Annotated in this window: 53 protein-coding genes, 1 pseudogene and 1 riboswitch (1 of these 55 only partly in view); of the genes and pseudogenes, 41 read left to right on the top strand and 13 right to left on the bottom strand. The window is 56.7% G+C overall.

The window, feature by feature from the left end; all coding sequences use genetic code 11:
* Positions 1-107: 107 nt before the first annotated feature.
* The gene (locus ACFSW5_RS24770; protein ID WP_379279523.1) at positions 108-1,040 is read right to left on the bottom strand and encodes a D-alanine--D-alanine ligase; all 933 of its coding nucleotides are present in this window, start codon (positions 1,038-1,040) and stop codon (positions 108-110) included.
* A 148-nt stretch (positions 1,041-1,188) separates the two neighbouring features.
* Positions 1,189-2,658 carry an aminotransferase-like domain-containing protein gene (locus ACFSW5_RS24765; RefSeq protein ID WP_379279520.1) on the bottom strand — a complete coding sequence of 490 codons (1,470 nt, stop codon included), beginning with the start codon at positions 2,656-2,658 and terminating at the stop codon, positions 1,189-1,191.
* Between the two features lie 341 nt (positions 2,659-2,999).
* Between ACFSW5_RS24765 and ACFSW5_RS24760 the strand changes: the two genes are divergently transcribed.
* The gene (locus ACFSW5_RS24760) at positions 3,000-4,682 is read left to right on the top strand and encodes an outer membrane protein assembly factor BamB family protein (RefSeq protein ID WP_379279517.1); all 1,683 of its coding nucleotides are present in this window, start codon (positions 3,000-3,002) and stop codon (positions 4,680-4,682) included.
* A 183-nt stretch (positions 4,683-4,865) separates the two neighbouring features.
* On the opposite strand, the gene ACFSW5_RS24755 is transcribed toward ACFSW5_RS24760, so the two are convergent.
* Positions 4,866-5,780 carry an ArsR/SmtB family transcription factor gene (locus ACFSW5_RS24755; RefSeq protein WP_379279514.1) on the bottom strand — a complete coding sequence of 305 codons (915 nt, stop codon included), beginning with the start codon at positions 5,778-5,780 and terminating at the stop codon, positions 4,866-4,868.
* Between the two features lie 313 nt (positions 5,781-6,093).
* Between ACFSW5_RS24755 and ACFSW5_RS24750 the strand changes: the two genes are divergently transcribed.
* The gene (locus ACFSW5_RS24750) at positions 6,094-7,764 is read left to right on the top strand and encodes a glutamine--tRNA ligase/YqeY domain fusion protein (protein ID WP_379279512.1); all 1,671 of its coding nucleotides are present in this window, start codon (positions 6,094-6,096) and stop codon (positions 7,762-7,764) included.
* Positions 7,765-7,915: 151 nt separating this feature from the next.
* Here the strand turns inward: ACFSW5_RS24750 and ACFSW5_RS24745 are convergent, their stop codons facing one another.
* The gene (locus ACFSW5_RS24745; protein WP_379279509.1) at positions 7,916-9,160 is read right to left on the bottom strand and encodes a copper amine oxidase N-terminal domain-containing protein; all 1,245 of its coding nucleotides are present in this window, start codon (positions 9,158-9,160) and stop codon (positions 7,916-7,918) included.
* Positions 9,161-9,521: 361 nt separating this feature from the next.
* On the opposite strand from ACFSW5_RS24745, the gene ACFSW5_RS24740 reads away from it, so the two are divergent.
* A complete protein-coding gene (locus ACFSW5_RS24740; RefSeq protein WP_379279507.1) occupies positions 9,522-10,082 on the top strand; it encodes a DUF420 domain-containing protein in 561 nt (186 codons plus the stop codon).
* Between the two features lie 77 nt (positions 10,083-10,159).
* On the opposite strand, the gene ACFSW5_RS24735 is transcribed toward ACFSW5_RS24740, so the two are convergent.
* The 3 genes from ACFSW5_RS24735 to ACFSW5_RS24725 all read right to left on the bottom strand — a co-directional run bounded on the left by ACFSW5_RS24735 (position 10,160) and on the right by ACFSW5_RS24725 (position 14,014).
* On the bottom strand, positions 10,160-11,575 hold the full coding sequence (locus ACFSW5_RS24735) for an NAD-dependent malic enzyme (protein WP_379279504.1): 1,416 nt from the start codon (positions 11,573-11,575) through the stop codon (positions 10,160-10,162).
* Positions 11,576-11,664: 89 nt separating this feature from the next.
* Positions 11,665-12,420 carry a response regulator gene (locus ACFSW5_RS24730; protein ID WP_379279502.1) on the bottom strand — a complete coding sequence of 252 codons (756 nt, stop codon included), beginning with the start codon at positions 12,418-12,420 and terminating at the stop codon, positions 11,665-11,667.
* Positions 12,404-14,014, bottom strand: a complete 1,611-nt coding sequence (locus tag ACFSW5_RS24725) for an ATP-binding protein (protein WP_379279499.1) — start codon at positions 14,012-14,014, stop codon at positions 12,404-12,406. The genes ACFSW5_RS24730 and ACFSW5_RS24725 overlap by 17 nt, the downstream gene beginning before the upstream one ends.
* Before the next feature lie 138 nt (positions 14,015-14,152).
* On the opposite strand from ACFSW5_RS24725, the pseudogene ACFSW5_RS24720 reads away from it, so the two are divergent.
* The 12 genes and pseudogenes from ACFSW5_RS24720 to ACFSW5_RS24665 all read left to right on the top strand — a co-directional run bounded on the left by ACFSW5_RS24720 (position 14,153) and on the right by ACFSW5_RS24665 (position 23,352).
* A pseudogene (locus ACFSW5_RS24720) lies at positions 14,153-15,198 on the top strand (DctP family TRAP transporter solute-binding subunit).
* Positions 15,199-15,277: 79 nt separating this feature from the next.
* On the top strand, positions 15,278-16,591 hold the full coding sequence (locus ACFSW5_RS24715; protein WP_379279497.1) for a dicarboxylate/amino acid:cation symporter: 1,314 nt from the start codon (positions 15,278-15,280) through the stop codon (positions 16,589-16,591).
* Positions 16,592-16,778: 187 nt separating this feature from the next.
* Positions 16,779-17,585, top strand: a complete 807-nt coding sequence (locus tag ACFSW5_RS24710; protein ID WP_379279495.1) for an aminoglycoside N(3)-acetyltransferase — start codon at positions 16,779-16,781, stop codon at positions 17,583-17,585.
* An 88-nt stretch (positions 17,586-17,673) separates the two neighbouring features.
* The gene (locus ACFSW5_RS24705) at positions 17,674-18,189 is read left to right on the top strand and encodes a GNAT family N-acetyltransferase (protein ID WP_379279492.1); all 516 of its coding nucleotides are present in this window, start codon (positions 17,674-17,676) and stop codon (positions 18,187-18,189) included.
* A gap of 14 nt (positions 18,190-18,203) precedes the next feature.
* Entirely contained in the window at positions 18,204-18,494 is a 291-nt protein-coding gene (locus ACFSW5_RS24700; RefSeq protein WP_379279489.1) for a hypothetical protein, read from the top strand.
* A 60-nt stretch (positions 18,495-18,554) separates the two neighbouring features.
* Complete coding sequence (locus ACFSW5_RS24695) at positions 18,555-19,265, top strand: YIP1 family protein (protein ID WP_379279475.1); 711 nt, start codon at positions 18,555-18,557, stop codon at positions 19,263-19,265.
* Between the two features lie 136 nt (positions 19,266-19,401).
* Entirely contained in the window at positions 19,402-20,469 is a 1,068-nt protein-coding gene (hisC, locus tag ACFSW5_RS24690) for a histidinol-phosphate transaminase (RefSeq protein ID WP_379279472.1), read from the top strand.
* A 6-nt stretch (positions 20,470-20,475) separates the two neighbouring features.
* Positions 20,476-20,892, top strand: a complete 417-nt coding sequence (locus ACFSW5_RS24685; RefSeq protein WP_379279470.1) for a hypothetical protein — start codon at positions 20,476-20,478, stop codon at positions 20,890-20,892.
* A gap of 247 nt (positions 20,893-21,139) precedes the next feature.
* Positions 21,140-21,757, top strand: a complete 618-nt coding sequence (locus tag ACFSW5_RS24680; protein ID WP_379279468.1) for a TetR/AcrR family transcriptional regulator — start codon at positions 21,140-21,142, stop codon at positions 21,755-21,757.
* Positions 21,757-22,155: a DMT family transporter gene (locus ACFSW5_RS24675; protein ID WP_379279466.1), complete on the top strand. Its 399-nt coding sequence runs from the start codon at positions 21,757-21,759 to the stop codon at positions 22,153-22,155. Before ACFSW5_RS24680 ends, ACFSW5_RS24675 begins: the two co-directional genes overlap by 1 nt.
* Before the next feature lie 3 nt (positions 22,156-22,158).
* On the top strand, positions 22,159-22,479 hold the full coding sequence (locus ACFSW5_RS24670; protein WP_379279463.1) for a DMT family transporter: 321 nt from the start codon (positions 22,159-22,161) through the stop codon (positions 22,477-22,479).
* Positions 22,480-22,674: 195 nt separating this feature from the next.
* Positions 22,675-23,352, top strand: a complete 678-nt coding sequence (locus ACFSW5_RS24665; protein ID WP_379279460.1) for a serine/threonine protein kinase — start codon at positions 22,675-22,677, stop codon at positions 23,350-23,352.
* A 733-nt stretch (positions 23,353-24,085) separates the two neighbouring features.
* Here the strand turns inward: ACFSW5_RS24665 and ACFSW5_RS24660 are convergent.
* From ACFSW5_RS24660 to ACFSW5_RS24650, 3 genes are all read right to left on the bottom strand, one after another.
* The gene (locus ACFSW5_RS24660; protein WP_379279458.1) at positions 24,086-25,927 is read right to left on the bottom strand and encodes an ABC transporter ATP-binding protein; all 1,842 of its coding nucleotides are present in this window, start codon (positions 25,925-25,927) and stop codon (positions 24,086-24,088) included.
* On the bottom strand, positions 25,924-27,651 hold the full coding sequence (locus ACFSW5_RS24655; protein WP_379279455.1) for an ABC transporter ATP-binding protein: 1,728 nt from the start codon (positions 27,649-27,651) through the stop codon (positions 25,924-25,926). Before ACFSW5_RS24655 ends, ACFSW5_RS24660 begins: the two co-directional genes overlap by 4 nt.
* A 210-nt stretch (positions 27,652-27,861) precedes the next feature.
* Positions 27,862-28,065 carry a hypothetical protein gene (locus ACFSW5_RS24650; protein ID WP_379279451.1) on the bottom strand — a complete coding sequence of 68 codons (204 nt, stop codon included), beginning with the start codon at positions 28,063-28,065 and terminating at the stop codon, positions 27,862-27,864.
* Positions 28,066-28,354: 289 nt separating this feature from the next.
* On the opposite strand from ACFSW5_RS24650, the gene ACFSW5_RS24645 reads away from it, so the two are divergent.
* From ACFSW5_RS24645 to ACFSW5_RS24630, 4 genes are all read left to right on the top strand, one after another.
* On the top strand, positions 28,355-29,188 hold the full coding sequence (locus tag ACFSW5_RS24645; protein WP_379280218.1) for an aldo/keto reductase: 834 nt from the start codon (positions 28,355-28,357) through the stop codon (positions 29,186-29,188).
* A 97-nt stretch (positions 29,189-29,285) separates the two neighbouring features.
* Positions 29,286-29,711 carry an RrF2 family transcriptional regulator gene (locus ACFSW5_RS24640; protein WP_379279448.1) on the top strand — a complete coding sequence of 142 codons (426 nt, stop codon included), beginning with the start codon at positions 29,286-29,288 and terminating at the stop codon, positions 29,709-29,711.
* 71 nt (positions 29,712-29,782) lie between these two features.
* On the top strand, positions 29,783-30,094 hold the full coding sequence (trxA, locus tag ACFSW5_RS24635) for a thioredoxin (protein WP_379279446.1): 312 nt from the start codon (positions 29,783-29,785) through the stop codon (positions 30,092-30,094).
* Between the two features lie 176 nt (positions 30,095-30,270).
* Entirely contained in the window at positions 30,271-32,664 is a 2,394-nt protein-coding gene (locus ACFSW5_RS24630) for a YcdB/YcdC domain-containing protein (protein WP_379279443.1), read from the top strand.
* Between the two features lie 414 nt (positions 32,665-33,078).
* Here the strand turns inward: ACFSW5_RS24630 and ACFSW5_RS24625 are convergent, their stop codons facing one another.
* The 3 genes from ACFSW5_RS24625 to ACFSW5_RS24615 form a co-directional block, all read right to left on the bottom strand.
* On the bottom strand, positions 33,079-33,219 hold the full coding sequence (locus tag ACFSW5_RS24625) for a hypothetical protein (RefSeq protein ID WP_379279440.1): 141 nt from the start codon (positions 33,217-33,219) through the stop codon (positions 33,079-33,081).
* A 170-nt stretch (positions 33,220-33,389) separates the two neighbouring features.
* A complete protein-coding gene (locus ACFSW5_RS24620) occupies positions 33,390-34,370 on the bottom strand; it encodes a bifunctional 3-deoxy-7-phosphoheptulonate synthase/chorismate mutase (protein ID WP_379279438.1) in 981 nt (326 codons plus the stop codon).
* Between the two features lie 508 nt (positions 34,371-34,878).
* Positions 34,879-35,340, bottom strand: coding sequence for a nuclear transport factor 2 family protein (locus tag ACFSW5_RS24615; RefSeq protein ID WP_379279434.1), 462 nt, complete (start codon positions 35,338-35,340; stop codon positions 34,879-34,881).
* Positions 35,341-35,546: 206 nt separating this feature from the next.
* On the opposite strand from ACFSW5_RS24615, the gene ACFSW5_RS24610 reads away from it, so the two are divergent.
* The 22 genes from ACFSW5_RS24610 to atpE form a co-directional block, all read left to right on the top strand.
* Positions 35,547-36,122 (top strand): TetR/AcrR family transcriptional regulator, encoded by a 576-nt coding sequence (locus ACFSW5_RS24610; protein WP_379279432.1) that lies wholly within the window; start codon positions 35,547-35,549, stop codon positions 36,120-36,122.
* 231 nt (positions 36,123-36,353) lie between these two features.
* Positions 36,354-37,454 carry a redox-regulated ATPase YchF gene (ychF, locus tag ACFSW5_RS24605; RefSeq protein WP_379279428.1) on the top strand — a complete coding sequence of 367 codons (1,101 nt, stop codon included), beginning with the start codon at positions 36,354-36,356 and terminating at the stop codon, positions 37,452-37,454.
* A 201-nt stretch (positions 37,455-37,655) separates the two neighbouring features.
* On the top strand, positions 37,656-38,726 hold the full coding sequence (gene prfA / locus ACFSW5_RS24600; RefSeq protein WP_379279422.1) for a peptide chain release factor 1: 1,071 nt from the start codon (positions 37,656-37,658) through the stop codon (positions 38,724-38,726).
* Between the two features lie 76 nt (positions 38,727-38,802).
* On the top strand, positions 38,803-40,026 hold the full coding sequence (locus ACFSW5_RS24595) for a N5-glutamine methyltransferase family protein (protein ID WP_379279419.1): 1,224 nt from the start codon (positions 38,803-38,805) through the stop codon (positions 40,024-40,026).
* Between the two features lie 106 nt (positions 40,027-40,132).
* Complete coding sequence (gene spoIIR / locus ACFSW5_RS24590; protein WP_379279417.1) at positions 40,133-40,891, top strand: stage II sporulation protein R; 759 nt, start codon at positions 40,133-40,135, stop codon at positions 40,889-40,891.
* Between the two features lie 149 nt (positions 40,892-41,040).
* Complete coding sequence (locus ACFSW5_RS24585) at positions 41,041-42,111, top strand: L-threonylcarbamoyladenylate synthase (protein WP_379279413.1); 1,071 nt, start codon at positions 41,041-41,043, stop codon at positions 42,109-42,111.
* Between the two features lie 266 nt (positions 42,112-42,377).
* Positions 42,378-42,890, top strand: a complete 513-nt coding sequence (locus tag ACFSW5_RS24580) for a manganese efflux pump MntP (RefSeq protein WP_379280215.1) — start codon at positions 42,378-42,380, stop codon at positions 42,888-42,890.
* 35 nt (positions 42,891-42,925) lie between these two features.
* Complete coding sequence (locus ACFSW5_RS24575) at positions 42,926-43,519, top strand: low molecular weight protein arginine phosphatase (protein WP_379279409.1); 594 nt, start codon at positions 42,926-42,928, stop codon at positions 43,517-43,519.
* Positions 43,520-43,731: 212 nt separating this feature from the next.
* Positions 43,732-43,812, top strand: a riboswitch (ZMP/ZTP riboswitch).
* A 221-nt stretch (positions 43,813-44,033) separates the two neighbouring features.
* Positions 44,034-44,630, top strand: a complete 597-nt coding sequence (locus tag ACFSW5_RS24570) for a TIGR01440 family protein (RefSeq protein WP_379279407.1) — start codon at positions 44,034-44,036, stop codon at positions 44,628-44,630.
* Positions 44,631-44,713: 83 nt separating this feature from the next.
* The gene (gene glyA, locus ACFSW5_RS24565) at positions 44,714-45,961 is read left to right on the top strand and encodes a serine hydroxymethyltransferase (RefSeq protein ID WP_379279404.1); all 1,248 of its coding nucleotides are present in this window, start codon (positions 44,714-44,716) and stop codon (positions 45,959-45,961) included.
* Between the two features lie 600 nt (positions 45,962-46,561).
* Positions 46,562-48,208 carry a peptide ABC transporter substrate-binding protein gene (locus ACFSW5_RS24560; RefSeq protein ID WP_379279400.1) on the top strand — a complete coding sequence of 549 codons (1,647 nt, stop codon included), beginning with the start codon at positions 46,562-46,564 and terminating at the stop codon, positions 48,206-48,208.
* Between the two features lie 113 nt (positions 48,209-48,321).
* Positions 48,322-49,251: an ABC transporter permease gene (locus ACFSW5_RS24555; protein ID WP_379279393.1), complete on the top strand. Its 930-nt coding sequence runs from the start codon at positions 48,322-48,324 to the stop codon at positions 49,249-49,251.
* Positions 49,252-49,253: 2 nt separating this feature from the next.
* Positions 49,254-50,177 carry an ABC transporter permease gene (locus ACFSW5_RS24550; protein WP_379279390.1) on the top strand — a complete coding sequence of 308 codons (924 nt, stop codon included), beginning with the start codon at positions 49,254-49,256 and terminating at the stop codon, positions 50,175-50,177.
* Between the two features lie 13 nt (positions 50,178-50,190).
* Positions 50,191-51,186 carry an ABC transporter ATP-binding protein gene (locus tag ACFSW5_RS24545; protein ID WP_379279387.1) on the top strand — a complete coding sequence of 332 codons (996 nt, stop codon included), beginning with the start codon at positions 50,191-50,193 and terminating at the stop codon, positions 51,184-51,186.
* The gene (locus ACFSW5_RS24540) at positions 51,183-52,145 is read left to right on the top strand and encodes an ABC transporter ATP-binding protein (RefSeq protein ID WP_379279384.1); all 963 of its coding nucleotides are present in this window, start codon (positions 51,183-51,185) and stop codon (positions 52,143-52,145) included. The genes ACFSW5_RS24545 and ACFSW5_RS24540 overlap by 4 nt, the downstream gene beginning before the upstream one ends.
* Before the next feature lie 530 nt (positions 52,146-52,675).
* Positions 52,676-53,830 (top strand): hypothetical protein, encoded by a 1,155-nt coding sequence (locus ACFSW5_RS24535; RefSeq protein ID WP_379279382.1) that lies wholly within the window; start codon positions 52,676-52,678, stop codon positions 53,828-53,830.
* 187 nt (positions 53,831-54,017) lie between these two features.
* Positions 54,018-54,647 carry a uracil phosphoribosyltransferase gene (upp, locus tag ACFSW5_RS24530; RefSeq protein WP_379279379.1) on the top strand — a complete coding sequence of 210 codons (630 nt, stop codon included), beginning with the start codon at positions 54,018-54,020 and terminating at the stop codon, positions 54,645-54,647.
* Between the two features lie 96 nt (positions 54,648-54,743).
* On the top strand, positions 54,744-55,892 hold the full coding sequence (gene wecB, locus ACFSW5_RS24525; protein ID WP_379279376.1) for a non-hydrolyzing UDP-N-acetylglucosamine 2-epimerase: 1,149 nt from the start codon (positions 54,744-54,746) through the stop codon (positions 55,890-55,892).
* Between the two features lie 192 nt (positions 55,893-56,084).
* Entirely contained in the window at positions 56,085-56,318 is a 234-nt protein-coding gene (locus ACFSW5_RS24520) for an AtpZ/AtpI family protein (RefSeq protein WP_379279373.1), read from the top strand.
* A 4-nt stretch (positions 56,319-56,322) separates the two neighbouring features.
* Positions 56,323-56,679, top strand: coding sequence for an ATP synthase subunit I (locus ACFSW5_RS24515; protein ID WP_379279371.1), 357 nt, complete (start codon positions 56,323-56,325; stop codon positions 56,677-56,679).
* Between the two features lie 21 nt (positions 56,680-56,700).
* Entirely contained in the window at positions 56,701-57,465 is a 765-nt protein-coding gene (atpB, locus tag ACFSW5_RS24510; protein ID WP_379279369.1) for a F0F1 ATP synthase subunit A, read from the top strand.
* A 68-nt stretch (positions 57,466-57,533) separates the two neighbouring features.
* Positions 57,534-57,671, top strand: the 5' portion of a protein-coding gene (gene atpE / locus ACFSW5_RS24505; RefSeq protein ID WP_379279366.1) for a F0F1 ATP synthase subunit C. Its footprint extends 75 nt past the window's final position; the window shows 138 of its 213 coding nt (coding positions 1-138); its start codon is at positions 57,534-57,536; its stop codon lies off the right edge, out of view.

Below are 57,671 nucleotides of genomic sequence, written 5' to 3'. Positions count from 1 at the left end.
TAACGTTTTGTGAAGCGCGGCTGCCGGGATGGGCGGCGCAGCCCAAAGCCGGCTGCGGAAGCGTGCTTCGTGATGCTGAGCCGCGCTTCTTCGATGTGCCGAGCCCATTAAGCCTGCGTCGAAAGGATCCGCTCTTCCTTTTTCCTTTCTTCAAGCGAATAATCGATGATATAATCCAGCAGCTTGCCGAACGGGATGCCCGCGGCGGCCGCGCTTTTCGGCAGCAGGCTGTTGCGGGTCAGGCCCGGCAGCGTGTTGATTTCCAGCACATAAGGAACGCCGTCCTTCACGATCATGTCGATGCGGGCGTAGACGCTGCATTTGAGCGCCTTGTAGCTCGCGAGCGCCGCCGCCTCGACTTTATCGTGCAGCTCGCGCGGCAGCTCGACGACCTTCTCGTCGGCCGCTCCGTCCTCGTATTTGGACGTATAGTCGAAAAATTCGCCGCTTGGCTTGATCGCCACGATCGGAAGCAGCTTGCCGTTCAAAATCGGGCACGTAATTTCGTCGCCGCCGATAAATTGCTCCACCATAATGGCGCTGTCCCACTTCAGCGCTTCCTGCACGGCCGACTTCAGCTCCGCAGGCGTGCGGGCGATGCGGGTGCCGATGCTGGAGCCGCCGAGATTCGGCTTCACGACGACCGGGAAACCGAGCCGCTCGACGGCGGGAGCGGACAACTCCTCCAGGCTGCCGACCATCGCCCAGTCGCCGGTGGCCACGCCCTCGAACCGAAGCAGCTTCTTGGTCATGTCTTTATCCATGCATACGCCGCTGGACAGGACGCCGCAGCCGGTGTACGGGATGCCGAGCGAGTCAAGCGTCGCTTGCACGGTGCCGTCTTCGCCGTATTTGCCGTGCAGCGCGAGCAGCGCAATGTCGAGTCCGGCGGATTGCTCGATAAGATCCATTTTGTTGTTGATGACGATCGGTTTAACCTCATATTTTTCCTTGTTCAGGTTATTGACCATTTCCTGACCCGTCAGGAGGGAGATTTGCCTTTCCGAGGACATGCCTCCCATGATGACTCCTACTTTCATGATGAACCCTCCTAAAAGTTTTGTGAATGAAATTACTTCCTGAGACGCTACGAGCAAAACTGGCTTCGAAAGCGATGCTTGGTTTTTGCGAATGCCTGAACTTCTTTGAAACCGGGCTAATGCCCCGTGCACCCAGCATATGAGCGCGCTACAGCAATTGCTTCGCCGTTTCGCCGATGACGCGGATGCCGCGCTCGATGTTGTCGTCCGACACGCGCGAGAAGCCGAGCCGCATCGTATGCTGGCCGCCGCCGTCGACGTAGAAAATATCGCCCGGCGTAAACACGACGCCGCGTTCCGCGCATGCGGCAAGCAGCTCTCTCGTCCGGAACGGCGGGTCGAACTCGGCGAACAGATGCAGCCCGCCGTCGCCGGACAGCCTGCGCGCAGGCAGCCACTTTTCGCAGCAGCGGATGGCCAGCTCGTATTTCCGTTTATATTCCGCTTTGGCGCGCTTTAAATATTTTTCGAAATTGCCGTTATGCAAATATTGATACAGCAGCGACTGGTCCAACGTCGACGTATGGATCGTCTTGGCGCGCTTGACGCTTTCCAGGTAGCCGATCAGCTCTTCGTCCGCGACGATCCATCCGACCCGGAGGCCAGGGAACAAAATTTTGGAGAAGCTGCCCAAATAAACGACCCCGTCCCCCCTGCCGGCGCAAGCGATAAGGGGCGCGACGTGGGAGCCGGAATAGCGCAGCTCCTCGTTAAAGCCGTCCTCGATGATCGGCACCCGGTATTCGTTCAGCAGCCGGATCGCGTCCAGCCTTTTGTCATGCGACATAACGATGCCGGTCGGATTGTGGTAGGAAGGCACGAGATACGCCATGTCGAAGGCGCCCTCCGACAGCGCCCGCCGCAGCTCCCGCAAGTTGATGCCGTCTGGATCCATCTCGATTCCCGTCGGGATAAAGCCGTGCATTTTCATATTTTTGATGGCGGTATGATGGGTCGGATTTTCGCACAGGATGCGGCCGTGCACGGGCTTCAAGGAAGACAGCACGATGCCGAACCCTTCCGTGAAGCCGTTCGTGATCAGAATGTCCTTGCCCTTCATATCGACGCCTTTGTTCTCCATATATTGCTTCAAATAATCGATGAGCGGCTTGTAGCCTTTGGCATATCCGTAATTCAGCAGCACGTTGCCCTCGATCGCCATCCGGTCCAAAAAAGCGCGCTTTACATTCTGCAGGTCGAACAGCTTCTCGTCGGGGGCGATGCTGGTAAACGAAATGACGCCGCGTTCGGCTCGAATGCCGTGCTTCATCAGATCGTAACGCTCGGCCGTAAGCGCGAACTCGCTCATCCGGGAGGACCAGTCCGTCTTGAAGGCCCGGCTCCCGTCTTTCCCGTTCCGGCCTTGTTCAAGCCCTCCGGCCGTCGGAACGACGAAATGCCCTTTGCCCTTCAGCGGGTAAATGTAGCCTTCCTCCTCCAGGTCGGCATAAGCGCTCAGAACGGTATTGCGGCTGACGTGAAGGGAGGCGCTGAGCTCCCGGGTCGAAGGAAGCTTCTGGTCCGCCTGAAGCGCGCCGGTCGTAATTAACCGCTTCATATAGTCTTTGACCTGAATGTAGGCCGGACGGTCTTTCGCCGGCTTGAAATCCGTATACATCCGGGTGGCTCACTCCCTTGCTAATGTCATGATCTCATACCTACCAGTATAACAAAAGAACCACGATAAGCCTCTTTCGGCCAGCAAGTGGTCGTTATGCGGGCGTGCTTTGACCCGTTCCGTATCGGCAGCGGTCTTGGCCGTACTGCCTGTGCAGCGCGAGACGAGGAGTTCTTCGAAATGGAATGCAAGGAGAAACTTTCCACCTGCATACAGCGTCTATCTTAAACAGATTTATCAGTTTTGCTTTTATTGGCTTTGTTTTTCGGCGAAACCGGTTCGCCCTTGAACGAGCGGCATTTCATGCCAGAGCAGTTCTAATAAAGGAAGGAGATCAAACTATGCTTCATAAAATGATCCAAATCATTGCGGGAGCGTCCGCAGCCGTAATGCTTCTGGCGTCTCCGACGGCCGATGCCGCATCTTACGTGCAGCCGAACGACAGTTACGACGGATATTCGTCTCCCGCCTACCTGAATCAAGTGCAGGCGGCCAAGCCGTTATGGACCTTGAATATCGGCGTGGAGAGCGATGATGAGTGGACCGTCTCTGCCCCCGAGCGGGTTGCCGCCGGAGGCAAGCAAGCCTATTACATCAAGGGCGGCAAGCTGGCGGCCGTAAACGTCCATACGGGGAAGGCCGTGTGGACATTCGGGCAAAATCTCGTATCGCCCGTTACCTACCATAACGGAGAGCTGTTCGTCTTATCCGGCCAGAACCGGCTGTACAAGGTGAATGCCGTAACCGGCAAAGCGGTCTGGTCGCTGGATTTGTCGGGGGCCGCGTCGCAATCCGGTTACGATGGCAGAACGATCGCTTACGATGATCAGAGACTGTACCTCCATCTCACCTTCGGAGGACTGGTTGCCGTTGACCGGAAGAGCGGCAAGCTTCTATGGAAGGAGCAAACGATGTACGGAGCCGGCCAATTGATCGTAACGGACGATCTGCTGCTCGTATCCGCATCGGAATCGGGAGCGATTACCGTTGATGTCGTTTATGCGTATGACAAGCACACGGGAAAGCAAGCATGGAAGCTTAACAGCAATTCAAGCCCGCTTCTTATCGATGAAGGAAAGGTCTACTCGCGGGATACTTGGCCGCCCGGCGACCTCGATACTCATCAATTGAAGCTGGACGTGACGGACGCCGCCACCGGGGAAAGTATTGCCGTTTATTCGTATGTCCCTTTGGCCGAAGGAGAAGATCCGCTTGGCAGCTCGGCCTCGAAAATCGCTTCGGACGGCGAATCGCTGTTCGTCCAAACGGCGGCCGGCATATACCGCTACGATACGCTCCAGACAGGCGATGTCCAGCAGCCGGAATTGTTCCGGCAGTCCGGGCAATGGATCGCCGGCCCGTACAACAACAAGCTGTTCTTCGAAGATGAAGACCGGCAAGGCATTACGGCCGTGAAGCTCATTGACCATAACCAGGTCAGTTACGAAGGAATCGATAATCCGGTCAGCCGGCTCGACTTTTATAATAGCGGGATGTACGTCGGACAGACGGACGGGGAGCTGTATGCTTTGAACGTGACGACGGGCCAAGCCGTATTCCGGTATGACACCGGCAAGCAGCAGTTCGATCCGTTTCTGGTGGAAGACGGTGTCCTGCTTGCGCGGGCGGAAGGCATGATCTACGCCTTTAAGCTGCCGGCGCAGCTTCTTGCGCCGATAAATGCCGGTTCGGCGGTTCCGGGCGTCGATTATACGAGGACCGATGCGGGGCTTAAGATCGACGGCGTAACGGTAGAGCTTAAGCCGGAGCCTATTATGATTAACAATAGCTTGTACGTGCCGCTTCGCGGCATGGCGGAGGCGCTTGGGGCAACGGTCGGCTACGATGCGGCGACCAAGGCGGTCACTGTCACCTATAAAGAGAAAACGGCGGTTGCGTCAAACGGCAAAAATATTAACGGCACGGTCTATGTGCCGGTTCGCCAATTTGCGGAGCTGCTCGGCGTCGGCGTAAATTGGGACTCTTCCGCAAGAGTCGTCGTCGTCGACACGAAGGCGGCGTAGCTATTGCTCATTTCTGGCCAGCCTGCTTTCGATGGAATGGTCGTTGAACAAGGCTGTATCATTCGGTAATACAAAAAAACCGCCCCGAAAAGAAGTGTCCTTTTTGGGGCGGCTTGGCTTACCGCATAATAATTTATATGTTTTCGCGTACCGAGAAAAGCCGATCGTCTCGCCGACGGCCGATCAAGGCGTTTCAATAATATAGCGGATGAGCTTGTCCTGCACATCGTACAGCCTTTTGGTCCGGATGCTGTATTCGACCAGGTTCTCGCCTTCGAGGTGGGCGTACAGCAAGCCGGCGCTGCGCAGCTTGTTCAGATGGTCGTGGGTAATGCCCTTCGAAAGCTTCAGATGGCGGACAATCTCGATGAACGTTCGGGGACCGCCCTGCAGGTAACGCAATATTTTCAGGCGGTTCTTCTCGCCCAGGCTGCGAAGCAGGCGGAGGTCCGGCGTCGGTATCAAGTCCTCGTCTCCGAAATAAAGCCTTGCGTTATAGTTGCAAAGAATCCGGTTGTCGAAATGATAAATAATGTTGATCGGCTGAAAATGGTACTGCGGAATGAGCAGCAGCTCGTTCACGCCCGGAATCGGACGGAACGAAAGCCCGTTGGTCGTCTCGTCGATCGTCTCCTCGATCGATACGCTTTCTATCGCGGCGTTCCGGCCGGCCGCTTCGCGCGCCAGCGCCTCGTGTACGGCGGGATCGATATGGCGGAAATATTGATCGTTCCAATCCTGAAGAACGGCCAGCGTACGGTCCAAATATTCGTCCAGATTGTCCGGGAACGGATGGCTGTATTCGGCGAACAGCTCTCTCAGCGACGTTCCGTTCAGCCTTCCCGCCCAATCCAGGAAGCCGTCGGCCGAATCCTTCGCCGGGCAAAGCATGGCCAGCAAATAAGTCGACTTCCACTCGTCGTCCGTCTTCATCGATTGCAGCAGCTCTTCAAGGGAAGGCTCCAGCCTGCCGCGGACCTCCTCCGCCCATGCGGGGGTCAGATCGAGCTTCTTGTAGGAGTTGCGGCTAATGTAAGCATGAAGGCTTGCAAGAAGCTCATAGACAGGGGAATAAGCAATGTCCAGGCGCCAGTTCATAGTAACGCTGCTGCTCTTTACAGGGACATCGACACCGCGATTGCCCGGCAGCAGTACCCTCCTCTTTTATCGAAATATATGGATCTATAACGGTTCGTCCTTTAACAAGGACTTTAAGAATCGTTCGGCTTGAAGCTCTATGATTGAAAAGTCTACAAGACTATCGGGGAAACTTCAACTCTTTAATGCGACAAATAGCCTGCAAAACCCCGAGACGGCCGAATCAAGCGGCAGACGGGTTATTTTTTTCGCCAATATTGTGTATTATAAAGAGATATAAGTTACGCTTCGAGTCAGGAAGGATTGATCGCGTATGGAAAATACCGAAACTAAGCAATCATCGACGAATTTTATCCGGAACATTGTCGTGGAAGATTTGAAGGCCGGCCGCGTGCAGGAAGTGATTACGCGTTTCCCGCCGGAGCCGAACGGCTATCTGCACATCGGACATGCCAAGTCCATCTGCTTGAATTTCGAGCTGGCCGACGAGTTTAAGGGCCGCACGAACTTGCGCTTCGACGACACGAACCCGGTCAAGGAAGATACGGAATACGTCGAATCGATCCAGGAGGACGTTCGCTGGCTTGGTTTCGAATGGGACGAGCTGCGCTTCGCTTCGGATTATTTCGAAGAAATGTACAACCGCGCCGTTCTGCTGATCCGCAAGGGCAAAGCGTACGTGGACGACCAGACGGCCGAGCAAATCCGCGAAACGCGCGGCACGCTGGTCGAGCCGGGCAAGGAAAGCCCGTACAGAGGCCGCAGCGTCGAAGAAAACCTCGATTTGTTCGCGCGGATGCGCGCCGGCGAGTTCCAGAACGGGGAGAAGGTGCTGCGCGCCAAAATCGATATGGCTTCGCCGAACATTACGCTGCGCGACCCGGTGCTCTACCGCATCGCGCATGCGCATCATCACCGCACGGGCGATGCTTGGTGCATCTATCCGATGTACGATTACGCGCATCCGCTGAGCGACGCGATCGAAGGCGTCACCCATTCCATCTGTACGCTTGAGTTCGAGGATCATCGCCCGCTCTACGATTGGGTGATCGCGGAATGCGAGATGGATTCGACGCCGCATCAATACGAGTTCGCCCGTCTCAACGTGACGAACACGGTCATGAGCAAGCGCAAGCTGAAGGCGCTTGTCGACGAAGGCGTCGTGGACGGCTGGGACGATCCGCGCATGCCGACGATCAGCGGCTTGCGCCGCAAAGGCTATACGCCGGAAGCGCTGCGCGCCTTCTGCCGGGAGATCGGCGTGGCGAAGAGCAACAGCCTTGTCGACGAGCGGATGCTGGAGCATTTTATCCGCGAGGACTTGAAGCTGAAGGCGCCCCGCACGATGGCGGTGCTTCGTCCGCTCAAGGTCGTCATCACGAACTACCCGGAAGGGCAGACGGAGCTGCTGGACGCGGAGAACAATCCGGAGAACGAAGAGATGGGACATCGGCAAATCCCGTTCTCCCGCGAAATCTATATCGAGCAGGACGACTTTATGGAGAATCCGCCGAGCAAGTACTTCCGCTTGTTCCCGGGCAACGAGGTTCGTCTGAAGCATGCGTATTTCATTAAATGCGAAGAGGTTGTGAAGGACGAAGACGGCAACGTGGTCGAGCTGCGCTGCACGTACGATCCGGAGACGAAGAGCGGCACCGGCTTTACGGGACGCAAGGTGAAGGGAACGCTCCATTGGGTGGAAGCTTCGCAGGCCGTTCCGGCGGTGTTCCGCCAATACGAGCCGCTCATTACGGACGAAGCGGAGGAGGAAGGCAAGCCGTTCCTCGAATGCATCAACCCGAATTCGCTCGAAGTGCTGCACGGCTTTGTCGAACCGAACATGAAGGGTGCGGTTGGGCACGACAAGTTCCAGTTTTTCCGCCACGGCTACTTTAACGTCGATCCGAAAGATACGACGCCGGAGAAGCTCGTATTTAACCGAATCGTTTCGCTCAAGAGCTCGTTTGATCCGTCCAAAGCTTAAGGGCGGACCGGTCGACTATTTAAAGAACGAACAAAAAGCTGTCCGCCAAGGCATCTACGCCTTGTTGGACAGCTTTTTGCATATCGTGGCCGAATCCGGCCGCAGGCAACGAGCTTGGCTTTCCACTGCGAAGCCCGATGCCTGCCAGGCGCTAAGCTTTCGTTGCGATGATGACGCTTCGCGTCCCGGCATCCCACTTCACCTCGGCGCCTAGCGCTTCGCCGATAAAGCGCAGCGGCACCATCGTCGAGCCGTCGACGATTTGCGCCGGAACGGCCAGGGCGACGGAACTGCCGTTTACTTTTGCCGTTTTGCTGCCGATTTTCAAATAGATGGATGTGTCTTCTTTTGTCGCTGTCACCGATTGGTCCTTGGCGTTCCACACGATTGTTGCCCCAAGCTTCTCGAAAATCGCGCGCATCGGCACGAGCGTAGTGCCGTTCTTCTGGATGGGCGCTTGGTCGAACGACTGGATTTCGCCGTCGATAATCACCTTTATTTCGCGCGTCGCCAGCACGAGAGCCGGGAACGAAATGCCCGTACCGGTCAACTGCTTGCGGATGGCCGAGATCGTCGCTTCCGCGTCGCTTCGCTTATCCAATATGCTTGCCGTCGATTTTGTTTTGGTCTCCGTTACGGTTTTCACCGTATTGGCGCGGATCGATTCGATTTTGGCCAGCATCGCTTTGCGCGTAGCGCTGATTTCGTTGTCCGTCCGCTCTTTGGCCTCGTCGATCAGCTTCTGCGCTTCGGCCTGCGACAGCTTGCCGCGTTTATATCGATTCATGATGCTGCCGGCATAGTTCGGGTCCGTGTCGTTCTCGAATTCCCAGAGCGCGCTGTTCAAATAATCCGGGTCCACTTCGTTTTCGTATTCCCAGAGGGCGCTGTTCAAGTAATCGGGATCGACCGCATTCTCGTATTCCCACATCGGCGAATTCAAATAGTCTTCGTCGATGTCCGTTTTGAACTCCCACATATCGCTGTTCAGGTAGTCTCCGTCAATCGCTTTTTTGTATTCCCACATGCTGCTGTTCAAATAATCGCCATCGATTTCCTTCAAATATTTGCGAAGCGTATCGTCGGAGTCGTAGCGCGACTCCAGCTCTTCCCCGTCGTCGTCCAGCATCCGCTGCAGACTTTCGTAATCGGCGTTCGTCTGATCGTGGAGAAGCCGGTAATCTTCGTCGCTTTCGTCCAGAAACGTTTGAAACTCCTTTTGCACCCGCTGCTTGTCCGCGGCGTACGTTTGCGTCACTTTTTCCTCGTAAGCGTCGTACATGCTTTGAATGCTTTGTTCAAATCCGGAATTCGCAAGCGCCTCGCCGCTGCCAAGCGGCAGCGAGCCCGCAATCAAGAGAGCGCCTGCGACAGCGGCCGTTAGTGAGCGAATCATGTTTATGCATTCCTCCGTCTAGTTATTTGGTATTGGGTATGCCGGCAGAAATAGTCACTTCTTCGCCTGCCAAAAAAATCCTTCCGCAGCGGACGAAAATGATGCTTTCGAAACGGTTTTCGTCGAATTTCGACAAGGGCGAAAAGGGACGTTCGGCCTCCGGACCGAAACGGCGGCAAGGCGTACGGCGGGAACAATAACGGAAGGCGCGGGTCATATTTACGCAAAATGGAAAGGCTATGAATGCAATTCCTTAAGCGGGACAAATGTTCGAAGTGTTGTCACCAATCGAGCCGCCATGGCTCGGTAATAGCCAATATAATGGAATCAAAGCAACGGACAAGAGGAGGTTCCCGGTTTTATGGACCACAACAAGACGGATCAGCTTCAGCCGACCAGTACAAAAAACTATACAGGCCTGATCATTACCGTTTCCATTATCGCCAATGTCATCATTTTATTGCTGTTTTTTTCTCCGATCGGGTATGAAGGGGAAGTCCATTTCGACGTCACGATTTTTCCGAGAATCAATGCGGTTTTGAACAGCTTTACGTTTATTTTTCTGCTGGCGGCTCTGATCGCCATTATAAAGAAGAACGTTACGCTGCATAAAAGGTTTGTGCTTGCGGCATTCGGCTCTACGCTGCTGTTTCTGATTACGTATTTGACGTTCCACTACATTTCCGCGGAGACGGCCACGTTCGGCGGAGAAGGCATCGTTAGGCCGATCTATTTCTTTATCCTTATTTCGCACAGCGTTCTTGCGGCGATTATCGTGCCGTTGGCGCTGTTTACGGTCGTATGGGGCTGGACGAACCAGTTGACGAAGCATAGACGCATCGCCCGCTGGACGATGCCGATCTGGCTGTACGTCAGCCTTACGGGTGTAGTCGTCTATCTCTTTATGGCGCCGTATTATTGATCACATGAAAGAAGAGGGGTCCGCCGTCATCATCGATGACGGATGGGACACCCTCTTTTTTTCTACCGGTCAACTCGTCACACGGTCGGCTTGCGGCGTGCGACTCCGCTTTCGAAAGCGGCCCCGATGACGGCGTCCCGCACCCGGTCTGCGACGTTAGGGTTGAACACGCTCGGGATAATATAATACTCGTTCAGTTCTTCTTCGCTTACGACGGACGCGATCGCCCGGGCAGCGGCCAGCTTCATCTCCTCGGTTATCCGGGTCGCCCGGCAGTCGAGAACTCCGCGGAACAAGCCGGGGAAGCACAACACGTTGTTGATTTGGTTCGGATAATCGGATCGGCCGGTCGCCATGACGCGGACATATCCTTCGGCTTCCTCGGGCGAAATTTCCGGCGTCGGGTTCGCCATCGCAAAGACGATCGGGTCGCGGGCCATCTTCTGAATATGTTCCACTTTCAAAACGCCGGGACCCGATACGCCGATAAAAATATCCGCGTCCGCGATCACGTCGCCAAGCGTACCCGTTTCCATGTTCGGGTTCGTATTTTCCGCGTACCAATTCCATTCATCGTGCCCGTAACGCATTCCCCGGACCAAAGCGCCTTGCCGATCGACGCCGATAATATTTTGCGCTCCGGCGGCAAGCAATATTTTGGAGCAGGCGATGCCGGCAGCGCCGATTCCGCACAGTACGATTTTGCATTCTTCGAGCTTTTTGTCCACTAATTTGAGCGAATTATAAATTCCGGCCAGAAGCACGACAGCGGTGCCGTGCTGATCGTCGTGGAATACCGGGATGTCCAGCTCTTCGATGAGCCGCCGTTCGATCTCGAAGCAGCGCGGGGAGGAGATGTCCTCCAGGTTGATTCCCCCGAACGCGGGCGCGATCAGCTTGATGGTCCGGATAATCTCTTCGGTGTCCTGCGTATCCAAGCAGATCGGGAACGCGTCGACCCCGGCGAATTGTTTGAACAGCATCGCTTTGCCTTCCATAACCGGCATTGCCGCTTCGGGACCGATATTGCCGAGCCCGAGCACGGCCGAGCCGTCCGACACGACCGCAATCGTGTTGCGCTTGATCGTAAGCGAATACGCGCGGCTCGGCTGCTCATGGATCGCCATGCACACCCGCGCGACGCCCGGCGTATATACCCGCGACAAATCGTCGCGCGTTTTGATCGCCATTTTAGGCGTGACCTCGATTTTTCCGCCAAGATGGGCGAGAAACGTTTGATCCGACACCTGGACGACGTTGACGCCGGCCAGCGAGCGCAGGATGGCTACGATTTTTTCCCGGGCCAGCGTATCCGTTATGTTGACCGTAACGTCGCGAACCGTCGTCGTTTTATCCGTACGGTTCATATCGACCGCGACGATGTCGCCTCCGGCGTCGCCGATTGCCGTCGCGATTTGTCCAAATGTAATTTTATCTTTTTCGATCTCGAGCCGCAGCACGATGTTCGTGCTGGCCAAAGCCGGCGTTGCCATAGTTTCACGCTCCCGTCTAAACAATACTAGCAGCAATAATCACTATGGTATCGCTTACAAGCGGGAGGGTAAACATTTTGGCCATTTCGTTATTTTTGGTCCTTTTGGTCTGCGGTCGGCTTGTAACGGTTGACCGGGCGGCCGACGCCGCCGTAATGGATGTCGAGGGCGATGAGTCCTTGCTTCTCCAAATAGTCCAAGTATCTCCGCGCCGTTACGCGGGCGATGCCGACGCCGTCGGCAACTTCCTCGGCGGAAAGCAGCCGGTTCTGTTTGAGCATGTACGCAAAAATTTGCTTCAACGTTATCGCGTTCAACCCTTTTGGCAGCAAGTGCTGCGCAACCTCAAGGGTCGCTTGTCCGTTCTCTGACCGAGGCGGCAGGAATCCGGCCGGCCCCGAACGGAGGAGGGAATCCAGCTCCGCTTGCGTAAACGGCTCGTTCTTCGCGAAAGATTCGCGATGCAGGCGGTAACGTTGCAGCGTTTCTTGCACCCTCTCAAATTTGAACGGCTTGATAATGTAATCGAACACGCCGCCGCGCATCATCGACTGAATCGTTTCCGGGTCTTTCGCGGCCGTCACCGCGATGACATCGACGGGCGTATCCGCCAATCGCAGCTGCCGGAGCGTTTCGAGCCCGTCCAGGACGGGCATGAAAATATCGAGAAACACCAGATCGGGCGACAACTCCCGCGTGAGCCGAATGCCTTCCGCGCCCGTTCTGGCAATGGCAATAACTTGAAAGTCCTCTACCCGTTCGATAAACATGCGGTTCACTTCTTGCACCATCGGATCGTCTTCGATCAATACGACCCGAATTGTAGGCTTATTCGCCGCTGTCACTGTCAGTTCCGCCTCCCATTGGAAAAATAATCATAAACGAGGTTCCTTGTCCCGGCGACGATTCGCAGCGCAATTCCCCGTTCCCCTTCTGCACGATGCGATGAACCAAATGCAAGCCGACGCCGCGATTATCCGACCCCTTCGTGGAATAGCCTTGCTCCAGCATTTTCGCTTTCGTCTCCTCCGTCATGCCGCAGCCGTTGTCTTCCACGAGGACGGACAACACTTCGTCGTCTTGTTCGACGCTGACATAAACCTCTTTCCGTTCCCGTTCCGCCGACTGCAGGGCGTCAAAAGCGTTTTCGATCAAATTGCCGAAAATAACGACGAAATCGTGGTGGTCAAGAAGCGGCGGAAACCGTTTGAATTCGCTTCTGCGGTCCAATTCCACCTCGATTCCGAGCTCCTTTCCGCGGCTTACTTTGCTAAGGAGCAGTCCTGCGATGCTGTCATGGCCAATATGCTCCTGCAAAAAACGCGTAAGCTCCTCTTGCCGTTCCGACACGTCAAACACGTACTCGAGCGCTCGTTCTTTGTTGTCGAGCTGGATCAGGCCGGCTATCGTATGCAGTTTGTTCATATGCTCGTGATTTTGTACGCGGAGGGCGTCGACGAACGCCCGCACACCCGTCAATTCTTCGGCGATGCGGGCGACCTCCGTCCGGTCTTGGAAAATGGCGACCGCCCCCAGCGTCTGCTCTCCGTCCCGAATCGGAATCCGGTTGCTCCAGATGAGCGCATTGCCGACCCGAATCTCTTGATTGTAGATCGGGCCTCCTTTCTCCAGCACTTCCGGAAGACGGGTATCCGGCAGTACGTCGCGAATGGGGCGCCCGACGCAATCGCCCTCGATGCCGAATATCCGCTTGGCCCGCTCGTTGAAGATCGTGATCGTCTCGTTCATATCGACGGCTACGACCCCTTCGTGCATCGCTTCGAAAGCGGCGTTCCGCTCGCGGTACATGCGCGCGATCTCGTGCGGCTCCATATTAAACATTTGCCGTTTAATGTGGCGCGCCAATTGCCAGGAGCCCATCATGCCGAAGGCTAACGACAGCAGGATCGTCACGGCGGCAAACCGCCATTGCTCCGCGATCGTTGCGCCGAGCGAAGGGAGCAGCTGGCCGACAACGACAACGCCGACCTGCTGGTGCTCTTCGTTTGTCACGGGCATATACGCCCGGACGGCCGTCCCCGATTCTCCAACCGCTTTCGAAATGTACGTATGCTCCGCAAACGCCGCATCGGCATCCGCATCGTCGAACGGTTGTCCGATACGTGACCATATCGGATGAGACAGCCGCGTACGGTTCATATCCAACACGACGACGTAGCTGACGCCGTGGATCATACGAATGTTGTCGGCCACAGGAGCGATTTGCTTCCATCCATCCGGAGCGGCAATATATTGCTGCACCGTAGGCAAATTCGCCACTGTGCGGGCGGTGAGCATGACGCGGCGGCCGATCTCGTCTTCTTTCAGCCGCGTGACGCTGCCGAGCAGTATTATGCCGCCGATCAGCAAGGAGAACAGCACAAGGCCGAACGACAGAACCGTCATTTTCCAGCGAATCGGCATAGGTGGAAGCCGCATCCCGTCCCCTCCGTCCATCTCGGTTTACGTTTTTATTAGTATTGTGAAATAATACTCGTAAAATAGCAATGAGGAGGGGGACGCTTGAAAACCATTTACGCAACGGCCCTTTTCGTTTTGTTCGGCCTTGCGGTCGCCGTGCCGATCGGCTTTCCGCCGAAATTTTCGGCTGCTTTGCCGTTTGACGGCGAACAAACGGGACTCAAAGATCGGGTGGTCATTAAATTCAGCCACGTCGTCGCCGAGAATACGCCGAAAGGGTTGGCCGCCGCGCATTTCGCCCGGCTTGTGAAAGAAAAAACGGACGACCGCGTGGAAGTGCAAGTGTTTCCGAACGGGATGCTTTATTCCGAGAACACGGAAGCGGAGGCGCTGAAGCGGGGCGATATTCAATGATCGCTCCGTCGTTTTCGAATATGTCGAATATCGATCCGGCTTGGCTTGTTATGGACCTTCCGTTTGCTTTCGCGAACCAGGCGGCGATCGACGAGGCGCTCGGCGGGACGATCGGCGAAGCGCTGTTTGAGACGCTCGGACGTCACGGGATGCAAGGTATCGCTTTTTGGAGCAACGGCTTTAAGCAGATGACGAGCAACCGCAATCCGCTTGTCCGGCCGGAAGACTTTCGCGGCCAGACGTTCCGGATTTTGCCGAGCGACGTGCTTTCGGGCCAATTCGCCGCGCTCGGGGCGGAGACGGTCAATATCCCGTTCAATGAATTGTACTCCAGCCTGCAAAACGGCGTCGTGGACGGGCAAGAGAATACGATGACGAACATATTCACGAAGCGGCTCTATATGGCGCAGGACTATATGACTGTCAGCAATCACGGATATTTGGGCTATGCCGTGGTCGTAAACAAGCCGTTCTGGGACAAGCTGCCGGACGATTTGCGCAATGCCGTAACGGAAGCGATGGAGGAGACGACCGAGTGGATGAAGCGGGAGACGGAGTCGATGAATGAACGGCAGTTCGAGCAAATCCGCGCCTCCGGCGCGATCGAAATTCACGAGCTGTCCGCCGAAGAGCGCGCGAAGTGGATGGAGCAATTAAGGCCGCTGTACGACCGATACCGGAATGAGATCGGGAGCGGGCTGATCGAGCAAGTTGAGCGGCTGCAAGGGAAATACGAACGGCAGCCGCTTGAAACCAAAATGACCAAAACGAACAGTATGACCGAATGATTGTTTGGAAGCGGTTTCTTTTTTACAATGGGGTCACCTTAAAGGCTACACCTACCTTTACGAAAGCGAGGGTGACCCCTTGAAAATCAATTTTCGCAATTTGACCGTACAGGTCGTTATCGCTATTATCCTTGGCATCTTAGTCGGGCACTTCTTCCCAACAACCGGGGAAAAGTTGAAAGTGTTGGGCGACGTATTTATCAAGCTCATCAAAATGGTGATCGCTCCGATCGTTTTCTTCACCGTCGTCAACGGCATCGCCGGCATGGGCGATATGAAGAAGGTCGGCCGGATCGGCGGGAAAGCGCTGCTTTACTTTGAAATCGTTACCACCGTCGCGCTTGCGATCGGGCTGATCGTGGTGAACCTGGTAAAACCGGGCGCCGGGATCGATATGAACAGCGCGCAAGGGGATGTGTCGCAATATACGGAGGCGGCCGAAGAATCGAGCCACGGAATCGTGGACTTTCTCGTAGGCATCGTGCCGGACAATGTCGTCGCGGCGATGGCTTCTGGAGAATTGCTGCCGGTTCTCGTCTTTGCGGTGTTGTTCGGTGTCTCTTTAACGGCGATGGGGAAAAACGCCAAACCGGTAATCGATTTGTTCGATAAATTGACGCAAGCGTTTTTCGGCATTGTGAATATTATCATGAAAGTTTCCCCGATCGCGGCGTTTGGAGCCATGTCGTATACAATCGGCAAATTCGGCATCGGATCGCTGTTCTCACTCGGCAAGCTGATGGGCTCCGTTTACATTACGATGGCGCTGTTCATCTTTGTCGTGTTAGGAGCGATTGCGAAATTTTACGGATTCAGCATCGTTTCGTTTATCCGTTACATTAAAGAAGAAATTTTGCTCGTCCTCGGCACCTCCTCCTCGGAATCGGCGCTGCCGCGGATGATGGATAAGCTGGAGAAGTACGGCTGCTCGAAGCCGGTCGTCGGCTTGGTCGTTCCGACCGGATATTCGTTCAACCTGGACGGCACCTCCATCTACCTGTCGATGGCCGCCATGTTCGTAGCGCAAGCGGCGGGGGTGGACATGACTATTTGGCAGCAGCTGACGTTGCTCGGCGTGCTCATGCTCACGTCGAAAGGGGCTGCCGGGGTGACCGGTTCCGGCTTCATTACGCTAGCCGCCACGTTGTCGGCGTTTCCGTCGATTCCCGTGGCCGGCATGGCGCTCCTGCTTGGCGTAGACCGCTTTATGTCGGAAGCGCGCGCCATCACGAACTTGATCGGCAACGGCGTCGCTACCGTCGTCGTCGCCAAGATGGAAGGCGAATTCGCGCCGCAAGGACGCGAAGCAGGGGCTGAAGGTAACCAAGGAGCGGAAGGAACGCATACGGACCAGACCGCCCTTGGCAAACATGCGGTGGAAGCAAACGGATAGAGAACTTGAAACGGCCGTTTCCCTTTTGGGGGAAGCGGCCGTTTTTTTGTGCCTGCGGCTGGCTGTTCGGCTTAAAAAACTTTCACTAAAAGCGGTCTCGGCTGCTTTGAAAGGCTTCGATAGAAGTTAAATTTCATGCTATACTCAGGTTATCTTTGGAAAATTTTCATACTGAGAGGAATTATTTATGCAAGAGATACAAGGAAGGCTGATGACCGTCGATACATTAGCCGAAGATTTGCGCCGGCTTGGCGTCAGCCCCGGCATGACTTTAATTGTACATTCATCCTTCAAGTCGCTCGGCAGCTGGGTGCTGGGCGGTCCGGCAGCCGTCATCCTGGCGCTGGAGCAGGCGCTTGGTCCGGAAGGGACGCTCGTCATGCCGACGCATTCGAGCGACTTGTGCGATCCGGCCGGATGGCGCAATCCGCCGGTCAATCCGGCGTGGTGGGACGAAATCCGCGAGCAGATGCCGCCTTACGACCCGTCGTTGACGCCGACCCGGATGATGGGGGTGATACCGGAATGCTTCCGCAAGCAGGACGGCGTGATGCGAAGCCGGCACCCGATGCAGTCCTTTGCCGCTTGGGGCAAACATGCCGAGCGGATAACCGCGGAGCAAAGCTACGATTACAGCATGGGCGAGCAATCGCCGCTTGCGCGCGTGTACGAGCTGGACGGACGGGTGCTGCTTCTCGGCGTCGGCAACGCCAACAATACGTCGCTGCATTTGGCGGAGGTCCGGGCGAATTATGCGGGGAAACGGGAGATGACCGCCAGGTCGCCGATCCGGAAGGACGGCGGGAGCTGCTGGCTAAGCTATACGGAGCTCGAATACGACTCGGACGATTTCGAGCGTCTCGGCGAGCAGTTCGAGAAGGAGGCGGGGCTCGTGACGCGGGGCAAAATCGGGGACGCGGAATCGCTTCTTATTCCGCAGCGGGCGATTGTCGATTACGCGGTCAAGTGGCTGGAGGGAAACCGGAAAGGATAGCGTAAAAAGCGAGCTATTCTCCCGGCCTGTACGGTATAATGGTGAACAAACCACACTAGCCGTACCGTATAAAGGAGACCGAAATTCGATGTCAAAAGCAGACTTTGCATACACCATTGCCGATGCGCAGCTTGACGATCTGCCGTCCATCGTCGCGATATATAACTCGACCGTTGCCGGAAGAATGGTGACGGCCGATCTTGAGCCGGTAACCGTCGCCAGCCGCGAGCGCTGGTTCCATGAACATTCGCCGGATTTCCGGCCGCTGTGGGTCATGAAGGACGGAGCCGGAACGATTATCGCTTGGCTTAGCTTCCAATCGTTTTACGGCCGGCCCGCGTATAACGCGACGGCGGAGCTTAGCATCTATATCGACGAAGCGTACCGCGGACAAGGCCTTGGCGGCATCCTGATCCGCAAGGCGATCGAGGAAAGCCCTCGAATCGGCGTCCGTACGCTGCTCGGCTTCGTGTTCGGGCATAACGAGCCAAGCCTGAAGCTGCTCGCCAAGCACGGGTTCGAGCGATGGGCGCATCTGCCGCGCGTGGCGGAGCTCGACGGAGTCGAGCGCGATCTTGTGATCCTTGGGAGAAGAGTAGAGTAGTAGGAGGGAACTCCTTGAAAAAAACGTTGCTGCAAGCCGCGCTTGCCGGCATCGCCGCAGTGGTGCTGCAAATTGCCTTGCAGGCCGCATACGGCATGTATATGACGGCGGCATACGTACCCGATATCGTCAATGCATACGAGGCGGTCGATTATTTGGAGCATAAAACCTCGTTCGGGCTCATTGCGGAGCCTTCTTCCATCTTGGGCGCGGCAATGCAGCCGCTGACGGCGTTCGCGGCCGGCGCGCTATTGTTTATTGCATGCAAAAGCCTATATACCCGTATGAAAAGGCGGGGCAAGTAAATATACATCATCCGTGCGCCTTGGAACGCCGGAGACGTTAGCGGGAGGCAGGAGGATCGGATGAACGACAAAGCGCTGCAAGTGTCCGCGTCCGGCGGGCCGGAAGAGCCGCAGGGAGGCAAGCCTCGCTGGCCGTGGCTTCAGCTGTGGATCCGTCCGCGCGCCATGACGCGGTATTATTTAAACCGGCCTTATTCGGAGGAACGGATTCTGGCGTTTGCCCTTATCGCAGGCGTCATTTCCGTCATTACGCGGCCGACGCAAGGAGCGTTAACCGAATTTTCATGGATATCCTGGTGCGGTCTGCTCATCGGCTCGGCGGTCGTCGGGGCCGCCGGCGGATTGCTCGGCATGTATTTGTTCGGCTATCTGCTGACCAAAGCCGGCGGGTGGCTTGACGGCTACGGCGAGAGTAAGCATGTCAGGACGGCGCTCCTCGCGGGGTCCTGCATTCCGGGCATTCTGACGGGAATATTGTGGCTGCCGAAGGTTGTGCTGCTTGGAAAGTACGTCTTTTATGAACAGCCTCTTCAATATGCGGCAAGCGGCGGGCTGAGCGCTTTTCTGGCCGTCTATTCGGCCGTAGAATGGATCGTTTCGGTTTGGGCGCTGGTCGTGCTGGTCAAGGCGCTTGCCGAAGCGCATGAATTTTCCGCATGGAGATCGCTTGGCGCGTTTATTATCGCTTTGGTTCTTTTCCTGCTTATTTTGATCGTGCCGATCGGCATTTTGATTGTCATTTTTGCGGGGATAGCGGGCATCATGGGATAGCGGCCGGATTGCGCGGACGGACCCTTCGGATTCTGCCGAAGGGTCCGTCGTTTTTTTATCGGAATCGCCAAAACTTGTACAAGCGGATGTGGTAAAATAAAGCGAAATACAGCCGCCCATCTGAAAGGAGATAACTATGAGCAAGTATTGGAGCCCGCTTGCGGCGTCGCTTGTCCCGTACGTTCCCGGGGAGCAGCCGAAAGATAAAAAATATATTAAGCTGAACACGAACGAAAACCCGTACCCGCCTTCCCCGAAGGTGCTGGAAGCGATACGGGAGGCCGCGAACGCGGATTTGCGCTTGTATCCCGACCCGACCTGCGACGCCCTTGTACGCAAAATCGCCGATTATTACGGCGTGCGCCCGGAGCAAGTATTCGTGGGCAACGGCTCGGACGAAGTGCTGGCCTTTGCTTTCGGCGCATTTTTCGACCCGGCGGATCCGATTCTGTTCCCGGACATTACGTACAGCTTTTATAAAGTGTATGCAGAGTTTTTTGGCCTGAAGGCGGAGCTTATTCCGCTGGACGAGCGTTTCGAGGTGCCTTTCGAGCTGTTCGACCGCGAGAACGGCGGGATCGTGCTGCCGAATCCGAACGCCCCGACGGCGATTCTGGCGCCGCTGGACGCGTTCCGGGGGCTGCTGGCCCGCAACCCGGACCATGTCGTGATGATCGACGAGGCGTACATCGATTTCGGCGGGCAATCGGCCGTCGAGCTGGTGAAGGAGTTTCCGAACGCGCTGGTCGTGCAGACGTTGTCGAAATCTCGTTCGCTTGCGGGAATCCGCGTCGGCTTTGCGATCGGCAGCGAGGAGCTGATCGAAGGCCTGAACCGCGTCAAAAATTCGTTCAACTCCTATACGCTGGACCGCGTGGCGCTCGCCGCCGCCATCGCATCCTTCGACGACGAGGTTTATTTCCGCACGACGACGGAGCGCGTTATTCTGACGAGGGAAGCAGCCAGCGACAAGCTGCGGCAGATGGGCTTCGAGGTGACGGATTCCCGCGCCAACTTCGTCTTTATTTCGCACCCGGCCATTGCGGCGAAGACGCTGTTCGAGCAGCTCCGCGAAAAAGGCATTCTGGTCCGCTACTTCAACCAGCCGCGCATCGATAACCATCTGCGGGTGTCGATCGGCACGGACGAGGAAATGGACGCATTCCTGACAGCCTTGCAGGAGATCGTGGCGGCCCGCCGCTAGCCGTTCATGGAAGGCCGTAAATCGTATTATCGGGCGACCTGCCGCGTGCTGCTGCTTGCCGCCGCGGGAGCGGCGGCAAGCGGCTTGACGGCGGCGGGAGCCGCCGTCAGCCCGCTAATCGCCGATCGCATCGGGACGATTGCGTTCCTGCTGGCGATCGGCTGCGCCGTCCTCGCCGCTGGATGGTTTCGCGGCCGATACTGGTATTATCCCGTGTTCGTGCCGGTGCTGTGGGTACCGTTATCGGTGCTGGCTTTGCGGCTATTGGCTTTTGTCTCCGGCGGCTTCTCGGAGGCGGGGCATGATGCGATTTATATTTATATCTGGCTATGGAATGCGGCGGCCGTCGCGGCAGGGGCGGTACTCGGCATTTTGGCTCGCGGGCTGATCGGGCTGGTGCGGGCTTTGGAGCGAAACCGTTAGCAAGCCGGAGGACGGAACGGAAGAGCATCCGGAGCCCGTAAGCAAGATAAGTCGGATGGCGAAACCAAAAATGAACAAACATAAGTCTATCCGCCGGGATAGGCTTTTTTAATTGCTTGTCGGCCGGGATTAGGCGCGGATTTCCGCATTTGACAATAAGCCGATTGGCGGTTAACATAGACAGAACGTCCTAACTAACGTTCGTTAGGAGTGCAAATGGCCAGTGTATGAAAGGAGGGATCGGGCGATGAACGATCAGCCGCCATCGACAGCGGACCGGATTAAAGCCGCGGCGTTGTCGTTGTTTTTGGATTCGGGTTATAACGGCACGTCGTTATCGGATATTGCCAAAGCGGTAGGGATTAAGACCCCGTCGATCTACGCGCATTTCGAATCGAAGGATCAGCTGTTTCAGCAGCTGTTCGCCGACGTCATCATGGAGGACCTCGCGAAGTTCAAGGCGATGCAGCGCAAGCTGAACGGGGCGGGACCCGTCGCCAAGCTGCGCGGCGCGTTCGACTATTATGTGGAGAGCGACGAGCTGTCGGCGGGCCAAACTTTTTTGAGGCAGACCTTTTTGCTTCCGCCCCGGCACTTGCGCGCGGCGCTGCGGGAGAAATTTTTGCAATATGAAAACGAAATTAACGGCATCCTATTAGCCTTCTACCGCGAAGGCGTCGATCTCGGGTATTTCCGTCCGGACACCGAGGAGCAGATGATCGCCTTATTTTATGCGGGGTCGGACGGGCTGCTTGTGGAGAGGCAAATCTATGACGAAGAGCTGTTGAACAGCCGAAAGAAAGAAGTATGGAACGCTATCTTGCAGCTGTTTGCGACAGACAAAGGGAAAGGACAGATTGAATAATGGCTTGGATTTATCTTTTATTGGCGGGTGCGCTTGAGGTCGGCTGGACGTTCGGGCTGAAATATTCGGAAGGGTTCACGAAGCTTGGACCGAGCGCGGCGACCGTTATTTTGCTTATTGCAAGCTTTGCGTTGTTCGCCAAATCGATGCAGGTGCTGGAAATCGGCGTAGCTTACGCGATGTTTACCGGCATGGGGACGGTCGGCACCGTCATCGCGGGCATGATCTTATTGGATGAACCGGCGGAGTTCTGGCGGTTGTTCTTCACCTTTCTATTGATCGTAGGCATCATCGGGCTGAAGCTTGTGGCCGGACATGATGACTCAGAGAAACAGAGCGGCGGGACTGAAGCGGCGAAGTCCGCCCGTGCCGGCGCGGCGAACGGAAAGGGGGCGTAAACGATGGCGTGGCTGTTCTTAGTATTATCGGGCTTGGGCGAAGTCGGCTTCGTCACCTCGATGAAGCTTTCCGACGGCTTTCGCCGCTGGAAAGGGACGGCTGGAGCGGTGGCGTCCGGCTTCGTCAGCTTCTATTGCTTGTCGCTCGCCATCCGCGACATTCCGATCAGCACCGCCTACGGCATTTGGACGGGGATCGGTTCGATCGGCAGCGTGCTGCTGGGAATGTTTTTCTTCAAAGAGTCGAAGGATTGGCGCAAGCTTATCTTCGTGGCGATGATCATCGTCGGCGTCATCGGCTTGAAGGTCGTAAGCGGCGTATAGCGGCTGCTTGGCGGTCCGGTTTTAAATCCTTGCATCTTTGCTCCGGCTCTCCCTGTTCCAATGCGGCCAACGGGCATATCGTCCCGACCGTTCCAAATAATGGACCTTCTCGAAGCGGCGGCAGCCGTTTACATGCGGACATCTCTAGCATTACAATGAATGCATCAATGAAGAGAGCTGGGAGGCGGGACGGCTATGGACGAAACGACAATCGGCAGCTTTGTACAACTGGCGGAACGGCATCTGCTGCCCGCGCTTGATCTGGTCAGCATCGACCCGGGCGACCCCGTTCGAGTATTGGAAGCGCCGGAAGGCTTTCAATTGCTTGGTGCGGGCAATTATGCCGCCGTGTTTACGCACCGGGATTATAGCGAGCTGGTCATCAAAGTCTATGCCCCTGGGCGGGGAGGCTGGGAAGACGAACGCGAAGTGTACGGGAGGCTGGGACGGCACCCCGCCTATTCGGCTTGTTACGCCGCAGGCGAGAAGGAAGGGCTTCGGTATCTCGTCTTGAAGCGGCTGCGGGGCAAGACGATGTATCAATGCATGCTCGACGGAGAACCGATTCCGGAGAGCGTCATCGAGGATATCGACGAGGCGCTCGATTACGCCCGAGGCAGAGGGCTGCATCCGCACGACGTTCACGGCAAAAACGTCATGGTTTCCGGCGGTAAGGGGCTGGTGGTGGACGTATCCGATTTTCTGAAAACGGAGCCCTGCATGATGTGGGACGACTTGAAGCGGGCGTACGAGCGAATCTATGTCCCGTTTATGGGCAACCGTCCGTTTCCGGTGCCGGAATGGGTCATGAACGGCGTGCGCAAAGGCTACCGCTGGATCCGCCAAGCGGCGCTGGACGGCAGGTCGTCCTGAAACGGCATGCCCTAAGCGTGGGCTGGATCCGCTCGAACGGAGCATTAGCAAGTTCTTAACGAGTAGCTTTAGCGGCGAAAAATAAACCGGCGCATCCCATCGGCCTTCGACGGGGGCGCCGGTTTTTTGATCTCATAATCGGAATTTATAAAATTCCGAAGGGATCAACAACCTCGATATAGGTTGTTGACGTACGGGCGGATAAAGCTTCGCGTGTTATGCCCGTATGCGCTGCGAGCGCCGCGTGACGGTTACCGACCGGCTCTTGCTCATGGTTCGCGTTCTAAATCCTGGAGGCACATCAGATTAAATGTAAAATTACATCTAGTTTCGATCATTTTTACGTTTTAAGCATGTTTAGCTGCAATAGTACAGGTAATATTCGTCGATTCCGGTTATATGGGCCGTTAGATAATACGGTAAATGTAGATTTGCATTTAAAGAGATGGATCGCAGCTTTTTAAAAAATTTTAACTGCATAATCGCAGTTAAATTGATTGGAACTTTGAGCTCGCCGCTTTCAAGCTGTCTACCGCGCTCGTCGCGCCACGCCCCGGGCGCTCCGCGTCAAGCGCTGCCGCGCACCAACAGCCCTCGCCCCGGGCGCACAGCACCGCGCCCCGGGCGCACAGCACCGCGCCCCGGGCGCACAGCACGCGCCACGCCGCATGGTACGCGCCATGCGGCGCTACGCCGCACCGTGTCGGCGGCGCAGGCCCCCTGGCGCGCCGCGCTAGCTGCCGCCGGCGGCTCCGCCGGCCGCGGCGGCGATGCCGCGCGATTGCCGGTGCAGCTCGGCGTAATAACCGCCGCGCTTCATCAGGACGTCGTGCGGCCCTTCCTCGGCGATAACGCCGCCCTGCATCACGATGATCCGGTCGGCGTGCTGGATGGTCGACAGCCGGTGGGCGATGACGATCGTCGTCCGGCCTTGCGAGACATAGTTCAGCGCCCGCTGGATCATCTGCTCCGAATGGGAGTCGAGATGCGCGGTCGCTTCGTCCAGGATCAAGATTTTCGGCTGGAAAATCAATATCCGCGCAAACGCGATCAGCTGCCGCTCTCCGGCCGACAGCCCGGAGCCGCGCTCGGACAGCTTCGCGTCGTAGCCGCTTTTCAGCCGCTGAATCATCGGGTGCGCGCCGACCAGCTTGCAGGCCCGGATGACGTCCTCGCGCGGCACATCCTCGCGGAACAGGCGCACGTTGTCCAGTATCGTGCCCGAATAGAGGAACGGCTCCTGCTGGACGAGGCCGACGATATGGTGCAGCGAATCGAGCGGCAGCTTGCGGATATCGACGCCGTCGATTTCGACGCTGCCTTTGTTGACGTCGTAGAAGCGGGTCAGCAGATTGACAAGCGAGCTTTTGCCCGCCCCGGTCGTGCCGACGATGCCTATAAATTCCCCCGGTTTAATATGCAGGTCCAGCCCGTGCAGCACCTCGAGGTCGTCGACGTAAGAGAACCGGATCCGGTTGAAGTCGACTTTGCCCTGAACGCGGTCGGGATCCAGCTCTTTCGCTTCCTCCGGCTGCGGGTCGCGGACGGCGGGCTGCACGGAGAATATCCGCCACAGCCGCTCCGCGGAAACAAGCGTCGACTGCAGCGTGTTCCACTGCTGCGTAATTGCGTTGATAGGCTGGAAGAACAGCCGGATATAGTTGATGAAGGCGTACAGAATCCCGAAGTCGAGCTTTCGGCCAAGCACCGCCATTCCGCCCAGCCAGACGACCAATGCGACGGAGATGCTGCCGAGCATGTCGAAGGTCCGGTTAAACGAGACGGTCGCCCGCACCTCGCGCAAATTTTCTTTTAAATATTGTGCGTTGCGCTCCGTGAATTGGCGCGTCTGCTCCTTTTCCTGATGAAAGGCTTGAATGAGGCTCATGCCCGACAAGTTTTCCGCCGTAAAGGCGATGAGCCGGGACAGCTGCGCCCGCGCCCGCTGGTAGGAGGAGCGGAGCAGCTTGCGGAACGCGATCGAGATGCCGAATATGACCGGAAACAGCAGCAGGCAATACGACGCGAGCGTGGCGTCGAGCGAGAACATAAAGCAGACGACCAGAACGAGCATCAAGCCGTCGCGTACAAGGCTGACCAACACCTGGGTAAAAAACTGGCTGATCGTCTCCGTGTCGCTCGATTCGTTCGTGACGAGGCTGCCGATCGGATGCCGGTCGAAGAACGACATCGATTGGCTTGATATATGATGGAACAGATCTTTCCGCAACTGCGCGACGATGCCTTGGCCGGCCCGCTGCAGCAAATTCGCCTGCACGAAGGTAAAGACGAAGCTGAGGACGGCGAGCAGCAGGAAGGAGCCTCCGATCCAGACCAGCGTCCGGAAGCCCTCCGGTCCGGCAAGCACGTTCTCGTCGATGGCGATTTTGATGAGATAAGGCTGAAGCAAGTCGGCCGAGATGGCGAGAAACGAACAAAGAAAAACGAGCAGAAACGTGCGCCGGTGCGGCTTCGCGTACGCGAGCAAAGCGCGCAGCGCCTTGCCGCGGTCCACGTTGCCGGTCTCCGCGGGGCCGTCGTTCCTCTTGCTTTCATCCGTGCGGATCGTCTTCATTCCAGAGCACCTTCTTCCTGAATGGCGTGGAGCGACGCGTAATAGCCGCCCTTCTGGAGCAGCTCCTCATGCGTGCCGGACTCCGCGATGCCCCCGTTCTCCAGCACGATGATCCGGTCGGCGTGGCGCACCGCGCTGATGCGGTGGGCGATGACGATGTTGGTCATTCCTTTGCGCGCGCTGCGCAAATTGGCGAGAATACGGGATTCGGTAACCGTATCGACCGCACTGACGCTGTCGTCGAGAATGAGCAGCGGCGCTTTCTTGACGATGCCCCGGGCAAGGCTGGTGCGCTGGCGCTGTCCGCCGGACAACGTCAAGCCGCGCTCGCCGAGCTTCGTCAGGAACCGGTCGGGGAAGCCCTGGATATTGGCGTGGATATCGGCCAGCTTCGCCGCTTCTTCGACGGCCGCGTCCTCCGCCTGGCGGTTGAAGAAGGCGATGTTGTCGCGAATCGTCGTGCTGAACAGGAAGCCGTCCTGCGGCACGTAGCCGATCCGCTCCCGCAAGCTTTCGACGGTCAGATCGAGGACGTCGATTCCGTTCAACCGGACCGTGCCGGCGGGCGGGTCGTACACGCGGAGCAGCAGCTTGACGAGCGTCGTTTTGCCGCTGCCCGTCTTGCCTACGATGCCAAGCGTCTGGCCCGCCGGCAGCTCGATATCAATGTCGCGCAGCACTTCGTGATCCGAATCCGGATAGGCAAACGTAAGCCCGCGAATGCTTAAGGAGACGGGCGCCCGTTCCGCAAGGACAACCGCGTCCTCCGCTTCCCGGATGTCCGGCTGAACGTCGAGCAAGGCGTTCAGCCTTTCGAGCGACGCCCGCGACCGCTGAATCATATTAATGATATTACCGATCTGCTGCAGCGGGTTTATAATCATCCGGAGATAAAGCGTCAACGCGACGAAGCCGCCCAGCGACAGCTGACCGTGGATCGTAAGGTATCCGCCGTACAGGATGGCGATGACAAGAGACAGCGCTCCCGTGAAAGGAAGCGCCGATTGAAACAGCGAGGAGGAGCGCACGAGCTTGAGCTGGTTGGCGCGGATGCGGTCGACCGTTTCTCCGAAACGGCTGCGCGCCACTTCCTCGGCCGCGAACGTTTTCGTGACGCGGATGCCGCCGAACTGCTCCTCGGCGGATGCGGTCATCGAGGCGAGCGCTTCTTGCACGGCGGCCGACTTGCGGCGGATGCGCGGGCCGAAATAGACGACAAGCAGCGGTATGGCGAGCAGCGGAAGCACGCATACGGCCACAAGATAAAGCGGGATGCTGCTGAACGACATCATGGCGACGACCGAGACGAGCAGCACGGAGGCGTTCGTCATTTGATTCAGGCCGTTGGCGATCGATTCCCGCACGGCCGTCACGTCGTTCATGAAATAACTCAGCAGCTTCCCGCCGCCGTTTTTGGAGAAATAGTGCTCGCTTAACCCGGTGAAATGGCCGAACAGCTTCTGCCGCGCTTTAAATTCGAACATCCGCCCGAGCCGGTGGTTAATGAGCTGTCCGCCGCCGAACAGAACCCCGTAGCCGATCCCGATCGCCAGCAGCATAAGGCTGTACTGCTGAACCGCTCCGGCGCTAAGCCCGTTCCGGTGCAGATCGTCGGTGAACCGTCCGAGCACGCCCGGAAACAGGGCGTTGACGACGTTGCCCGCGGCGACAAGCGCCACGCCGGCCGCGTACAGCGGCGCATGGCTGAACAAATGCGAGCGCAATAGCGTGCTTCCTGAACTACCTGAATTACCTGTACTACTTGTACTACTTGTACTACTTGTACTACTTGTACTACCCTCCAAGCTACTCACATCCTTTTTTTTGACCAAATTATACCACGCGCGGCGAAATTTGTGGATGCGTTTTCATACGGTAAAAAAGCATCCGTTTCGCGGGAAACGATTTTTCCCGCATTCGGATGCTTTTCGAAGCTAATGCTCCTTATCGAATTGCTCGAGCAGCTCTTTGGCCCGCTCTTCGTTTTTTCGCAGCACGTGCAGCCGCTTCAAATTGCCGTCCGTCGTAATTTTCGCCTTTAATCCATTCGCTTTCAAATGCGCTTCCAGCCGGTCGATCAGTTCCGCTCTCGTGCCTCCTTCTGTCCGCAGTGCCGTCCATCTGTTAAAAAGACCCATGCGCAACACGCCTCCTGCCGGTACGGTTTGTTTTTGTCATCCCGGTTTTATTTGTATTCCGGTATATGCCGCCCTCATGACAGCTTTGACGATAAAAACATTCATGAATTTCCTGTGAAGGATCACGTCGGCTATTTGTTGGAGACGCGGCCTAATGGTAGACTTGAGAAGATGGCCGCATCGGGCCGCTTAAGGCATGGCTTATTTTTTCGAACCCCATTGTCCTTGAATAAGGAAGACGAACTTGTTTTCTTCATAAAACACAAAGGAGTTGTTGCACATGGCAAGCATAACGGGCATACAAGATACCGTCCGGCTCCATAACGGCGTACATATGCCTTGGGTAGGGCTCGGCGTCTGGCAGACGCCGGAAGGCAAGCAAGTGGAGCAAGCCGTTCTTCATGCGATCGGGGCCGGTTACCGCTCCATCGATACAGCTACCTTATATGAGAACGAGGAAGGCGTGGGCCGCGCCGTACGGGAGTCCGGCGTCAAGCGCGACGAACTGTTCGTAACGACCAAGGTGTGGAATGCCGACCAAGGCTACGAGAACACGCTGCGGGCGTTCGAGGACAGCAGAAGACGTCTAAAGCTCGACGTGATCGACCTTTATTTGGTGCACTGGCCGGTGGCGGGAAAATACATCGAAACGTACCGCGCTTTGGAGAAGCTGTATAAAGACGGCTATGTCCGGGCTATCGGCGTCAGCAATTTTATGGTCCCGCATCTGGAAAACCTGCTTGCGCAAGCGGAAATCAAGCCGATGGTCAACCAGGTCGAATTCCATCCGCGCCTTACCCAGCCGGAGCTGCAAAGCTTCTGCAAGGAGCAGGGCATTCAGCTGGAGGCTTGGAGCCCGCTCATGCAAGGGCATCTGGATATTCCGCTGCTGCAGGAGCTCGCGGCCAAATACGGAAAATCGCCGGCGCAAATCGTTCTCCGCTGGGATTTGCAGAAAGGTATCGTTACGATTCCGAAGTCGGTCCGCAAGGAGCGGATCGAAGAGAACGCCAACCTGTTCGATTTCGAGCTGTCGGATGCGGACGTAGCTGAAATCGACGCGCTCAACGAAGGCAAGCGCTTTGGCCGGGATCCGTTTACGTTCTGGTCGACTTCCGCATAATCGGAGGCAAAGCTTCGCATAATAAAAGGGCGCCCAGGCTATTGACAGCAGGAACTGTAATTGATAATATTACAGTATAAAGCAGGGGGGCCGTCGATTGAACAGCGAATTTACAATTGCCGTCCATAGTTTAGTTTATTTGGCTTACTTGCCTGAACGAATGGCGAGCAGCGATATGATCGCCGACAACGTCGGCACGCATTCCGCCCGCGTTCGGAAAGTGCTCAGCGCCCTGCGCAAAGCCGGTTACGTCGAGACGCGCGAAGGGGCGGGAGGCGGTTATCGCCTGACCATCGACCCGAATGCCGTGACGCTCGGCGACATTTACCGGGTGATGTCGCAAGGATCCTTGATGCCTGGCTGGTGTTCCGGCGATCCGTCGATGGATTGCGTCGTCGGCTCCAATATGAAGGAAGTGATGAACGGCATTTTCTGCACGGCGGAGAAGCAGCTCGAGAATCATTTCCGGGGCATTACGATTCAGGATGTGCTGGCGCAAATTCAGGCATGCGATAGCAAATAAGCGCGTGCTTTACGTATGGTGAGACGGGGATTTCCCTAATCATAGAGACTTTATGGAGAGGATGATTCAAGATGGCAGTAGCACTGACGAAAGAAAACTTTGCGCAATCCGTTGAGAACGGCGTGTCTCTTGTCGATTTCTGGGCGCCTTGGTGCGGCCCTTGCAAAATGCAGCTTCCGATTATCGAGGAGCTTTCGACCGAGCTGGAAGGCAAGGCTACGATCGCGAAGATCAACGTTGACGAGCAACCTGAGCTTGCTTCGCAATTCGGCGTTATGAGCATTCCTACGCTCATTCTGTTCAAAGACGGCCAGCCTGTCGACAAAATGGTCGGCGTGCAAAGCAAAGACGCCCTCAAAGCTAAAATTTCGAACCAGCTGTAAGCTTAAGCTCCGGTTCGACGCACAGCAAAGCGGTCTATCCGTAAAGGATGGGCCGCTTTTTTTATTCTCGCCAAGATGATTTCCTGACCTTGCGGCGATTGTTGTGCAACATTTCCCATCAATCCCCGTTCTTATGGATAGAACATATCCTAACCATATTGAGGGAGGGTCAAGGTATGAAGTCTAAACAACGCTTAGCCGTTTTATCCGCCGCGGCCGTTCTTGTAAACGCTCTCGTGCTGCCGGCAGCCGTTCACGCCGATGTAAACGAAGAAGCGGCTGTCGTATCGTCTGCGCCCGATGCTGCGGCCGCCGAGTCCGACGCAGCCGCCGGATCGTCCGGCGCCGCGGAGGGAGCCCCCGCCGAAGACGAGCCGCAAGGCGATATGGTCATGCCGAAGGAAGAAGCGGAAGAGATGGCGAGAAAGCTGGCACAAATTCCGGAGGATTACGCGCTGCGGAATGCGGGCTACGGCGACGAGCTGCTGGCGAACGGCAAGCGGGCCGTATGGGAGCTTTATTTTGTCCGGGAACAAAACAACAAAACGAATGCCTCCGTCTCGGTCCGCCTGAATGCCGATAACGGGAAGCTGCTGTCCTTCGACGCCTGGGACGACGATCCGAACGAAAAGCCGTCGTACCCGCTGAAAGTGGAGCGGGAAGAAGCGAAAGAAATCGCGCTTGCGTATATTGAGCGAATGGCGCCGGAATACGCGGAGGAAATCGTCTTCAACGAAGACTACGGCGCTCAGCTTCTTCCGCCTCTTACGGGAGAGGTAAGGCATACGCTCCGGTTCGACCGGACGGTGAACGGAATCCTTTTTATGGATAACGGGATTACGGTCGAGGTGGACAGCGAAGGTTATGTCGTGAGCTGCAGCGTGGATTGGGATGAAACGATCGTGTTCCCGAAAGTCGAAACGAAGCTTGAGGCGTATGATGCGATGGCCAAGCTCACGGCGATCGCGAAGCCGGAGCTTGTGTACATGCTTCCTTACGAGGCTGCCGACAAATCCAAGCCGATTCTTGGGTTTGTCATGGAAAGCGCGGCCATCGACGCCGTAACCGGCGAGCCGATTCAGGAGGGTGCCGCGGGAGAGACGGTGGCGTCCGAGCCGGTATCGCCGGAGAAGCTTGGCGAACGTGCGGAAGGGGCGGCTATGACGGAGGCGCAAGCGAAGCAAAAGGTCGAGGAGCTGTTCGGTCTTCCTGCGGCGGCGGAGCTGACCGATTCGAGCTATAACGAATATGTCGACGACTATACCGGCCGGAAGAGGACCGCTTGGAATTTGTATTGGACGGTCAAGGAAGGCGGCAAAGAGATTCGGGAATATCACGCCAGCGTGGACAGCGGATCCGGCACGGTATACAGCTACTACAGCTATAATTCCAACGATTCGGACGAGGAAGACGCAAAGCCGAAGGTATCTTACGAGAAAGCCAAGTCGCTCGCTGCGGATGCGGTCAAGAAGCTGCTTCCGTGGGCTGCCGATTCGTTGTATCTCGTTTCGAATTCCCGGTATGAAGCCGATGAGGACGGCGAGTTCCGGTCGTATCCCGTTTCGTTCAAGCATAAAGTAAACGGCGCAACCGTAAGCTACGACGAAGTAACGGTCCGAATCGACGCGCAGACCGGAGAAGTGACGAGCTTCGACGCCGTTCTTGCGGACGTCGATTACGGCAGCGGACTGCCTGAAGTGATATCGGACAATATCGCGCTGGGCAAATGGCTAGGATATTACCGGACCGTGCTAACGTACGACTTGGCCCGTCAATACTTGTTGGATGGACAGCCGATTTCGGATCAAAAATACAAGGTTATGGCTGCGGCCGGCGAATGGACCGGCGATCGCGTGGAGCGGAGGACCGAGGCGAAGCTCGTTTACCGGCTTATCGCCCGCCCGCTTGACGAATCGGTGTTTCTGAGCGCGGAAACGGGCGAATGGATCAATAGCTCTACCGGCGAGGTAACGCAGCTGAATAAGCCGAAGGCGGACGATATTGAAGGCCATTGGGCCGAAAACGAGCTTTCGTTGATGGTCGCCTACAAGGCGTTAGACTTGAAGGACGGCAACGTCCGCCCGAACGAGACGATAACGCGCGGCGAGCTGATCAAGATGCTTGTATTGGCGATGAACGAAGGCCATATGCCCTATGAGTTTTCGAAGGGCGAAGCCGGGGTATCCGCTTCTTTTGCCGACGTAGCCGCCGATTCGGGATTTTACAAGTATGTCGAAACGGCGCTGGCGGAAAATCTGATCGATATCGGGGACGGCTCCTTTAATCCGGAGGGCAAGGTGAACCGGGAGGAAATGGCGGAGCTGATCGTCCGGGCGCTCGGCTATAACCCGCTGGCCAATTACGAAGGGTTGTTCCGGACGACGTTCAGCGACAGCGCGTCGGTCGAGCGGAAAGGCCAGGCCGCCATCGTTGTAGGGCTTGGCATTATGAGCCTCAACGACGGCAAGTTCGAACCGGACCGGCTCGTGACAAGGGCGGAGGCGGCAGCCGCGTTTTTCCGCTACTTGCAAGTAAGGGCGGATTTGAAGGAAGCGCCGCTGCGGGATTAAGGCCGGCGATAGGGGACGTTTTGCCGGATGAAGAGAATAGGGATAGCCGCTCTATGCAGCACATTTGCCGTCTTGATCGCGAATTTCTTGAACGATGTCCATCAATTTAATAAGGAACAGAAGAGATTAGGGGAGCAGTATGTGTTTTTTTCGGGACCTATTCCGATTCATTGAAGATTAGGCTCGAAAGGAACGGGATTTCTTACACGATTAATCCAGAAGGTCAATTGATGATCAATCGAAAAGATCAGGATAAGGCCGTGGCTTGCTGCACGTAAGCAACAACCGCTGCTCGGCCTCTATAAGCGCTACGAACGGAAAAGAGTCCAATCGACGCACGAATGCGTCGATTGGACTTGTTTTATTATGGCAATGTCTCGCACCGACATCGGGGTATGCCTTCGCCGGGGGAGATTAATCCGTTTTTTTCTTTTTGCCGAAGTTGGTAACCGATTTGGCGTCCTCGACCGTATCGTTCACGAACGCCATGTCCTGGTTTTTCGCTTTCATATGGGTCGTGCCTTTATAGTTGCCTGCGCGGTTTTTGTTCTCCATGCGAACAACTTCACCTCCCTGCTTTCGGTAGTATGTCCTGCCGCCGGCAGGACATACGGAACCAAGCGGGCGAGACGTAAGGCACGGCATTTGTATGGCCCTTTTCCCGCACCGCGCGAAGCTCCCGGCGCGGTGCTCGGCGTCGCATGACGGCGGTCGACCACAGGCGCTTACAGCAGGCCGGACTGCTTCACTTCCTCGAAGAAACGGTGGAATTGCGGAATATTCAGCTGCTGCGCCGCGTCGGACAACGCCTCCGCAGGGTTCGGATGCACTTCGACCATGACGCCGTCCGCGCCGGCGGCAAGCGCCGCTTTGGCGCACGGCGCCATAATTTCCTTGCGGCCGGTGGAGTGCGTGACGTCGACGAGCACCGGCAGATGCGTCTCCTGCTTCAGAATCGGCACGGCGGAGATGTCGAGCGTGTTGCGCGTCGCCTTCTCGTACGTCCGGATGCCGCGCTCGATCAGCATGATTCGGCTGTTGCCCTTGGAGGCGATATACTCGGCGGCATAGATGAACTCCTCGATGGTCGCGGCAAGTCCGCGTTTAAGGAGAATCGGGACGTTCGCCTGTCCCGCGGCTTTCAGCAGCTCGAAGTTTTGCATATTGCGCGCGCCGATCTGGATGACGTCGACATAATCGCAAGCGAGCTCGATATGGGCCGGATCTACGATTTCGCTGACGATGCGAAGGCCGAATTCGTCCGCGGCTTCCTTCAATATTTTCAAGCCCTCCACGCCGAGGCCCTGGAATTCGTAAGGCGACGTGCGCGGCTTGAACGCGCCGCCGCGCATGACCGTAATGCCGGCCTGCTTCAGGGCGGCGGCCACCTCACGAACCTGCTCGCGGCTTTCGACCGAGCAAGGCCCGGCGATCAGGAGCGGCTTGCCGCTGCCGATTTCGGTTTCCCCAAGCGCGATGACGGTGTCGGTTTGCTTCGATTTCCGGCTGACGAGCAGCGGTTTTTTTGGCGCTGCGGCCTGCGCGGCCACCGCCGCCTGAACCTGCTTGATACGGCGCAGGGCCGCCTCCTGTACGGAAGATTCGGCTTGCTGCAGCAGGGCGGCCCGGTCTTCCAGAAGCCGAAGCAGGCGGGCGTCCAGTTCCGACAGTTGTTCGTTGATTTGCTGTGCGGTTGCAGTATTCATCGTATATACGCTCCTTTTAGGTTAAAGTCGATTCGGTCTTCCGTTATGCCGAATGTATAACGCCCGAAGGCGGACAAACGCGGTACGCGGGCTGCGGCAAACGCAAAAAAGCTCCACATCCGCAAGGGACGTGGAGCCGTGGTACCACCCTTATTAGAAACGGCCGCTCCGGGCGGGCCCGCAGCAATGCCATCGATCATCCGTTTCTCACTTTCGGCCCTTCTAACGCGGGGCATGCGGGTCACCCTACAGGAAGCCGTCTTAAGCCGGCTGTCGTTCAGGCTCCGGCTCGGGAATGAACTTCGGCGGGCTGTTCGACCGGGCGCTCTCAGTCGGTGGCGCTCCTTCTCTGTATGGAACAGATGTCCGCGTACTCTTTCCGTCATTGCCTTTAAGCTATGATTAGAATGTATTGTATGCTCTTAACGCCGAGAATGCAAGCCCCGACTTTAAGACTTGGGATGCGCCTTTTGTAAAAGCGTCATAAGTTCGTCGCGTCAGGACGATGTTACAGACCGAGCTCGGAAAGGCCGGGATGATCGTCGGGACGGCGTCCGAGCGGCCAATGGAATTTACGCTCGGATTCTTGAATCGGCATATCGTTGATCGACGCGAAGCGCCGCATCATCAGTCCGTCGGCGTCGAATTCCCAATTTTCGTTTCCGTAGGAACGGAACCATTGTCCGCTGTCGTCATGCCATTCGTAGGCGAATCTTACCGCGATCCGATTGTCGGCGAACGCCCAAAGCTCCTTAATAAGCCGATAGTCCAGTTCCTTAGCCCATTTCCGGGTCAAAAAAGCTTCGATTTCCGCTCGGCCGACGGGAAACTCGACGCGATTCCGCCAGCGGCTGTCCTGCGTATAAACCAGCGCTACGCGCTGCGGGTCCCTGCTGTTCCAGCCATCCTCAGCCATTCTAACCTTCGCGGCCGCGGTTTCATGCGTGAACGGGGGTACTAGAGCCGTCATAGGATCACTCCTTCATACAATTTGTTCTAGTGTATACCGATTGGTCTAGAAGTGCAACGCTTTTCGATATTCCCGCGAGCCTTCTTTGCTATTGCATCGCTAGACCGGTCTGTCTATACTGTAACAACCGGACTATAATTAAGGAGCGGATTTTCGAAAATGATCGGGAACGCCGAGTTTACTCCTATCGGGAGTGGTGGCAGCTTATGACGCGTACGGTTTTTGAAAAAGCCGATGTCATCCCGCTGGTCGCGGAGGTTTTTCGCGAGCTTGGCTATGAAGGGGCGACCATGAGCAAAATTACCGCAAGAACCGGTCTGTCCAAAGGAAGCCTTTATCATTTTTTTCCCGGCGGGAAAGAGGAAATGGCTGCCGAGATCGTGGCGGACGTCGAAAGGTGGTTTGCGAAGCGCGTATTTGAACCGCTGGAGCGGGACGATCCCAAGGAGGCCATCGCGGTTATGTGGCGTGAGGTCGATGCGTATTTTCGGTCGGGCCAACGAATCTGCCTGATTGGCGCATTCGCGCTCGATGAGACGAGAGACCGCTTCGCCGCGGCGATAAGCCGCTATTTCCGAAGATGGGTGGATGCGCTGCAGGACGCTCTCGTTCGTGCCGGCGTGCCGCGCGGGACGGCCGCCAAGCTGGCGGAGGAGTCGGTAGCCGGGATTCAGGGAGGGTTGCTGCTCGCGAGGGGGCTCCATGACGAATCGGTCTTCGCCCGGACGCTTGCCGGGCTCGAGGAGCGGGTATCGTCCTATCTGCCTAAGCCGGGCCGTTGACGGTTCCGACCGCCGAGCTTTGACTTTAAAACAGGAAAAAAAGAGATCGCCGGAATCGAGTCCGGTGATCCATCAAAAAGAATAAGGAGGAGACTGCTCCCGAATCCAATATATGACTTGTGATGTAAATTAAGAACGATTCGGCTCTAGATGGGCCTTGTCTGCTTTCCTTGCGGGTAACGTTCGAGTATAATGGCAAAAGAATTGTTGTGATAAGGAGCTGTTATTTTTATGCCACTTTCTTGTGGAATCGTCGGCCTTCCGAACGTCGGCAAGTCGACTTTATTTAATGCGATAACGCAGGCGGGCGCCGAATCCGCCAACTATCCGTTCTGCACGATCGACCCGAACGTCGGCGTCGTGGAGGTGCCGGACCCGAGACTGGACAAGCTGACCGAGCTGGTAACGCCGAACCGCACGGTTCCGACCGCTTTCGAATTCGTGGATATCGCCGGCCTTGTTGCCGGAGCGAGCAAAGGCGAAGGGCTCGGGAACAAGTTTCTGGCGCACATCCGGGAAGTGGACGCCATCGTCCACGTCGTGCGCTGCTTCCAGGACGAGAACATTACGCACGTGTCGGGCAAGGTGGATCCGCTGAGCGATATTCAGACGATCAACCTGGAGCTTATTCTCGCGGATATCGACTCGGTCGAGAAGCGCATCGAGCGCTCCCGCAAAAACATGAAGAGCGGCGACAAAAAATACGCGCAGGAAGTCGAAGTGCTGGAACGGATCAAAGAAGCGCTGTATAACGACAAGCCTGCCCGCAGCGTGGAGCTGAGCGAAGAGGAGAAGCTCCTCGTCCGCGATTTGCATCTGCTTACGATGAAGCCGGTGCTGTATGCCGCCAATGTTAGCGAGTCGGAAGCCGCGGACGCTTCGGGCAACCCTTACGTAAAACTCGTTCAGGAGTTTGCGGCGGCGGAAGGGGCCGAGGTCGTGCCGATCAGCGCCAGGGTGGAGTCTGAAATCGCCGAGCTGGAAGGCGAAGACAAAGCGATGTTCCTGGAGGAGCTGGGGCTCTCCGAATCCGGCTTGAACCGCCTCATCCGCGCGGCCTACAAGCTGCTTGGCCTTTATACGTATTTCACGGCCGGGGTGCAGGAGGTTCGCGCTTGGACCATCCGCAAAGGGATGAAAGCCCCGCAAGCGGCGGGCGTCATCCACAGCGACTTCGAGCGCGGGTTTATCCGGGCCGAAGTCGTATCGTACGAGGATCTCGTGGCGGCGGGCTCGATGAACGCGGCGCGCGAGAAAGGACAGCTGCGGCTGGAAGGCAAGGATTACGTCGTGCAGGACGGGGACGTCATGCACTTCCGCTTTAACGTATAACGAACGGACGGGGCTTTCGTATCGAGAACGAAAAGCCCCGTTTTCTCATCCAAGAGCGTGCGGAATCGTGCGCTTGCCGTTTTTTCGCTTGTTTCAAAAAAATGGCGCCAGCGGCGGGAAGCTGCCGGTCGAAAAAACGGCTTCCGCATGGTATAATAAAGTTTAATTTGACTTTAAAGATTTATAACGAGGTGACTGACTGTGTTGGACCGTTTACAAGCGCTCGCGGACCGTTACGAGAAGCTGAGCGAATTGTTGTGCGATCCGGATGTGGCCGGGGATCCGAAACGGCTGCGCGATCTATCGAAAGAGCAGTCCGATTTGCAGGAAGCCTACGAGGCATATACGGAATATAAAAAAGTCGTCGAGCAGCTGGAAGACGCCAAAGCGATGCAAGGCGAGAAGCTGGACGACGAAATGCGCGAGATGGTGAAGCTGGAAATCGAGGAGCTGAGCGCGCGCAAAACCGAGCTGGAGGAGAAAATCCGCATTCTTCTGCTGCCGAAGGACCCGAACGACGACAAAAACGTCATCGTCGAAATCCGCGGCGCGGCCGGCGGCGACGAAGCCGCGTTGTTTGCGGCCGACTTGTACCGGATGTACACGAAGTACGCCGATTCGCAAGGCTGGAGGACGGAAGTGATGGATGTCAGCGAGAACGATCTGGGCGGCTTTAAGGAAATCATTTTTATGGTGAACGGCAAAGGCGCCTACAGCAAGCTGAAGTTCGAAAGCGGCGCGCATCGCGTGCAGCGCATTCCGGCTACGGAGTCGGGCGGCCGCATCCATACGTCCACTTCGACGGTGGCGGTCATGCCGGAAGTGGAAGACGTGGAAGTCGAGATCTTGGACAAAGACATCCGGATCGATACGTTCTGCTCGAGCGGCGCGGGCGGCCAGTCCGTCAATACGACGAAATCGGCCGTCCGGGTGCTTCACGTGCCGACGGGCATTATGGCGACCTGCCAGGACGGCAAGTCGCAGAACGATAACAAAGTCAAGGCGCTTCAAGTGCTGCGCGCGCGCATTTACGACATGAAGCGCCAGGAAGAGGAAGCGAAATACGCGGGCGAGCGCAAGAGCAAGGTGGGCACGGGGGACCGCAGCGAGCGGATCCGCACGTACAACTTCCCGCAAAGCCGCGTAACCGACCATCGGATCGGCCTTACGCTTCATAAGCTGGACTCGATCTTGAACGGCGATATGTCCGAGATCATTTCGTCTCTGACGCTTGCGGAGCAAGCGGAGCAGCTGGAGAAGGAGCTCGTTTGACGAAAGGTCTAGCGTCCGCGGCGGATATGCCGGGACAAACGGCGGAAGGAGAGCCCAGGGAAGGAGCGCCTGTAAAATGAATAACGAATCTACCCGCGGCAAGCTGTTCGAGCCGCCGTTGTCCATTCGGGAAGCCTGCATGCAGGCTTCTTCGTTTTTGGAACGGGAGCGGGTGACGGAGCCGCGCGAGCATGCGGAGCTGCTGCTCATGCATCTGCTCGGATCGGAGCGGGCGGCGCTGCTGCGCGACTGGAACGAGCCGTTCCCGGCCGAACGGCTTGCGGAATGGGAGCGGCTCCTTCGCCGCAAGGCGGCCGGCGAGCCGCTGCAATATATTGTGGGCGAGCAATGGTTCTACGGGCGGCCGTTCAAGGTGACGCCGGCGGTGCTCATTCCCCGGCCCGAGACGGAGCTGCTCGTCGAGGCGGTGTTGGAGGAGGCCGACGCGTTATGGCCGGAGGCGGCCTTGGCAACCGGCATGGGCGCAGAAGCTTTGCGGCCGGAAGCCGGCGCTCGCCTTGGCGAGCCCCAAGGGGAAAGCGGGAGCGATCCGCTTGACGCCGGCATGAACGCCGCGCCCGGGCATTCGGAGGAGGGCTTGCCGGGCGCGGCAGAAGCGGCAGGGTCTGGCGAAAGGACAATTGCCTCTTCGACGCCACGGCCGGAAGGCGGCGTGGCCGGCGGGCGGATATTCCGCCGCGGCGCGTCGTTTGCGGGGACGGGGGCGGAGGCGCCCGTCGTGCTCGACGTCGGCACCGGCAGCGGCGCGATTGCGGTCACGCTGGCGGCGGAGCGTCCCCGCTGGCGCGTATGCGCGACCGACATTTCGCCGGATGCGCTGGACATTGCGTGCCGCAACGCGTCCGGTCTTGGAACCGCGGAACGGATGCTGTTCACGCAAGGCGACTTGCTGAAGCCGTATTTGAACGGCGAGCAGTTCGGAGGCATAGCGGCCGGACTTGCGGTCGACGTGCTCGTATCCAACCCGCCCTATATTCCCGAAGGCGATATCCCGCACCTGCAGCGCGAGGTTCGGGATTACGAGCCGCGCCTCGCCCTGGACGGCGGAGCCGACGGGCTGGACCCGTACCGGCGCATGCTGGACCAGCTGGACGGGCTTGCCCGGATCCCGCGGATCGTCGCCTTCGAGCTGGGCATTTACCAGGCGGGGGAGGTAGCGGCGCTTCTTAAGTCGCGCGGCCATTGGGACCGGATCCGCATCGTCTCCGATTACGGGGGCATCGAACGCCACGTGCTGGCGATACGATCGCAGAATGAAACGAATCTAGCAAAAATTTAATAGAGTACCGTTTACGATAAAGACAGGACGGGCATACTGGCGGATAGAGACGTTCCGGAACGCAAGCGAGGCAGCCGACGGGCAGCCGAAAGGAGCTTGTGTTGAAATGGTCTATACCCGTTCTTATTCCCGTCCTTATACCCGTTTTCCTTATCGCAGGTCTTACGGTTTGATTGCTTTTATTCTAATTCTGCTCGTGATGAGCTGGGAAAGCCAAAAAAACGACGCTGCCGCTATCGGCAGCTCCATACCGGACGAATCGATCCGGCTCCGCATTCTGGCCCATTCGGACGCGCCTGCCGATCAAGCCGTCAAGCGCGTCGTGCGCGACGAGATCGTGGCGGCGATGAACGGCTGGGCGGCGGGCCCGCAGACGATCGAGGAAGCCCGGGAGACGATTCGGGCGCATATGCCGGAAATCGAGGCGATCGTAGCGGACGTTCTCGAGAGCCGCGGGTTCGATTATTCGTTCGAAACGAAGCTGGGAATGGTGGAATTCCCGACGAAAATGTACGGCAACGAAGTGTATCCGGCCGGCGAATACGAAGCGCTGCTGGTGACGCTTGGCGAAGGTCAAGGGCAAAATTGGTGGTGCGTCCTGTTCCCTCCGCTTTGCTTTATCGATGCGGCAACGGGAGAAGCGGCGGCCGCATCGACGGAAGGCGGTAAAGCGGCCTCGGCATCCGCCGATCCCGACGGAGCCGCAGCGAAGCAGGCAGCCGCCGGCGCTCAAGGCGAAGGGCAAGGCGCAGAGCCGGATGAAGGCGGAAGCGGGAAGACGGAGCCGCAGGCGCCGGAAGTGAAGTTTTTTATAGCGGAATTGCTGCAAAACGTCGTCCGTTTCGTGAAAGGCCTGTTCGCTTGAGCCGTCCGGGTCTGTGCTACTGGCAGGCTTGCAGCTTCACCTTATGACGCGTGCCTATCCGGCGCGCGTTTCTGTATTAAGATACGCCGCCGGCGATATGGTATAATCGGACTGATATTAACGACGAAGAGACAGGATTGAAGATCAAGATGACGACGACAAAAATGTGGCAAGCGGATTCCCCGTCGTCCGATACGGGGCTGCGGGAAGCCGCCGATCTGCTCCGTGCGGGCGGCCTTGTCGCTTTCCCGACCGAGACGGTTTACGGCCTTGGCGCCGATGCCCGCAATACGACGGCGGTCGGGCGGATTTTTGCCGCCAAAGGCAGGCCCTCCGACAATCCGCTGATTGTGCATATCGCCGACCCGGCGCAGCTGGAAGGGCTCGTTTATCCTCTTCCGCCGCTGGCGGAGGTTTTGATGAAACGGTTTTGGCCGGGGCCGTTGACGATCGTATTGCCGGTTGTTCCGGGAGCCGTATCGCCGCTTGTGACGGCGGGGCTCGACACGGTGGGCGTCAGGATGCCGAATCATCCTTCGGCGCTAAGGCTGCTGCGGCTGGCCGGCTGTCCGGTAGCCGCGCCAAGCGCCAACGTATCGGGAAGGCCAAGCCCGACCGAAGCGCGCCATGTGCTGGACGACCTGGAAGGGCGCATCGACGGTGTCGTGGACGGAGGAGCCTGCGGCGTCGGGCTGGAGTCCACCGTCATTCAGCTGACCGGCAGCGATGAGATTCGGATATTGCGCCCGGGAGGCGTAACGCCGGAGCAGCTGGCCCAGGCGGCCCCGGGAGCGCGGATCGATGCGCCTAGCGCGAAGGCGGAAACGGGTTCGGCAGCGGAAGCGGAAGCTCCGCGTTCGCCGGGGATGAAATACGCCCATTACGCGCCGCGAGGCGAGATGGTCGTGGTGGATGGCGAGCCCGGCGCCGTCGCAGACTATATACGGCGTGTAACGTCAAATGCCCGCGCGCGCGGAGAAGTGACGGGCGTCCTGGCCTTTGAGGAGCGTGTGCATGCGTACGACGCCGACGCGGCGCTGTCTTACGGCAGCGCGGGCGATCTGGAGCATGCGGCGGCACGGCTGTATGCGGCGCTCCGCACGTTCGACGAGCTTGGCGTCCAGCGCATCTGGGCGGAAGCCTGCGACGAACGGGGCATCGGCCTCGCGCTCATGAACCGGCTGCTGAAGGCTGCGGGCGGCAGAAAGGTGCTTGTATAACCGCGGGTTATGTTTGTCCCCTTGTCCGCATATGTTGGATATGTGCGAAGGTAACCATCTATAAGCTTTCTCTTGCAGATGGCTTAACTTCCGCAGCGAAACGCCGTTTCTTCCGTCCGGAGGGCGGGAGCGGCCGTTTCATGCCGAAACGGTTCGTCCTTGGAACAGGACGATGAAGTCGTTTCCGCTTGGGATGCGGACTTGGAGGAGATGCGCAGGTGACAGGAGCCGATGCGGCCGCGGGCCAACTCATTACGCTGCTGCTGATGGCGGCGGCGCTTGGAATGGATGCTTTTTCGCTGGGAATCGGGATCGGGCTAAGGGGCATTCGCCTGATGCATGTCGCCCGGCTCAGCGCGGTGATTGGGTTGTTTCATGTGCTGATGCCCCTTGCGGGCATTTATACGGGAAAGCTGATGGGGGCCTTGCTGGGCCACATCGCTACGCTGGCCGCCGGCCTATTGCTGGCGCTTCTGGGCGGCCATATGATCTACAGCTCGCTCCGGGGGGACAACGTTCAGCCGTTCGATCATCGGACCCTTTGGGGAACGGCCGTTTTCGCTTTAAGCGTCAGCATCGATTCGTTCTCCGTCGGGATTTCGCTCGGCATGTTTGCCGCGGACATTATGCTGACCGTTCTGACGTTCGGGTTGTTCGGCGGAGCGATGTCGACGCTCGGATTGCTGCTGGGGCGCAAGGTGAGCCCGAATCTCGGGGAGTACGGAGAGGCTTGCGGCGGCGCGATATTGTTATTATTCGGAATTCTGTTTATCATATGAGCATCAGGCAATGCACGCAGAAGGAGGTTACCGGCATGACCCGCATCTTGTTTGTATGTACCGGCAACACATGCCGATCGCCAATGGCGGAAGCGCTGCTGAGGAAGCTGGCCGCCGAGAGAGGAATACCGCTTGAAGTGAGGTCGGCGGGCGTCTCGACGGTAGACGGACTGCCGGTATCCCGGCATGCGTCCGAGGCGCTCCGCAAACGGAGCATCGACCACCGGGGGCAGTCCAAAGCGCTTGGAACGGGTTCGGTGAAATGGGCCGACCTGGTCCTGACGATGACGGGCGGCCATAAGCGCAGCTTGCTGCAATGGTTCCCCGAGGCGGTGGATAAAACGTACACGCTCAAAGAATACGTTTATCTTCACTCCGAAGCGAACGGCGATATCGAGCGGCTCGAGAAGCTCTATACGGAAATGCACATGAAGCAAGCGCTTGGCGGCCAGTTGACGGACGAGGAGCGTTCGCAGCTGCTGGAGCTCGAACGGAAAATCCCGAGCTTCGATATCGTGGACCCGTTCGGCGGCTCGCTCGAAGAATACGAGCAGTGCGCGAAGGAAATCGAAGCGACCGTCAGGAAGCTGTTGGACAAGCTCGACCGCCGGGAAAGCGAACAAGATTAGCGGAGCGGCGGGATAACGGCTAGCCGAGCGGGAAGGATGGGAGCGGGAGGACGGAATGGATTAACCTCCCGGACGCCCCGATAATCCGAAAAGGGCGACCGGAATCGCGCGGCCATTGCGGCAGTTGAGCAAGCCATTTTTTACATGCCGGAGTGGGCGGATTGGGATTGATTTTCGCCGTTCGTTCGGCTATGATGAAGGTACACATAACGGATATCCGATGTAACTGGCGACGGAAGTGGGGAACCACGGTGGAGCATCGGATTATACGGCCGGTCGCCTGGGCAAAGAGCAGCATGCTATGATGGCATGTCATGCTCTTTTTTCGTCTTTTTGGCCGGAAATTAGGTATAATAAGCTCGACCAATACATATTGGCGACGATACGGCAAGCATCCTGGAAGGAACGGCGTCTTGTACCGGTTGTGCCGATTGTGCGAATTCCCGGCCGGAGATGACGACGTACCGTTCAGATACCGTTTAGGCTTGGCCGGGGTTGCTTTTCTGACAGGAGGATGAGCGCGATGGAACTTAACGGCATTTCGAAACAGGTGGAAACCGTAGTGCGAGAGTTGGCCGCGGCCGGCGGATTGTCCGCAGGCAAGCTGCTCGTGATCGGAACGAGCACCAGCGAAGTGGGCGGGGGGCGCATCGGCACGTCCGGCTCGGTCGAGATCGCGGAGCGGATATTCGAGGGGGTCGAAGCCGCTAGGCGCGAGTTCGGGTTTTATCCCGTTTATCAATGCTGCGAGCATTTGAACAGGGCGCTCGTGCTGGAGCGGGAGGCGGCCGAGCGGTACGGGCTGGAGCTTGTATCCGCCGTCCCTGTCCCGAAGGCGGGTGGCTCCATGGCGGCCTATGCTTACCGGCATCTTCCCGAGGCGTGCCTTGCGGAAACGGTGCAAGCCCATGCCGGCGTCGATATCGGCGACACGCTGATCGGCATGCATTTGAAGCGGGTGGCCGTGCCGGTAAGGCCGAGCATCCGGACGATCGGCAGCGCGCACGTGACGATGGCCTATACGAGGCCGAAGCTGATCGGCGGCGAACGCGCCGTCTACAAGCTGGAGGAACCGCCTTCGGCGGGCAAGCCGGCCGGTTCGTGCGATTAACGCGAGTAACGCTTATAAAGTCGATTTTTTGTCCAGCAACGTATTCGTTGCTTAATCCAAAAAACCTTTAGGAGGAACAAACAATGGAAAATCTCCGCAAGCAAGATCCTGACGTGCTGAAAGCAATGGGCCTCGAACTGCAGCGCCAACGCGACAACATCGAGCTGATCGCCTCCGAGAATATCGTAAGCGAAGCGGTGCTTGAAGCGATGGGCTCCGTCCTGACGAACAAATACGCGGAAGGCTATCCGGGCAAACGTTACTACGGCGGCTGCGAGCATGTCGATATCGTGGAAAACATCGCGCGCGACCGCGCGAAAGAGATTTTCGGCGCCGATCACGCCAACGTTCAGCCGCACTCCGGCGCGCAAGCGAACATGGCGGTTTACCTGGCCGCTCTGAATCCGGGCGACACGGTGCTCGGCATGAACCTCGCCCACGGCGGCCACTTGACGCACGGCAGCCCGGTTAACGCATCCGGCTTGCTCTACAACTTCGTCGCTTACGGGGTAAACGAAAATACGTTCACCATCGATTACGACGACGTTCGCAAGGCGGCCTTCAAGCATCGCCCTAAACTGATCGTTGCCGGAGCAAGCGCGTATCCGCGCATCATCGATTTCGAGAAGCTCGGCCAAATCGCTCAAGACGTAGGCGCGCTGTTCATGGTGGACATGGCGCATATCGCCGGTCTTGTTGCGGCAGGCTTGCATCCGAACCCGGTTCCTCACGCGCACTTCGTGACGACGACGACGCACAAGACGCTCCGCGGACCGCGCGGCGGCATGATTCTGTGCCGTCAGCCGTGGGCGCAAGCGATCGACAAAGCCGTCTTCCCGGGCTCGCAAGGCGGTCCGCTCATGCACATCATCGCCGCGAAAGCCGTTGCGTTCGGCGAAGCGCTGCAGCCGTCGTTCAAAACGTACGCGCAAAACGTCGTGAACAACGCCAAGGCGCTGGCCGAAGGCTTGATGAGCGAAGGGCTTAATCTTGTATCGGGCGGAACGGACAACCACCTGATGCTGATCGATCTTCGCAACCTGAACATTACCGGCAAGGATGCGGAGCATGTGCTCGATTCCGTCCAAATTACGGTGAACAAAAACGCGATCCCGTTCGACCCGACCAGCCCGTTCATCACGAGCGGCATCCGGATCGGCACGCCGGCCGCAACGTCCCGCGGCATGGACGAAAAAGCGATGAAGACGATCGCGCAGGTTATCGCGATGACGTTAAAAAATCCGCATGACGAAGCGGTGCTGGAGAAAGCCCGCGGCATGGTTCGCGATCTGACGGCGCAATATCCGCTTTACTCTAACGTTCAATATTAATACGCAAGGCAGCTAACCGCTGGACGACCGGCTCAAACCGGATCGCCGGCGGTTTTTTTGTTGCGCGCGCAAAACCCCGGGGCCGCTGAGCTCTATTTGCCGCAGGAACGGGCCGAATCTTTTCTAATCTAGCAAAAACGGTTGCCAAATCAATTGATTTTCTCTACTCTATTAAATATACATTTATTGTCTGCCATTCTGCCTCCGCAGAACATTGCATTACCGCATAAAAGCGTTGTAGCGTTATAACGCCATAATATTACATTATTAATGTAATAGCGTATCAAGAAATGGTCAGAATTTTAGAAAATATACTCGAACAAAATCGAAAACTTGTAAAAATACCTTACATACAATAATTTACACCTAACATATTGTTGCGGAATTATTAATTGTGGTGGTATAGTGGGAAAGGTTGAATATAAATATACTTATATTTTGCGCGTGGGGGGATAGCTCTATCACAGACGAACATATGGTTGATGTTGGTTCGTTCGATACAAAAATTGAATCGGCATAATGGTGAGTTGTAATGCTTAAGACCTGGTTTTATCTTCGCTTGTCGTTAGGGCTATCTATTAATCAATTAGGAGGAAAGACATGAGATCGAAAAAGTTTGCATTTACTCTGGTTTCTGTAATTTTGATTTTCTCTGTCATCGCATCCGCGTGCGGATCGAACAACAGCGGCGGTTCCGGCGAAGGTACGACCGAGTTCCGCATGAACATCGGTTCCGAGCCGCCAACCCTTGACCCGGCATTGGTACAAGACAACGTATCTTCGACGGTCGTTAACGGTCTGTTCGAAGGTCTGACCCGCAAAGACGCTCAAGGCAACACGATTCCGGGCGTCGCCGAGAAATGGGAAGTTTCCGAAGACGGTTTGACTTACACGTTCCACCTCCGCGATTCCAAATGGAGCAACGGCGACGCTGTAACGGCAGGCGACTTCGAGTTCGCATGGAAACGCGCGCTTGATCCGGCTCTGAAACCTGAGCCGTCCACATACGCTTACCAACTGTACTACATTAAAGGCGCAGAAGAGTTTAATACGGGCAAAGGCTCGGTAGACGACGTAGCGGTTAAAGCGCTTGACGAAAAGACGCTTGAAGTTACGCTGAAATCGCCGACGCCGTATTTCGAAAGCCTTGTAAGCTTCTACACCTATTATCCGGTTCACCAATCGGTTAAAGACAACGAAGCTTGGGCGGCCGACGCTTCTACGATTATCAGCAACGGTCCGTTCAAGATGGGCGACTGGCAAAAGAACAGCTCGATTTCCATCGTGAAAAACGAGAACTACTATGCAACCGACGAAATCAAGTTCACGAAAGTAACGTTCTCCGAAGTTCTTGACTCCGCAACCGAGCTGAGCATGTACGAAACGGATCAGCTGGACTGGGCCGGCAAGCCGGTAGGTTCGATTCCGGTCGACCAGCTGGAAACGCTGAAAGAAACGCATAAGGACGAGCTGAAGATCGAGCCTTCGGCTAACATTTACTACTACCTGTTCAACACGACGGTAGAACCGTTCAACAACGAGAAAATCCGCAAGGCGCTTTCGATGGCGATCAACCGCAAGGACATCGTCGAGAAAGTAACGAAGGAAGGCCAAGTGCCGGCATACGGCCTCGTGCCTCCGGGCATCCACATCGGCGACGAAGAATATCGTTCCGTTGTGAACGGCGATTACTTCAAGGAAGACGTCGAAGAAGCCAAGAAGCTGCTCGCCGAAGGTCTGCAAGAGCTTGGTCTTTCCGAAATGCCGACGATTAAGCTTGCTTACAACACGAACGACGCGCACAAAGCGATCGCCGAAGCGATTGCCGACATGTGGCTGAACAACCTGGGCGTACAAACGACGATCGAAAACCAAGAATGGGGCGTGTTCCTCGACAACCGTACAGCGCTGAACTTCGAAGTGGCTCGCGCCGGATGGGGTGCCGACTACAACGATCCGATGACGTTCATCGACCTGTTCACGTCGAAGAGCGGCAACAACAACACGGGTTACGCTAATCCGGAATACGACGCTCTGATCGAAAAAGCATACAGCACGGCCGATCAAAAGGTTCGCCTCGAAGCGATGTCCGCTGCCGAAAAAATGCTGATGGAAGATATGCCTATCGCTCCGATCTACTACTACACGAACGTGTACATGGTAAAACCGGGCTTCAAAAACATCACGATGGACTACAAAGGCGACATCGATTACACCCGCGGCTACTACGAAGCGCCAGCCGAGTAATTCGTGGGCGGTGAACGGGATATATGCGGCAAGTCCGCATATATCCCCTTTCTCTTTATAGGTCAATCATTACTGAATTATTCCATCCCCGTATAAGGAGGTGCCGAAAGCGGATGACGCGATATATTATCAAAAAGTTCGTATTTATGGTTATTGCTCTGTTTGTGCTGGCGTCAGCGACGTTCTTCCTCATGAAGGCGATTCCGGGCAATCCGTTTCAATCCGAAAGAAACGTGCCGAAAGCGATTCAGGAACGGCTGTACGAAATGTACGGGCTCAATGATCCGCTCTGGCAGCAATACTTGACTTATTTGAACAACCTGATTCATGGCGATCTCGGGATGTCCATGAAGCAAAACTACGTGACGGTAACGAGCATTATCGGCGACGGCTTTAAAGCCTCGGCGCAGCTCGGTATCGTAGCCATTCTTTTCTCCGTGGCGGCCGGCGTTCTTCTCGGTATTATCGCCGCGCTGAACCACCGCAAGTTTCTTGACAGCTTTACGATCTTGATCGCCGTGCTCGGCGTATCGATCCCGAACTTTGTAGTAGGTTCGTTGTTGCAATATGTGCTTGGCGTTAAGCTTCGCTGGTTTGACGTAGCCGGCCTGAACGAATGGTCGGATTTTGTTATGCCGGTCATTGCATTGTCTTTCCTGCCGATGGCATTTATCGCGCGTTTGACGCGTTCCAGCATGCTGGAAGTATTGACGGCCGATTATATCAAAACCGCTCGTTCCAAAGGTCTTGCCGGCCGCGTTATCCTAGTGCGCCATGCGCTCCGTAACGCGATTATGCCGGTCGTAACGTACGTTGGACCGATGACGGCCAACATTATTACCGGCTCCGTTGTCGTCGAGCAAATTTTCGGCATCGGCGGCCTTGGCAAATTTTTCGTTAACAGCATCACAAACCGCGACTATACGCTCATTATGGGCTTAACTTTATTCTATGCCATCATTCTGATGGTTGCGCGCTTCCTGACGGATGTCGCTTACGGCTTTATCGATCCAAGAATTAAATTGACGAGGAAGGGGGGCTGACCATGTCGGAGAAAACGTTCCAGCCAAGCGATTTTGCCAAGCTGAGCGACAAGGAGAAACAACCGGAAGTCATCGTCCGCGAAAGTATTTCCGCATGGAAGGATGCCTGGTTCCGCCTTCGCTCCAACAAGATGGCGATGGTCAGCCTTGGAATTTTGTTCGTAATCGTCCTGATGGCCATTTTCGGCCAAATGATGACGCCATACGATTACCGGACGAACGATCTGCAGAACACGAACCTGGCGCCTAACGGCGACCATTGGTTCGGTACGGACGGTCTCGGCCGCGACATGTTCGAAAGAACGTGGATGGGCGCCGGCATTTCGCTGCAGGTCGGCATTTACGCCGCGCTCGTCGACCTTGTCCTCGGCGTTATTATCGGCGGCATCATGGGCTATTACGGCGGCCGTATCGATGAAGTATTGAACCGTATTTGCGAAATTTTATATTCGATTCCTAACCTGCTGATCGTTATTTTGCTGACGGTCGTGTTTCAGCCGAGCATGGGCACGATCATTTTGGCGCTTAGCATAACCGGCTGGATTAATATGGCGTGGATTGTGCGCGGCCAAATTATGCAGCTGAAAAACCAAGAGTACGTGCTTGCTTCCCGTTCGCTTGGCGCCGGCACCGGACGCATCCTGTTCCGCCACCTGGTGCCGAATGCGATCGGCCCGATCGTCGTCACGATTACGATGACGGTGCCGAACGCGATCTTCGCCGAGGCGTTCTTGAGCTTCCTTGGTTTGGGCGTTCAATCGCCGGCCGCGTCGCTCGGTACGCTGATCAACGACGCGTTGAAATCGATGACCGTCTATCCTTGGCGGATGTGGATTCCGGCTGTCGTCATCAGCTTGACGATGCTGTGCTTTAATATATTCGGTGACGGCCTCCGCGACGCGCTTGATCCGAAAATGAAAAAATAGGAGGTGGCAGTCCATGGAACGTATTCTTGATGTCAAAGACCTTCGCGTTAACTTCAAAGTGCGGGGCGGCGTCGTACAGGCGGTCCGCGGCGTCACTTTTCACGTCAATAAAGGGGAAGCGGTAGGCATCGTAGGCGAATCCGGCTGCGGCAAAAGCGTAACGGCTCAATCGCTCATGCGCCTTATTCCTTCCCCGCCGGCCCAAATGACCGGCAGCATCAACTTCAAAGGGCAAGAGATACTGAGCAAGACCGACAAGGAAATGGAGAGCATCCGCGGCAAAGAGATGGGGATGATCTTCCAGGACCCGATGACTTCGCTTAACCCGACGATGACGGTCGGCCAACAAATTATGGAGGGCTTGACGAAGCATCAGGGGCTTAGCAAGGAAGACGCGAAGAAGCGCGCCATCGAAATGCTGTCGCTGGTCGGCATTCCGAACCCGGCTTCCCGCGTGAAGCAATATCCGCACGAGTTCTCGGGCGGCATGCGCCAACGGGCGATGATCGCCATTGCTCTGGCGTGCAATCCTTCCCTTCTGATCGCCGACGAGCCGACGACGGCTCTCGACGTGACGATTCAGGCGCAAATTCTCGAAGTCATGAAGAAGATGCAGCAGCAATTCGGCACTTCCATTATTCTGATTACGCACGACCTTGGCGTCGTGGCGGATATGTGCGATCGCGTTATCGTCATGTATGCGGGCAAGGTTGTAGAGACGGGTACGAAATGGGAGATTTTCAAAAACCCGCAGCATCCGTACACGAAAGGCTTGCTCCGTTCGGTACCGCGTCTGGACCAGAAGAAGGACGAGCCGCTTGTCCCGATCTTCGGCACGCCTCCGGATTTGATCAAGCCGCCGGCGGGCTGCAGCTTCTGCGCGCGCTGCGACTATGCGATGAAAGTTTGCCAGACTCATGATCCTGCCCTGGAGCAAGTGGACGGCAATCCTTCGCATATGGCCAGCTGCTGGTTGTCCCATCCGCTTGCGAAAGGGGGATCCGTATGAGTCAGCCGATCATTCAAGTCAACAATTTGAAGAAGTTTTTTAATCTGGGCGGCGGCAACGTGCTGCAAGCCGTCAACGATATCAGCTTCGCGATCGAGAAGGGCGAAACGGTCGGCGTCGTAGGCGAATCCGGCTGCGGCAAATCGACCGCGGGACGCACCATTATGCGGCTGTATGAGCCGACTAGCGGCAGCGTCACCTTCAACGGGGAAAACATTTATGCGCTGAAAGGCTCGAAGCTGAAAGCTTTGCGCCGCAACATGCAGATGATTTTCCAGGATCCGTACGCCTCGCTAAACCCGCGGATGACCGTTACGGACATTATCGGCGAAGCGCTCGATATTCACAAGCTGACGAGCAGCCGCGCCGAACGGAAGAAGAAGGTCGAGGAGATGCTGGATCTGGTCGGCCTCAATCCGGACCATGCGACGCGTTATCCGCACGAGTTCTCCGGCGGCCAGCGCCAGCGTATCGGGATCGCCCGCGCGCTTGCGGTGAACCCGCAATTCATCGTGGCGGACGAGCCGATCTCCGCGCTGGACGTGTCGATTCAAGCGCAGGTCGTCAACCTGCTGCAAGACTTGCAGAAGAAGATGGGCCTGACGTATTTGTTCATCGCGCACGACCTGTCGATGGTTAAGCATATCAGCAACCGCGTGGCGGTTATGTATCTCGGCAAAATCGTAGAGCTTGCGGATTCGAGCGAGCTGTACGCGAACCCGGCTCACCCGTACACGAAGGCGCTGCTGTCGGCCAACCCGATTCCGGATCCGGAAATCGAGGCGACCCGCGAGCGCATCGTGCTGCAGGGCGAGCTGCCAAGCCCGATCAATCCGCCAAGCGGCTGCCCGTTCCGGACGCGCTGCCCGATGGCCACCGAGCTGTGCGCCAAAGAGGTGCCGCCGGTGGTCGAAGTGAGAAAAGGCCATTTTGCGGCTTGCCATTACGCTTCCGTTTAATCGAAATCATATTCGGCCGGCTCAATGCCGGCCATTAAAGGGCCGTCCCCGAGGCTGCGTCAAGCAGCCTCGGGGACGGCTTTGTTTGTATATGGCTCCCGCCGCGTCCTTGAACAAGGGGGACGAAGACGTTTTCTGCTTGGCGAAGGTTGTCCGTTCCCGGCAAGGACCCATGGTGCGGGTGCAGCAATATGCCTTTGCTTTATCTAAAGTTCGGTCTGATGCAAAAATACATTAACATACGATTTATATTACTCAAGACGCTGGTTTACCGTTAAAAGTACAGCTATAATCTGGAAAAACGGGCGGATACTTTCGTTTGTCATTGCGATAAATGTATTGTTACATTAAAACGTTCTCACTTCTGCTTCTTTCATTAATAGAACGGTATAATTGCATTTAAGCCGGGCGGAGCGCGAAACGGTTCATCGGTAGAGGAGCCGCATGACTGTTGCAGCATATGCAAGGGGAACGACAAGTACATATAACAATGTGATAAACTGGAAGAAACGTTTATAGGAGGAACGCCCGTGACAGAGATTTTGATTATTGCCATTCTATTGGCCGCCATCCTTCTTTTTGCGTTCTCGCAACGGAAAAACCGGGGCGGCTCAAGCCCGGCATCGGTTAACCCGAAGAAAGGCGGCGCTCGCTCCGCCGCATCGGGCTGGCCGGGCAAGCAGCCGCCGGAGGCGTTGGGCGTACCGCTTGGACATCCGGCCCGTCCGGCTGCCGAACGATTGGAAGCGGCGATAAGCCCGGATTTTGAAGAGCGGATTCGAGACCGGGTGACGAAAGCTTGGCCGAACCTAAGGCGGGACGAGTGGAATTGGACATGGTTCGAGCTGAAGCGCTACTTTCTGCTGTGCGGAATCGTCAAAAGCGTTCCGATGTACAGCAAAAACGCGGACCGCATATGGCACGAGATGCTGATGTTCACTCGGGAGTACGAGGATTGGTGCAAGCGTTATTGCGGGGAAATGATCCATCATTCGCCTCATCCGCCCGGATTTGAGCCAAAGCCGGAGGAAAGGGCCTGGTTCGACTGGCTGTACGGCGAGCTGTTCGAATACATGCCGTCAAGCCGCAACGTATGGGGTGCGTTCTACCGGACGCCGCTTTCCGCCGAACGGATTGACCGGATTAACCGTATGAACCGCTCGGAGCTGAGAGCGTTATGGTTCAACGCCGCTGCGGGCGACCGGTATCCCGACGATATCGGCCGGACGATCGATTATTTGCTGAACCGGCTGGAGATGCAGCTTCAGGGCGCTTTGCGCAAGGAGGATCCGGATGACGGAAACAGACGTCAGACCGGTTCGGACGGGGATTTATTTACGGCCGGCGTGCTGTCGGGCATGTTTTTTCATTATTCCGTCGTGGAACCGGACCGGTTGGAGGACCATCTTCGGGAGCAGCGCAAGGAAGAGGAGGATAAGGCCGACAGAAACGGCTACGGAGCTTCGGACGGCGGCGCCGGGTACGCGGGCGGAAACGGGGATTGGGACCGGCGGGACGACGACCTTCATAGGTCCGGCCATCACGGCCATGACGGACGCTCCGATCACGATCACGGCGGCGGTCAGGAGAGCCACGGCGGGCATGGGGGCAATGACGGCGGCTCTTCCTCCGGCGGCTCGGACGGGGGCGGCTCGTCGTGCGGCGGAGGAGGCTGCAGCAGTTAATCGAGCGAGGATTCGTTTTCCGACAAAAAGCGGCGGCAGGTATTGGATAGGCCCGAAGAAAATCACAAGATGCAACGAAATGTCAAGGGTGATATAATATACGGGACTGCGGGCAGACTTGTACCCCGCCGCGATTTAAAAATACAGTCCGGACCGCTCCGGACGGTACAGGAAGGAATCAAGCTCCATGAACAAATTGGTCATCTGCGACCATCCATTGATTCAGCACAAGCTGACATTTATTCGGGATAAGAATACGAATACGAAAGATTTTCGCGAATTGGTCGACGAAGTCGCCACGCTGATGGCGTATGAAATTACGCGGGAAATGCCGCTCGACACGATTAAGGTGGAAACGCCGATCATGGAGACGGAAGCGAAGGTGCTGTCCGGGCGCATGCTCGGCCTGATCCCGATTCTGCGTGCGGGCCTCGGCATGGTCGAAGGGATTCTGAAGCTCATCCCGGCGGCGAAGGTCGGGCATATCGGCCTGTCGCGCGACCATGAAACGCTCCAGCCGGTCGAATACTATATTAATTTGCCGACGGATGCGCAGGACCGCCAACTGATCGTCATCGACCCGATGCTGGCGACCGGCGGCTCGGCCATTGCCGCGATCAACTCGCTCAAGAAGCGGAATTGCGAGCAAATCAAAATGATGTGCCTCATTGCGGCTCCGGAAGGCGTCAAGGCGCTTCACGCGGCCCATCCGGACGTCGACATCTACGTCGCCGCTCTGGACGAGCGTTTGAACGAGAAAGGCTATATTATTCCGGGTCTTGGCGACGCGGGCGACCGGATGTTCGGAACGAACTGATTGCAAGCGCGCCGAGGAACGACAATTTTTCGCGAAACGGCACATGGCCTTGGAGAAGGCGCAGGAGGCCGTTTCGGTTTGTGGGAGTGAACTGTTTTGTCCAAAATTAAAGTAATGACCATCTTCGGCACCAGGCCGGAAGCGGTGAAAATGGCGCCGCTCGTGCTGGAATTGCAGAAGCATGAGGAACATATCGAATCGATCGTATGCGTAACGGCGCAGCACCGGGCGATCTTGGATCAGGTGCTCGATTTTTTTGAAATTACGCCGGATTACGATTTGAACGTGATGAAGGACCGTCAGACGCTGACGGAAACGACCGTCCGGGTGCTGGAGGGACTCGATCCGGTTCTCGCGGAAGCGAAGCCGGATATCGTGCTGGTGCACGGCGATACGCAAACGACGTTTCTCGCCAGCTACGCGGCTTTTCTGAAGCAAATTCAGGTCGGCCACGTCGAGGCGGGCCTCCGCACCTGGAACAAGCTTTCTCCTTATCCGGAGGAGATGAACCGCCAGCTGGCGGGCGTGCTGTCCGACGTGCATTTCGCCCCGACGGACTGGTCGGCAAGCAACCTGCGCAAGGAAAACAAGCCGGAATCGGCGATCTATGTGACCGGCAATACGGCGACGGACGTTTTCCAATATACGGTCGACCCCGGCTTCGAGCATCCGGTTATCGATTGGGCGAAAGGGAAGCGCATGATTCTGATGACGGCCCATCGCCGCGAGTCGCTCGGCGAGCCGCATCGCAACATTTTCCGGGCGGTCAAGCGGATTGCGGACGAATTCGAGGACGTCGCGTTCGTATACGCCGTTCACCCGAACCCGGCGGTGCGCGAGCCGGCGAACGAAATTCTCGGGGACCATCCGCGCATCAAGCTGATCGAGCCGCTCGACGTGTTCGAATTCCATAACTTCTATCCGCATACGTACATGATTATGACGGATTCCGGGGGCTTGCAGGAGGAAGCGCCTTCGTTCGGCGTGCCTACGCTCGTGCTGCGCGATACGACGGAACGGCCGGAGGGCATCGAGGCCGGCACGCTGGAGCTCGTCGGCACCGACGAGGAGACGGTTTACGCCCGTGCCCGCGCCTTGCTGACGGATGCGGCTTTGTACGATCGGATGAGCAAGGCGGCCAATCCGTACGGCGACGGCAAAGCGTCGCAGCGGATCGTGCAGGCGATTTTGCATCATTTTGGAAAAACGGATGCGCGTCCGGAGCCGTTCACACAAAGTTCATAGTTTCGGGTTCGAAACGCGGTTAACGGCGCAATGTACAGCATACAGTGGTACTGTACGGTTTGGAAGTCTGAAAAACCCATATTTTATAAGGCTTCCGGCCGTTCCGTTCACTTAATTTTCGCTGTTAATTTCATTGACAAAGGACTTGCCGCTTCGATAAAATATATGAGGATTGACAGGGGTATGTAAACCATGAATAAAAAGAACAGAAGGGATAATCCGCTGTTTGCCGCAGGATTGGTCGGCGCGCTCGGGTTGCAAGTCGCTGTATGTATCTTTTTAGGCTATTGGATCGGATCGTTGGCCGGAAGCCGCTTCGGCGGCGAGAAAGGATGGACGGTCGGAGGCATACTGGTCGGTCTGGCTGTCGGCATACTCTCAGCCATTCTGTTAGTCAAGAAGGTTATGGAGGAAACCGATGGATAAACTAATGAAGACGGCAGTCCGGACGCTTCTTTTTGTGATTGCAGCATGTCTGCTAGTTTGGGCTGTTTTGCCGGAATGGCGAATCGTCTCGCAAGGCTTGCTTTTGGGCGCTGCAGGCGGTTCCATGAATGCGTTTTTACTGAAGCGCCGCGTGGAACTTGTCACCATGAGCGCAGCCGGAGGCGGATCTCGCAAGATGGGGCTTGGACTCGGCAGCCGCATTGCAACGGTGCTGCTGGTCGCGATTATCGCCTATCGTTTTCCGGAAGAGTTCAGCATGCCAGCCGCGTTGGCCGGCTGTATGATCATGCCGTTTATTTTATTGGTTGCAGCGTTTATTCACAACAAACAGAAACATTAGCGGAAAGGGGTGAAATTTTACATGCATAAATTTCCCGTGTGGGAAGTCGGAGGCTTGCACATTGATATTTCGACCTTCGTTGCGATTACGGTTTCTGCGATCATAACGTTTGTACTCGCGGTGGCGGCCACCCGCAAGCTGTCGGTGGACAACCCGTCCAAACTTCAGAATTTTCTGGAGTGGGTCGTCGACTTCGTTCACGGCTTTATCGCGAGCACGATGCCGCTGAACCGTGTCAAACCTTTCCTATCGTTAGGAATGACGCTGATCATGTTCATCTTTATCTCCAACCTGCTCGGCTTGCCGTTCGGTATCGTAACGGATGTGCATCACGAATATCCGAGCCTGGGCATTACGAAGGAGCTGCTTGAGGAGCACGGCGGCCATGCGGAACTCGCATGGTGGAAGTCGCCGACTGCCGACCTTTCGGTTACGGCCGGTCTTGCGCTTATCGTATTCGTGCTCGTCCACTTCCTGGGGCTGAAGATGAATCGCAAGCATTATCTGAAACATTATTTTCATCCGTATCCGATTTTCTTCCCCGTCAACTTGATCGAGACGTTCTCGAAGCCGGTTACGCTTGCGCTCCGGTTGTTCGCGAACATTTACGCGGGCGAGGTGCTTATCGCGACCATTCTCATGCTGGGCTGGATCGGCACGCCGTTCCTGATCGCATGGCAAGGCTTCAGTATCTTCGTCGGCGCCATCCAGGCGTTCCTGTTCACGATGCTGACGATGGTGTACATCTCGCAGGCAGCGATTCACGACGAGGAAGAGCACCATTAATCGGCTTGACCGCAAGTATTGGGGTTCGTATTACAAATTAAAAACATATTTTGAGGAGGATTTTACAAATGGAAGTATTGGCAGCAGCATTGGCAGTAGGTTTGGGCGCAGTTGGCGCCGGCGTTGGTAACGGTCTGATCGTAAGCAAGACGGTTGAGGGCATCGCTCGTCAGCCGGAGCTCCAAAGCAAGCTCCAAACGACGATG

Origin of the sequence: Paenibacillus thailandensis, assembly GCF_042685365.1 — a bacterium.
Classification (GTDB): domain Bacteria; phylum Bacillota; class Bacilli; order Paenibacillales; family Paenibacillaceae; genus Paenibacillus_AP; species Paenibacillus_AP thailandensis.
This window is presented reverse-complemented; position numbering and strand designations above follow the sequence as displayed.

Excerpts from the sequence above, each read along its gene's own strand:
- ACFSW5_RS24745 (WP_379279509.1), bottom strand. The coding sequence starts at position 9,160 with ATGATTCGCTCACTAACGGCCGCTGTCGCAGGCGCTCTCTTGATTGCG.
- ACFSW5_RS24580 (WP_379280215.1), top strand. The coding sequence starts at position 42,378 with ATGGCGGCGGCGCTTGGAATGGATGCTTTTTCGCTGGGAATCGGGATC.
- ACFSW5_RS24705 (WP_379279492.1), top strand. The coding sequence starts at position 17,674 with ATGTCAAAAGCAGACTTTGCATACACCATTGCCGATGCGCAGCTTGAC.
- ACFSW5_RS24650 (WP_379279451.1), bottom strand. The coding sequence starts at position 28,065 with ATGGGTCTTTTTAACAGATGGACGGCACTGCGGACAGAAGGAGGCACG.
- ychF (WP_379279428.1), top strand. The coding sequence starts at position 36,354 with ATGCCACTTTCTTGTGGAATCGTCGGCCTTCCGAACGTCGGCAAGTCG.
- ACFSW5_RS24750 (WP_379279512.1), top strand. The coding sequence starts at position 6,094 with ATGGAAAATACCGAAACTAAGCAATCATCGACGAATTTTATCCGGAAC.
- ACFSW5_RS24620 (WP_379279438.1), bottom strand. The coding sequence starts at position 34,370 with ATGAATACTGCAACCGCACAGCAAATCAACGAACAACTGTCGGAACTG.
- ACFSW5_RS24770 (WP_379279523.1), bottom strand. The coding sequence starts at position 1,040 with ATGAAAGTAGGAGTCATCATGGGAGGCATGTCCTCGGAAAGGCAAATC.
- spoIIR (WP_379279417.1), top strand. The coding sequence starts at position 40,133 with ATGGTCTATACCCGTTCTTATTCCCGTCCTTATACCCGTTTTCCTTAT.
- ACFSW5_RS24540 (WP_379279384.1), top strand. The coding sequence starts at position 51,183 with ATGAGTCAGCCGATCATTCAAGTCAACAATTTGAAGAAGTTTTTTAAT.
- ACFSW5_RS24695 (WP_379279475.1), top strand. The coding sequence starts at position 18,555 with ATGAACGACAAAGCGCTGCAAGTGTCCGCGTCCGGCGGGCCGGAAGAG.
- atpB (WP_379279369.1), top strand. The coding sequence starts at position 56,701 with ATGCATAAATTTCCCGTGTGGGAAGTCGGAGGCTTGCACATTGATATT.
- ACFSW5_RS24740 (WP_379279507.1), top strand. The coding sequence starts at position 9,522 with ATGGACCACAACAAGACGGATCAGCTTCAGCCGACCAGTACAAAAAAC.
- ACFSW5_RS24520 (WP_379279373.1), top strand. The coding sequence starts at position 56,085 with ATGAATAAAAAGAACAGAAGGGATAATCCGCTGTTTGCCGCAGGATTG.
- ACFSW5_RS24710 (WP_379279495.1), top strand. The coding sequence starts at position 16,779 with ATGCAAGAGATACAAGGAAGGCTGATGACCGTCGATACATTAGCCGAA.
- ACFSW5_RS24550 (WP_379279390.1), top strand. The coding sequence starts at position 49,254 with ATGTCGGAGAAAACGTTCCAGCCAAGCGATTTTGCCAAGCTGAGCGAC.
- ACFSW5_RS24685 (WP_379279470.1), top strand. The coding sequence starts at position 20,476 with ATGGAAGGCCGTAAATCGTATTATCGGGCGACCTGCCGCGTGCTGCTG.
- ACFSW5_RS24760 (WP_379279517.1), top strand. The coding sequence starts at position 3,000 with ATGCTTCATAAAATGATCCAAATCATTGCGGGAGCGTCCGCAGCCGTA.
- ACFSW5_RS24765 (WP_379279520.1), bottom strand. The coding sequence starts at position 2,658 with ATGTATACGGATTTCAAGCCGGCGAAAGACCGTCCGGCCTACATTCAG.
- trxA (WP_379279446.1), top strand. The coding sequence starts at position 29,783 with ATGGCAGTAGCACTGACGAAAGAAAACTTTGCGCAATCCGTTGAGAAC.
- ACFSW5_RS24585 (WP_379279413.1), top strand. The coding sequence starts at position 41,041 with ATGACGACGACAAAAATGTGGCAAGCGGATTCCCCGTCGTCCGATACG.
- ACFSW5_RS24735 (WP_379279504.1), bottom strand. The coding sequence starts at position 11,575 with ATGGCAACGCCGGCTTTGGCCAGCACGAACATCGTGCTGCGGCTCGAG.
- ACFSW5_RS24680 (WP_379279468.1), top strand. The coding sequence starts at position 21,140 with ATGAACGATCAGCCGCCATCGACAGCGGACCGGATTAAAGCCGCGGCG.
- ACFSW5_RS24660 (WP_379279458.1), bottom strand. The coding sequence starts at position 25,927 with ATGAAGACGATCCGCACGGATGAAAGCAAGAGGAACGACGGCCCCGCG.
- ACFSW5_RS24625 (WP_379279440.1), bottom strand. The coding sequence starts at position 33,219 with ATGGAGAACAAAAACCGCGCAGGCAACTATAAAGGCACGACCCATATG.
- ACFSW5_RS24560 (WP_379279400.1), top strand. The coding sequence starts at position 46,562 with ATGAGATCGAAAAAGTTTGCATTTACTCTGGTTTCTGTAATTTTGATT.
- ACFSW5_RS24725 (WP_379279499.1), bottom strand. The coding sequence starts at position 14,014 with ATGCGGCTTCCACCTATGCCGATTCGCTGGAAAATGACGGTTCTGTCG.
- glyA (WP_379279404.1), top strand. The coding sequence starts at position 44,714 with ATGGAAAATCTCCGCAAGCAAGATCCTGACGTGCTGAAAGCAATGGGC.
- hisC (WP_379279472.1), top strand. The coding sequence starts at position 19,402 with ATGAGCAAGTATTGGAGCCCGCTTGCGGCGTCGCTTGTCCCGTACGTT.
- ACFSW5_RS24595 (WP_379279419.1), top strand. The coding sequence starts at position 38,803 with ATGAATAACGAATCTACCCGCGGCAAGCTGTTCGAGCCGCCGTTGTCC.
- ACFSW5_RS24615 (WP_379279434.1), bottom strand. The coding sequence starts at position 35,340 with ATGACGGCTCTAGTACCCCCGTTCACGCATGAAACCGCGGCCGCGAAG.
- ACFSW5_RS24575 (WP_379279409.1), top strand. The coding sequence starts at position 42,926 with ATGACCCGCATCTTGTTTGTATGTACCGGCAACACATGCCGATCGCCA.
- ACFSW5_RS24675 (WP_379279466.1), top strand. The coding sequence starts at position 21,757 with ATGGCTTGGATTTATCTTTTATTGGCGGGTGCGCTTGAGGTCGGCTGG.
- ACFSW5_RS24665 (WP_379279460.1), top strand. The coding sequence starts at position 22,675 with ATGGACGAAACGACAATCGGCAGCTTTGTACAACTGGCGGAACGGCAT.
- ACFSW5_RS24630 (WP_379279443.1), top strand. The coding sequence starts at position 30,271 with ATGAAGTCTAAACAACGCTTAGCCGTTTTATCCGCCGCGGCCGTTCTT.
- ACFSW5_RS24670 (WP_379279463.1), top strand. The coding sequence starts at position 22,159 with ATGGCGTGGCTGTTCTTAGTATTATCGGGCTTGGGCGAAGTCGGCTTC.
- upp (WP_379279379.1), top strand. The coding sequence starts at position 54,018 with ATGAACAAATTGGTCATCTGCGACCATCCATTGATTCAGCACAAGCTG.
- ACFSW5_RS24545 (WP_379279387.1), top strand. The coding sequence starts at position 50,191 with ATGGAACGTATTCTTGATGTCAAAGACCTTCGCGTTAACTTCAAAGTG.
- ACFSW5_RS24570 (WP_379279407.1), top strand. The coding sequence starts at position 44,034 with ATGAGCGCGATGGAACTTAACGGCATTTCGAAACAGGTGGAAACCGTA.
- ACFSW5_RS24555 (WP_379279393.1), top strand. The coding sequence starts at position 48,322 with ATGACGCGATATATTATCAAAAAGTTCGTATTTATGGTTATTGCTCTG.
- ACFSW5_RS24610 (WP_379279432.1), top strand. The coding sequence starts at position 35,547 with ATGACGCGTACGGTTTTTGAAAAAGCCGATGTCATCCCGCTGGTCGCG.
- ACFSW5_RS24755 (WP_379279514.1), bottom strand. The coding sequence starts at position 5,780 with ATGAACTGGCGCCTGGACATTGCTTATTCCCCTGTCTATGAGCTTCTT.
- ACFSW5_RS24515 (WP_379279371.1), top strand. The coding sequence starts at position 56,323 with ATGAAGACGGCAGTCCGGACGCTTCTTTTTGTGATTGCAGCATGTCTG.